At 58.4% G+C, this 56234-nt stretch carries 57 protein-coding genes and 9 tRNA genes (2 of these 66 only partly in view); 47 read left to right on the top strand and 19 right to left on the bottom strand.

The genetic code is table 11. The annotated features are described in order from the left end of the window. The 26 genes from H8K20_RS05345 to H8K20_RS05220 all read left to right on the top strand — a co-directional run. A protein-coding gene (locus H8K20_RS05345; protein WP_186487696.1) for an EAL domain-containing protein crosses the window boundary here: on the top strand, positions 1-1054 show its 3' portion. It extends 677 nt beyond the left edge of the window; the window shows 1054 of its 1731 coding nt (coding positions 678-1731); the start codon falls outside the window, past its left edge; it ends in the stop codon at positions 1052-1054. 277 nt (positions 1055-1331) lie between these two features. Then, positions 1332-3185, top strand: coding sequence for a TIGR03960 family B12-binding radical SAM protein (locus H8K20_RS05340; RefSeq protein WP_186487695.1), 1854 nt, complete (start codon positions 1332-1334; stop codon positions 3183-3185). Next, positions 3163-3834: a TIGR03936 family radical SAM-associated protein gene (locus H8K20_RS05335; protein WP_129589400.1), complete on the top strand. Its 672-nt coding sequence runs from the start codon at positions 3163-3165 to the stop codon at positions 3832-3834. Before H8K20_RS05340 ends, H8K20_RS05335 begins: the two co-directional genes overlap by 23 nt. 222 nt (positions 3835-4056) lie before the next feature. After that, positions 4057-4401 (top strand): 50S ribosomal protein L19, encoded by a 345-nt coding sequence (gene rplS / locus H8K20_RS05330; protein WP_105204422.1) that lies wholly within the window; start codon positions 4057-4059, stop codon positions 4399-4401. A gap of 268 nt (positions 4402-4669) precedes the next feature. Then, on the top strand, positions 4670-5239 hold the full coding sequence (gene lepB / locus H8K20_RS05325; RefSeq protein WP_105204122.1) for a signal peptidase I: 570 nt from the start codon (positions 4670-4672) through the stop codon (positions 5237-5239). A gap of 2 nt (positions 5240-5241) precedes the next feature. After that, on the top strand, positions 5242-6156 hold the full coding sequence (gene ylqF, locus H8K20_RS05320; RefSeq protein WP_186487694.1) for a ribosome biogenesis GTPase YlqF: 915 nt from the start codon (positions 5242-5244) through the stop codon (positions 6154-6156). Further along, positions 6153-6764 carry a ribonuclease HII gene (locus H8K20_RS05315; protein WP_186487693.1) on the top strand — a complete coding sequence of 204 codons (612 nt, stop codon included), beginning with the start codon at positions 6153-6155 and terminating at the stop codon, positions 6762-6764. Before ylqF ends, H8K20_RS05315 begins: the two co-directional genes overlap by 4 nt. A gap of 5 nt (positions 6765-6769) precedes the next feature. Then, complete coding sequence (locus H8K20_RS05310; protein WP_243206338.1) at positions 6770-7126, top strand: YraN family protein; 357 nt, start codon at positions 6770-6772, stop codon at positions 7124-7126. A gap of 40 nt (positions 7127-7166) precedes the next feature. After that, entirely contained in the window at positions 7167-8102 is a 936-nt protein-coding gene (locus tag H8K20_RS05305) for a dipeptidase (RefSeq protein WP_105204064.1), read from the top strand. Positions 8103-8229: 127 nt separating this feature from the next. Beyond that, positions 8230-9714 (top strand): threonine synthase, encoded by a 1485-nt coding sequence (gene thrC, locus H8K20_RS05300; RefSeq protein WP_186487691.1) that lies wholly within the window; start codon positions 8230-8232, stop codon positions 9712-9714. Between the two features lie 58 nt (positions 9715-9772). Then, the gene (locus H8K20_RS05295) at positions 9773-10459 is read left to right on the top strand and encodes a metallophosphoesterase (RefSeq protein WP_105204060.1); all 687 of its coding nucleotides are present in this window, start codon (positions 9773-9775) and stop codon (positions 10457-10459) included. Positions 10460-10604: 145 nt separating this feature from the next. Continuing rightward, a complete protein-coding gene (tig, locus tag H8K20_RS05290; protein ID WP_154865435.1) occupies positions 10605-11993 on the top strand; it encodes a trigger factor in 1389 nt (462 codons plus the stop codon). Between the two features lie 273 nt (positions 11994-12266). Beyond that, entirely contained in the window at positions 12267-12851 is a 585-nt protein-coding gene (gene clpP, locus H8K20_RS05285) for an ATP-dependent Clp endopeptidase proteolytic subunit ClpP (protein ID WP_105204056.1), read from the top strand. Positions 12852-12864: 13 nt separating this feature from the next. Beyond that, complete coding sequence (gene clpX / locus H8K20_RS05280) at positions 12865-14169, top strand: ATP-dependent Clp protease ATP-binding subunit ClpX (RefSeq protein WP_105204054.1); 1305 nt, start codon at positions 12865-12867, stop codon at positions 14167-14169. Between the two features lie 479 nt (positions 14170-14648). Then, complete coding sequence (lon, locus tag H8K20_RS05275) at positions 14649-17072, top strand: endopeptidase La (protein WP_207721461.1); 2424 nt, start codon at positions 14649-14651, stop codon at positions 17070-17072. A 94-nt stretch (positions 17073-17166) separates the two neighbouring features. Next, entirely contained in the window at positions 17167-17760 is a 594-nt protein-coding gene (gene yihA, locus H8K20_RS05270) for a ribosome biogenesis GTP-binding protein YihA/YsxC (RefSeq protein ID WP_105204052.1), read from the top strand. A gap of 57 nt (positions 17761-17817) precedes the next feature. Next, complete coding sequence (lysA, locus tag H8K20_RS05265; protein WP_105204050.1) at positions 17818-19119, top strand: diaminopimelate decarboxylase; 1302 nt, start codon at positions 17818-17820, stop codon at positions 19117-19119. A gap of 175 nt (positions 19120-19294) precedes the next feature. Further along, on the top strand, positions 19295-19594 hold the full coding sequence (locus H8K20_RS05260; RefSeq protein ID WP_105204048.1) for a YerC/YecD family TrpR-related protein: 300 nt from the start codon (positions 19295-19297) through the stop codon (positions 19592-19594). 10 nt (positions 19595-19604) lie between these two features. After that, a complete protein-coding gene (locus tag H8K20_RS05255; protein ID WP_186487690.1) occupies positions 19605-20351 on the top strand; it encodes a class I SAM-dependent methyltransferase in 747 nt (248 codons plus the stop codon). 2 nt (positions 20352-20353) lie between these two features. Beyond that, positions 20354-21229: an Hsp33 family molecular chaperone HslO gene (gene hslO / locus H8K20_RS05250; protein WP_186487689.1), complete on the top strand. Its 876-nt coding sequence runs from the start codon at positions 20354-20356 to the stop codon at positions 21227-21229. A 77-nt stretch (positions 21230-21306) separates the two neighbouring features. Continuing rightward, positions 21307-21383 (top strand) — tRNA-Asp (locus H8K20_RS05245). 5 nt (positions 21384-21388) lie between these two features. Beyond that, positions 21389-21464 (top strand) — tRNA-Phe (locus tag H8K20_RS05240). A 4-nt stretch (positions 21465-21468) separates the two neighbouring features. Next, positions 21469-21544, top strand: a tRNA-Gly gene (locus H8K20_RS05235). A 153-nt stretch (positions 21545-21697) separates the two neighbouring features. Next, the gene (locus H8K20_RS14190; protein WP_186487688.1) at positions 21698-22246 is read left to right on the top strand and encodes a methylated-DNA--[protein]-cysteine S-methyltransferase; all 549 of its coding nucleotides are present in this window, start codon (positions 21698-21700) and stop codon (positions 22244-22246) included. 196 nt (positions 22247-22442) lie between these two features. Then, positions 22443-22787, top strand: coding sequence for a VOC family protein (locus tag H8K20_RS05225; protein ID WP_186487687.1), 345 nt, complete (start codon positions 22443-22445; stop codon positions 22785-22787). A gap of 10 nt (positions 22788-22797) precedes the next feature. Continuing rightward, positions 22798-24804 (top strand): fructose-1,6-bisphosphatase, encoded by a 2007-nt coding sequence (locus tag H8K20_RS05220; protein ID WP_186487686.1) that lies wholly within the window; start codon positions 22798-22800, stop codon positions 24802-24804. A gap of 55 nt (positions 24805-24859) precedes the next feature. On the opposite strand, the gene H8K20_RS05215 is transcribed toward H8K20_RS05220, so the two are convergent. Beyond that, a complete protein-coding gene (locus tag H8K20_RS05215) occupies positions 24860-25330 on the bottom strand; it encodes a VanZ family protein (protein WP_186487685.1) in 471 nt (156 codons plus the stop codon). Between the two features lie 183 nt (positions 25331-25513). Here H8K20_RS05215 and H8K20_RS05210 point away from each other — a divergent pair, with 183 nt between their 5' ends. Then, the gene (locus tag H8K20_RS05210; RefSeq protein ID WP_105204034.1) at positions 25514-26065 is read left to right on the top strand and encodes a TIGR01440 family protein; all 552 of its coding nucleotides are present in this window, start codon (positions 25514-25516) and stop codon (positions 26063-26065) included. Between the two features lie 124 nt (positions 26066-26189). Here H8K20_RS05210 and H8K20_RS05205 read toward each other — a convergent pair whose 3' ends face one another. After that, positions 26190-26360: a hypothetical protein gene (locus H8K20_RS05205; RefSeq protein WP_164998134.1), complete on the bottom strand. Its 171-nt coding sequence runs from the start codon at positions 26358-26360 to the stop codon at positions 26190-26192. A gap of 166 nt (positions 26361-26526) precedes the next feature. On the opposite strand from H8K20_RS05205, the gene H8K20_RS05200 reads away from it, so the two are divergent. After that, positions 26527-28902 carry a helicase C-terminal domain-containing protein gene (locus H8K20_RS05200; protein WP_186487684.1) on the top strand — a complete coding sequence of 792 codons (2376 nt, stop codon included), beginning with the start codon at positions 26527-26529 and terminating at the stop codon, positions 28900-28902. Between the two features lie 75 nt (positions 28903-28977). Here the strand turns inward: H8K20_RS05200 and H8K20_RS05195 are convergent, their stop codons facing one another. Continuing rightward, positions 28978-29178 (bottom strand): hypothetical protein, encoded by a 201-nt coding sequence (locus H8K20_RS05195; protein WP_154865445.1) that lies wholly within the window; start codon positions 29176-29178, stop codon positions 28978-28980. Positions 29179-29464: 286 nt separating this feature from the next. On the opposite strand from H8K20_RS05195, the gene H8K20_RS05190 reads away from it, so the two are divergent. The 9 genes from H8K20_RS05190 (at position 29465) to H8K20_RS05150 (ending at position 32409) form a co-directional block, all read left to right on the top strand. After that, positions 29465-29540, top strand: a tRNA-Val gene (locus H8K20_RS05190). Positions 29541-29545: 5 nt separating this feature from the next. Then, positions 29546-29622: transfer RNA gene (locus tag H8K20_RS05185), tRNA-Asp, on the top strand. 5 nt (positions 29623-29627) lie between these two features. After that, positions 29628-29703 (top strand) — tRNA-Phe (locus H8K20_RS05180). 12 nt (positions 29704-29715) lie between these two features. Continuing rightward, a tRNA-Gly gene (locus H8K20_RS05175) sits at positions 29716-29791 on the top strand. A gap of 58 nt (positions 29792-29849) precedes the next feature. Beyond that, a tRNA-Cys gene (locus H8K20_RS05170) sits at positions 29850-29923 on the top strand. Positions 29924-29927: 4 nt separating this feature from the next. Further along, a tRNA-Gly gene (locus H8K20_RS05165) sits at positions 29928-30003 on the top strand. Between the two features lie 347 nt (positions 30004-30350). After that, on the top strand, positions 30351-30866 hold the full coding sequence (locus tag H8K20_RS05160; protein WP_105204031.1) for a CarD family transcriptional regulator: 516 nt from the start codon (positions 30351-30353) through the stop codon (positions 30864-30866). Beyond that, positions 30863-31330, top strand: coding sequence for a hypothetical protein (locus tag H8K20_RS05155; RefSeq protein WP_186487683.1), 468 nt, complete (start codon positions 30863-30865; stop codon positions 31328-31330). The genes H8K20_RS05160 and H8K20_RS05155 overlap by 4 nt, the downstream gene beginning before the upstream one ends. A gap of 230 nt (positions 31331-31560) precedes the next feature. Further along, positions 31561-32409, top strand: a complete 849-nt coding sequence (locus H8K20_RS05150; protein WP_186487682.1) for an AraC family transcriptional regulator — start codon at positions 31561-31563, stop codon at positions 32407-32409. A gap of 1097 nt (positions 32410-33506) precedes the next feature. Here the strand turns inward: H8K20_RS05150 and H8K20_RS05145 are convergent. Next, positions 33507-34586: a phage major tropism determinant gene (locus tag H8K20_RS05145; RefSeq protein ID WP_186487681.1), complete on the bottom strand. Its 1080-nt coding sequence runs from the start codon at positions 34584-34586 to the stop codon at positions 33507-33509. Then, positions 34583-34996: a hypothetical protein gene (locus H8K20_RS05140; RefSeq protein ID WP_154865450.1), complete on the bottom strand. Its 414-nt coding sequence runs from the start codon at positions 34994-34996 to the stop codon at positions 34583-34585. The genes H8K20_RS05145 and H8K20_RS05140 overlap by 4 nt, the downstream gene beginning before the upstream one ends. Before the next feature lie 246 nt (positions 34997-35242). Between H8K20_RS05140 and H8K20_RS05135 the strand changes: the two genes are divergently transcribed. Beyond that, positions 35243-35965, top strand: a complete 723-nt coding sequence (locus H8K20_RS05135) for an N-acetylmuramoyl-L-alanine amidase family protein (RefSeq protein ID WP_186487680.1) — start codon at positions 35243-35245, stop codon at positions 35963-35965. Positions 35966-35988: 23 nt separating this feature from the next. After that, positions 35989-37380 carry a DNA repair protein RadA gene (radA, locus tag H8K20_RS05130; RefSeq protein ID WP_105204017.1) on the top strand — a complete coding sequence of 464 codons (1392 nt, stop codon included), beginning with the start codon at positions 35989-35991 and terminating at the stop codon, positions 37378-37380. Here the strand turns inward: radA and H8K20_RS05125 are convergent. Then, positions 37377-37532: a hypothetical protein gene (locus tag H8K20_RS05125; protein ID WP_164998133.1), complete on the bottom strand. Its 156-nt coding sequence runs from the start codon at positions 37530-37532 to the stop codon at positions 37377-37379. The two genes, radA and H8K20_RS05125, sit on opposite strands and share 4 nt — an antisense overlap. Before the next feature lie 223 nt (positions 37533-37755). Here H8K20_RS05125 and H8K20_RS05120 point away from each other — a divergent pair, with 223 nt between their 5' ends. From H8K20_RS05120 to H8K20_RS05105, 4 genes are all read left to right on the top strand, one after another. Further along, positions 37756-38706, top strand: a complete 951-nt coding sequence (locus tag H8K20_RS05120; protein ID WP_186487679.1) for an efflux RND transporter periplasmic adaptor subunit — start codon at positions 37756-37758, stop codon at positions 38704-38706. Next, positions 38703-39887 carry an ABC transporter permease gene (locus H8K20_RS05115; protein ID WP_186487678.1) on the top strand — a complete coding sequence of 395 codons (1185 nt, stop codon included), beginning with the start codon at positions 38703-38705 and terminating at the stop codon, positions 39885-39887. The genes H8K20_RS05120 and H8K20_RS05115 overlap by 4 nt, the downstream gene beginning before the upstream one ends. A gap of 66 nt (positions 39888-39953) precedes the next feature. Then, the gene (locus tag H8K20_RS05110; protein ID WP_186487677.1) at positions 39954-40673 is read left to right on the top strand and encodes a DUF6873 family GME fold protein; all 720 of its coding nucleotides are present in this window, start codon (positions 39954-39956) and stop codon (positions 40671-40673) included. A 472-nt stretch (positions 40674-41145) separates the two neighbouring features. Then, positions 41146-42198 (top strand): tyrosine recombinase XerC, encoded by a 1053-nt coding sequence (locus tag H8K20_RS05105; protein ID WP_186487676.1) that lies wholly within the window; start codon positions 41146-41148, stop codon positions 42196-42198. A gap of 110 nt (positions 42199-42308) precedes the next feature. Here the strand turns inward: H8K20_RS05105 and H8K20_RS05100 are convergent, their stop codons facing one another. The 5 genes from H8K20_RS05100 to proC form a co-directional block, all read right to left on the bottom strand. Then, the gene (locus H8K20_RS05100; RefSeq protein WP_154865454.1) at positions 42309-42662 is read right to left on the bottom strand and encodes a DUF2200 domain-containing protein; all 354 of its coding nucleotides are present in this window, start codon (positions 42660-42662) and stop codon (positions 42309-42311) included. 373 nt (positions 42663-43035) lie between these two features. After that, positions 43036-43656 carry a flavodoxin family protein gene (locus tag H8K20_RS05095; RefSeq protein ID WP_186487675.1) on the bottom strand — a complete coding sequence of 207 codons (621 nt, stop codon included), beginning with the start codon at positions 43654-43656 and terminating at the stop codon, positions 43036-43038. Beyond that, the gene (locus tag H8K20_RS05090) at positions 43657-44580 is read right to left on the bottom strand and encodes a tyrosine-type recombinase/integrase (RefSeq protein ID WP_186487674.1); all 924 of its coding nucleotides are present in this window, start codon (positions 44578-44580) and stop codon (positions 43657-43659) included. It abuts the gene before it with no gap. Positions 44581-44599: 19 nt separating this feature from the next. Then, positions 44600-45229 (bottom strand): stage II sporulation protein M, encoded by a 630-nt coding sequence (locus tag H8K20_RS05085; RefSeq protein ID WP_105204002.1) that lies wholly within the window; start codon positions 45227-45229, stop codon positions 44600-44602. Between the two features lie 69 nt (positions 45230-45298). Beyond that, complete coding sequence (gene proC / locus H8K20_RS05080) at positions 45299-46114, bottom strand: pyrroline-5-carboxylate reductase (RefSeq protein WP_186487673.1); 816 nt, start codon at positions 46112-46114, stop codon at positions 45299-45301. Positions 46115-46446: 332 nt separating this feature from the next. Here proC and H8K20_RS05075 point away from each other — a divergent pair, with 332 nt between their 5' ends. Together H8K20_RS05075 and H8K20_RS13635 are read left to right on the top strand one after the other, a co-directional pair. Further along, the gene (locus tag H8K20_RS05075) at positions 46447-47313 is read left to right on the top strand and encodes an EamA family transporter (RefSeq protein WP_186487672.1); all 867 of its coding nucleotides are present in this window, start codon (positions 46447-46449) and stop codon (positions 47311-47313) included. Between the two features lie 89 nt (positions 47314-47402). Then, positions 47403-47612: a hypothetical protein gene (locus H8K20_RS13635; protein WP_207721460.1), complete on the top strand. Its 210-nt coding sequence runs from the start codon at positions 47403-47405 to the stop codon at positions 47610-47612. Positions 47613-47852: 240 nt separating this feature from the next. Here H8K20_RS13635 and H8K20_RS05070 read toward each other — a convergent pair whose 3' ends face one another. The 3 genes from H8K20_RS05070 to tgt all read right to left on the bottom strand — a co-directional run bounded on the left by H8K20_RS05070 (position 47853) and on the right by tgt (position 50026). Continuing rightward, entirely contained in the window at positions 47853-48266 is a 414-nt protein-coding gene (locus H8K20_RS05070) for a TIGR04086 family membrane protein (protein WP_154865460.1), read from the bottom strand. Positions 48267-48449: 183 nt separating this feature from the next. Beyond that, positions 48450-48773 carry a preprotein translocase subunit YajC gene (gene yajC / locus H8K20_RS05065; protein WP_105203992.1) on the bottom strand — a complete coding sequence of 108 codons (324 nt, stop codon included), beginning with the start codon at positions 48771-48773 and terminating at the stop codon, positions 48450-48452. Between the two features lie 122 nt (positions 48774-48895). Continuing rightward, the gene (gene tgt, locus H8K20_RS05060) at positions 48896-50026 is read right to left on the bottom strand and encodes a tRNA guanosine(34) transglycosylase Tgt (RefSeq protein WP_105203991.1); all 1131 of its coding nucleotides are present in this window, start codon (positions 50024-50026) and stop codon (positions 48896-48898) included. Positions 50027-50251: 225 nt separating this feature from the next. On the opposite strand from tgt, the gene H8K20_RS05055 reads away from it, so the two are divergent. Then, positions 50252-50626, top strand: coding sequence for a metal-dependent transcriptional regulator (locus H8K20_RS05055; protein ID WP_105203989.1), 375 nt, complete (start codon positions 50252-50254; stop codon positions 50624-50626). Between the two features lie 133 nt (positions 50627-50759). On the opposite strand, the gene gpmA is transcribed toward H8K20_RS05055, so the two are convergent. The 3 genes from gpmA to eno all read right to left on the bottom strand — a co-directional run bounded on the left by gpmA (position 50760) and on the right by eno (position 53769). Then, positions 50760-51512 carry a 2,3-diphosphoglycerate-dependent phosphoglycerate mutase gene (gene gpmA / locus H8K20_RS05050; protein WP_475600689.1) on the bottom strand — a complete coding sequence of 251 codons (753 nt, stop codon included), beginning with the start codon at positions 51510-51512 and terminating at the stop codon, positions 50760-50762. Positions 51513-51539: 27 nt separating this feature from the next. Further along, positions 51540-52331 carry a ZIP family metal transporter gene (locus H8K20_RS05045; RefSeq protein WP_186487670.1) on the bottom strand — a complete coding sequence of 264 codons (792 nt, stop codon included), beginning with the start codon at positions 52329-52331 and terminating at the stop codon, positions 51540-51542. A 145-nt stretch (positions 52332-52476) separates the two neighbouring features. Further along, a complete protein-coding gene (eno, locus tag H8K20_RS05040; RefSeq protein WP_186487669.1) occupies positions 52477-53769 on the bottom strand; it encodes a phosphopyruvate hydratase in 1293 nt (430 codons plus the stop codon). Between the two features lie 221 nt (positions 53770-53990). Here eno and H8K20_RS05035 point away from each other — a divergent pair, with 221 nt between their 5' ends. After that, positions 53991-54185 carry a hypothetical protein gene (locus tag H8K20_RS05035; protein ID WP_186487668.1) on the top strand — a complete coding sequence of 65 codons (195 nt, stop codon included), beginning with the start codon at positions 53991-53993 and terminating at the stop codon, positions 54183-54185. Between the two features lie 215 nt (positions 54186-54400). Here the strand turns inward: H8K20_RS05035 and H8K20_RS05030 are convergent, their stop codons facing one another. Both H8K20_RS05030 and H8K20_RS05025 read right to left on the bottom strand, forming a co-directional pair. Beyond that, a complete protein-coding gene (locus H8K20_RS05030; RefSeq protein WP_186487667.1) occupies positions 54401-56167 on the bottom strand; it encodes an ABC transporter ATP-binding protein in 1767 nt (588 codons plus the stop codon). Further along, on the bottom strand, positions 56164-56234 hold the end of the coding sequence (locus H8K20_RS05025) for an ABC transporter ATP-binding protein (RefSeq protein WP_341480816.1). It continues 1720 nt past the right edge of the window; 71 of the gene's 1791 nt are visible here — the last part of the coding sequence; its start codon lies beyond the right edge, outside the window; it ends in the stop codon at positions 56164-56166. Before H8K20_RS05025 ends, H8K20_RS05030 begins: the two co-directional genes overlap by 4 nt.

Here is a 56234-nt window from a genome sequence, read left to right as displayed (position 1 = left end):
TATCTTTGCCGCCATGCTCGTCTTTCGCGGCAAAGCCGATATGGCCCGCCGCATGGAGCAGATACGCGCCGCGCTCGTCGACGAGGAACTGCGCCGGCAGCTCAGTGTCGAGATCAACTTCACTGCCGGTCTCTATCTGCCGCCCGACTTGCAGGGCGAGGAGATCAAAGATATGCTCGACAAGGCCCTGGTCGCTCAGCAGTCGCTCGACAGCAGCCGCGCAGTGAGCGAATACGTGTACTATGCCCCCGAGATGTCGGCCCGCTGGTACGCCGACTCGCAGCTGATGGCCAAAGCGATGTCGGCGATCGAGAGCGGCGCTTTCAAACTGTACATACAGCCGCAGGTAGAGCTCGCTACCGGCTCGCCGGCTGCGGGGGAGGCGCTGGTGCGCTGGCAGCAGCCCGATGGCTCTCTCATCATGCCGGGGGCGTTCATCCCCCTGTTCGAGCACAGCGAGTTTATTTTGGAGTTCGATTTCTACATGTTAGATCTGCTCTGTCGGCATCTGCGCCGCTGGCTAAATGAGGGCCGGCCGGTGTTGCCGATATCCATCAACCAGTCGCGCCGGCACCTGGCCCACAGCCGCTACCTGGAGGACTTTTGCGCGGTGGTCGACAAGTACCGCATCCCCCACGAGCTGATCGTGTTCGAGCTGACCGAGAGCACCTTTGTCGAGTATAACGACGAGGTCTATGTCATGGCTCGGCGGCTGCACGAGATGGGCTTTTTGCTGGCCATCGACGATTTCGGCACCGGCTATGCCTCCCTCAACATGCTCAGTATGCTCTCGGCGGATATCTTAAAGATCGACCGCAGTCTGGCCATCGACTGCGAGAAGAACCGCCGCAGCGTCGTCATTTTGCAAAAGGTGGTGGAGATGGCCCACGAGACCAAAATGATCGCTGTGTGTGAGGGGATAGAGACTGCCGGTCAGCTCGACTGCGTGCGGCAGCTGGGGTGCGATGTGGTCCAGGGCTTTTACTACGCCCGGCCCATGCCGGCCGAAGACTTTGCCGGCCAGTATCTCGCCCCCTGCGCCGTCAGCCATTAGCGCGGTGCCCACCCGCGGCTGGCGTTCTCAATAAAAATGCCACACTTACATAAAATAGATCCAAGCGATTCCCCCTAAAAGAAAGCACCTCTCTAAGCGGGCCCGGACCAGATGTCGTCCGGGCCCGCTCTCTTGTTTTTTACGGGCTCCGCACCGGCATATACTGGCGATTGCAAACCGTGTCGAGATAGGCTATAATACCTTAGAATGGCTCGGGATCACGCATTTTCAGGCCGCGTAGAGGTCCGGTGCCCACAACCGTTTTTGGAGGAAGAGCATGCTGCGAGACGAGATAGAGCGCGTACTGCTGCGCGTACAAAAACCCGCCCAATACATCGGCGGCGAGATGGGGAGCATACAAAAAGACAAGAGTGAGATCGATCTGCGCTTTGCCTTCTGTTTTCCCGACACCTACGAGGTGGGCATGAGCCATCTGGGCATGAAGATCCTCTACGGGCTGCTCAACACCCGCGAAAATTTTTGGTGCGAGCGCTGCTTTGCCCCCTGGACCGACATGGAGGCCGAGATGCGGCAAAACCACATCCCCCTCTACGCGCTCGAGAGCCTCGATCCGCTCACCGATTTCGATATCCTCGGCTTTACCCTGCAGTACGAGCTGAGCTTTACCAACATTTTAAATATGCTCGACTTGGCGGGCATTCCGGTGCTGGCCAAAGACCGCCACGACCTCAAAAATCTGGTGGTGGCCGGCGGCCCCTGTGCCTGCAACCCCGAGCCGCTGGCCCCCTTTATCGACCTGTTCTTGCTGGGTGAAGGGGAGGAGCTCAACATGGAGGTATGCGACCTCTATCTGGCCTGCAAACAGGCCGGCGAGAGCAAGCAGCAGTTTTTGCAAAAGGCCTGCCGCATCCAGGGGGTCTACGTGCCCAGCTTCTACCAGGTACACTACCACCAAGACGGTACCGTCAAAGAGGTAGAGCCCTTAAACGGTGCTCCGGAAGTGGTCAGCAAGCGCATCGTAAAAGATCTCGACCGCGCCTATTTCCCCGATACTTTTGTCGTCCCCTTTACCGATATCGTGCACGACCGCGCCATGACCGAGGTGCTGCGGGGCTGTATCCGCGGCTGCCGCTTCTGTCAGGCGGGCTTTATTTATCGCCCATTTCGCGAGAAGTCGCCGGAGGTCATCGACCGGCAGGCAAAATGTCTGTGCGACAGCACCGGCTACGACGAGGTGTCGCTCACCTCGCTTTCCACCAGCGATCTCTCCACCATTGAGCCGCTGCTCGAAAAGCTGCTCTCCTGGTCCGAGCGCGACCACGTCAGCTTGTCGTTGCCCTCTTTGCGGGTGGATAATTTTTCAGAGGAACTGGTGGAGAAGATCAGCTCGGTGCGCAAGTCGAGCCTCACCTTTGCCCCCGAGGCCGGCACCCAGCGCCTGCGCGACGTCATCAACAAAAACGTCAGCCAACAGGAGATCGACCACACCTGCCGCGTGGCGTTCGAGGGCGGATACACCAACATCAAGCTCTATTTTATGATCGGCCTGCCCACCGAGACCGAAGAGGACGTCTGTGGCATCGTAGACACCGCGCAGGGGGTCGTGAATCTCTATTATCAAAATCCCGACCGCCCCAAGGGCAGGTCGGTGAGCGTCTCGGTGAGCGCGGCCTGCTTCGTGCCCAAGCCGTTTACTCCTTTCCAGTTCGAGCCGCAGGCCACCATGGATGAGCTGCGCGAAAAGCAGCAGCTCATGCGCCAGCATCTGCGCACCAAAAAAGTGCGCATCTCCTCTCACGACGCCAAGACCAGCTTTATCGAAGGGGTGTTTGCCCGCGGCGACCGCCGCCTGGGTCAGGCGCTCCTGCTGGCCTGGCAGCGCGGCTGTAAGATGGACGGCTGGAGCGAGTACTTCGATTTTGACAAGTGGGTGCAGGCCATCGCCGACTGCGGGCTCGACCCCGCCTTTTACGCCAACCGACGGCGTCCCTACGACGAGGTGCTCCCCTGGGATCACCTGTATTTCGGGGTAGACAAGGCGTTTTTGATCCGCGAAAACAAAAAGGCGCACGCCGATACCGCCACCCCCCACTGCCGGCTGCAGTGCAGTGGGTGCGGCGCCAATAAACTGTTAGGAGGGCCCTGTTTTGGAACCGCTGAAAACTGTTAGGCTGTGGTTTGAAAAGACCGGCCGCGCCAAATACATCTCCCACCTCGACCTGGTGCGCTGCGTGACCCGGGCACTCAAGCGCTCGGGCCTGCCGGTGTGGTACACCCAGGGCTTTAATCCCCACATCTATCTCACCTTTGCGCTGCCGCTGTCGCTGGGGCAGGAGAGCTGCTGCGAGATCATGCAGTTTCGCCTGGTAGAAGAGGTGGAGATGCAGGAGGTGGCCCGCCGTCTGGACGTGGCGCTGCCCGAGGAACTGCGGGTGCGCACTGCCTACGACGCCAGCGAGGGCCGCGATTTTACCAAAATAGCCGCCGCCCGCTACCAGCTGCGTCTGCAGGGCGATAAAAAGCCGCTGGCACTGGCCAGCGCTCTGCAAAAGTTTGTAGAGCAGTCGGCGATCATCACCTCCAAAAAAACCAAAAAAGGCATAAAAGAGGTAGATATCCGCCCCATGCTGCTCGACGCTGAGGTGCGCGCCGAAAAAGAGGCGTGCGCCGCCACACTGCGCTGTGCCGCCGGCACCCAGAAAAACCTCAACCCGGCGCTGCTGCTCGACGCCTTTTGCACCCAGACCGGCTGCCAGCTCTCGGTACAGCGCATCTTCCGCGATCAGCTGTACGATACCGAGGGAGCGCTCTTTCGCTAGGTCCCCAGCCGGACTGTCTGCCGGTATAAAAAGGCAAAAAAAGCTTGCACCAGTACAAAAAGTGTGCTATCATTCTAAAGAATGTTCCGTCAGTGGCCGCTGCTGCTGATGGGGTTAATGTTCAGGACCGACATTAAACCGGGCAGTCCTCTGTTCACGTGCGGTAACCCGCCCGTCCCAATATTTAAGAGACAAGAATGCCTGAAACCAAGGAGGATCATTATGGACGCTTTAAAACTCATGACCAGCTCGATGCTCAAGAGCGAGATGCCCGAGATCAACATCGGTGATACCGTACGGGTACACGTGAAGATCAAAGAGGGCCAGCGCGAGAGGATCCAGGTGTTTGAGGGCACTGTCATCGCCCGCAAACACGGTGGTATCGAGGAGACCTTTACCGTGCGCCGCGTGTCTTACGGCGTAGGCGTAGAGCGCGTGTTCCCGGTACACTCTCCCAAAGTCGAAAAGGTCGAGATCGTCAGAAGAGGCCGTGTTCGCAGGAGCAAGCTGTACTATCTGCGCGATCGCGTCGGCAAAGCTGCCAAAGTCAAAGAGCAGCTCAAGTAATTACTCCACGAAAAAAAGAGCGCGGGTCACCGCGCTCTTTTTTCATGCCGCCAACGGCGGGGCGGGCACCGCCGCCCCGCTCTCTGCCGGCCCGGCCCCGCGCGCCCGGCGGCGCCCGCATTTGCAAATGGGGGTTTATTTGCCGGGCCTGTCATGCTATAATATACTATACGACTGCTGTGGCCCAACGTGCCGGAGCAGCCCTGCCCGGCGGGCCGCAAGCGCCGCGCCCGGCAGGGGAGAGAGCCAAGAAAGTAGGTGCATGCGCATGCTGCCTGTTGAGGAAAAAGAGGGCCAAACGGCTGCCGGCGAGCCGGGTCGTGCTTACCGCGAGCTATTCAGCTGGGTCGAGACTATCGTGGTCTCGCTGGTGATCGTCAGTCTGCTCTTTACCTTTGTCATCCGCCCGGTCCGGGTGGAGGGAGACTCGATGAGAGAGACGCTGCACAACGGCGATATCCTCACCATCCTGCCCTTTTTCTACGAGGCCGAGCGGGGCGACATCGTGGTGCTCGACAGCCACGAGGACGATAAGCTCTACATCAAGCGCATCATCGCCACCGAGGGGCAAACGGTGGATATCGACTTTGTCACCGGCGCCGTCACCGTCGACGGCGAAACGCTCATCGAGCCCTATATCCGCGAGCGCACCAAGCTGGAGGGGGATGTGCAGTTTCCGCTGGTGGTCGAAAAGGGAAAGTATTTCGTGATGGGCGACAACCGCAACCACTCCGAGGACAGCCGCTTTTCCAGCCTGGGCCAGGTGTCCAAACAGGATATCATCGGCGAGGCCATCTTCCGGCTGTACCCGTTTAGTGCGATAGGAGGGATCTCGTAGCCATGCCAAACGACCTGCACACCATTCAGTGGTTCCCCGGCCACATGCAAAAGACCCGGCGCCTCATCAAAGAAAACCTGCGCAACGTCAACCTGGTGGCCGAGATCGTCGACGCCCGCATCCCCAGCGCCAGCCGCAACCCCGAGCTCGACGAGATGCTGGGCCAAAAGCCCAAGATGGTCCTGCTCAACAAGTGCGACCTGGCCGACGAGCGCGCCACCCGCCGGTGGATCGCCTATTACCGCGCTCACGGCGTGCCGGCCATCGCCATCGACGCCAAGAGCGGCAAAGGCCTTAGCCAGTTCGTCCCGGCGGTGCACCAGGCGCTGGCCGACTACATCCAGCGCCGCCAGAAAAAAGGAATGAGCGGCTACCAGATCCGAGTGATGGTGGTGGGGGTGCCCAATGTGGGCAAATCCTCCTTTATCAACCGCATCGCCGGCGGCAAGCGGGCCAAGGTGGAAGACCGCCCCGGCGTGACCCGCGGCAAGCAGTGGATCCGCATCAGCGAAGATCTGGAGCTGCTCGATATGCCCGGCATTTTGTGGCCCAAGTTCGAGGATCAGGCAGTGGGTGAAAAGCTGGCCTTTACCGGCGCCATCAAAGACGATATCATGGATCTGGAGTACATCGCCATGAAGCTGCTCGACGTGCTGTGTCAGCGCTACCCCGACAAGCTGTGCGAGCGCTATAAGCTCACCCGCCAGCAGCTGGACGGCTGTGACGGCGGCTGGGAGGTGCTGCAGCTCATCGGCAAAAAGCGCGGCATGCTCGTCGCCGGCGGCGAGGTCAATACCGAGCGGGCCGCCATCACCGTGATCGACGAGTACCGCGGCCAAAAGATCGGCCGCTTTACTTTAGAAATGCCCCCCGACGAGAGCGCTGCTCCCGCCCCAGAAGGGGAGGCAGAGCTGTGAGAGATATAGCCCCGCTGCTGGATTTCGACGACGCGTATCGGCAGAAGTTCGGCGTTCTCTGCGGCGTCGACGAGGCCGGCCGCGGCCCGCTGGCCGGCCCGGTCTGCGCGGCGGCGGTGATACTGCCGCCCGGCTATTGCCCGGCCGGGCTCGACGACTCCAAAAAACTCAGCGAAAAAAGGCGTGAGGCGCTGTACGGTGAGATCGTGCAAAATGCCTTGGCCTACCAGGTGGTGCTGGTGGGCCCCGAGGTCATCGACCGCGACAATATTCTAAACGCCACCATGCAGGCTATGTCGCAGGCGGTTGCCGGCCTTGACGCGGCGCCCGCGCTGGCGCTCATCGACGGCAACCGCTGCCCGCCGGCCCCAGTGCCCTGCCAGTGGGTCATCGGCGGCGACGGCAAGTCCGCCAGCATCGCCGCGGCCTCCATCCTGGCCAAAGTCACCAGAGACCGGCTGATGGTCAAGGCCGCCGCCACCTACCCCGGTTACGGGTTCGAGCGGCATAAGGGCTACGGCACCAAAGCCCACTATGCGGCTATTGCCCAGCTGGGGCTCACGCCGCTGCACCGCCGCAGCTTTTTAAAGAAAGTGCTTTCAAAGTGAAGCCCATGTCGGGCATTCTGGGCGAGGTGTACGCCGCCCGTTTTCTGCGCGACAGGGGTTACAGTCTGCGCGCGGCCAATTTCGGCTGCCGCTTCGGCGAGCTGGATATCGTCGCCTCGCCGTCGGAACAGGATGATTTGCTGGCGGTGGTGGAGGTCAAGGCGCGGCTGGAGGGCTCCATGCTGCGCCCCATCGAGGCGGTGACCGCCCAAAAGGTAGAGCGCATTAAGCTGGCCACCCGGGTGTATCTGCAGGCGGCAGGCCTAAAAGATGTACAGCTGCGCTTTGATGTGATCGAGGTCTGGCTCAACGAGCAGTTCGAGGTCACCCGGGTAGAGCATCTGCCCAATGCATATACATGACCGTGGGGCCGCTGTGCCCCAGAGAGGGGAGCGTGTATAGATGAAAGTGTTCGATCTGCACTGCGACACCGCCACCAAGTGCTACGACGAGCGGGCGCCGTTTGTGCAAAACGGGTTCGAGATATCGCTGGAACAGGCATCGCTTTTCGAGCAGTGGGTGCAGTGCTTTGCCATTTTTATCCCCGATGGGCTGCGGGGCGCCGCCGCCTACACCTATTATAAAAATGTGCTGGCCTACATAAAAGAGCAGTCGGGCCTGTCTTTTGCCCGCCGCCCGCAAGAGCTGCGCCAGCAGCTGCAGTCCGGCCAGGGCCCATCGGTGCTGCCCATCCTCACTGTCGAGGGCGGGGCCGTGCTGGCGGGCAACTTAAAAAATTGCGAGGCGCTGGCCCGTGATGGCGTGCGCATGCTCACGCTCACCTGGAACGGCGAGAACGAGCTGGGTTACGGCATCGAGGAGGATAAGGGCCTCAAGCCGCTGGGATTTGCGGCGGTGCGCGAGCTGGAGCGGCTGGGCATCGTCGTCGATGTCTCGCACCTGAGCGAGTCCGGCTTTTACGATGTGGCCAAAACTGCCACCCGCCCCTTTGTGGCCAGCCACTCCTGCGCCAAGGCGCTGTGCGGTCACCCCCGCAACCTGACCGACGACCAGTTCGGCGTCATACGCGACAGCCACGGTCTGGTGGGCATCAACTACAACCAGGCCTTTTTGCGCGACAGCGGCCCGGCTACCATCCAGGATATCCTCTGCCACATCGACCATTTTCTCCAGCTGGGGGGCGAGCATGTCATCGCTCTGGGGTCCGATTTCGACGGCGCCTACATGCCCGAGGATCTCAAAACAGCGGCGGCCCTGCCTCAGCTCTACGAAGCTATGCTGGCCCACGGTTACAAGCAGAGCCTGGTGTGGGACATCTTTTACAACAACGCCGTCCACTTTTTTGTGCGGCAGGCGCTGGCGCATAAGTCGGTATAAAAAGGCAGTGGGCCCGCTGGCGCCGATAGAAAAATATGTAAAAATGCGTTTTGGCAGAGCCCGAGATGGGCGCCCGGCCTGACGCGCACTTAAAAATGAATGATAAAAACAGGGAGCGTTTGAGAGTATGGAATATTGCAGCACAAGAGACCGCGCCTACCACAAGAGCGCGGCGGAAGTCATCTTGCAGGGCATATCCAGCGAGGGGGGCCTTTTCATCCCCCGGCAGATACCGGCGCTGGGCGATCTGCTGGAGCAGCTGCGCGGGGCCGACTACCGCACCGTGGCCCGGGCGGTGATGGGCCTGTACCTGACCGATTTTACCGCCGCTGAGGTGGCCGACTGTGTGGCCGCCGCCTACGACGATCTCTCGTTCCCCGAAGGGGCGGCCCCCATGTCTGCGCTGGGGGAGGAGATGTCGATGCTGGAGCTGTGGCACGGCCCCACCTGCGCCTTTAAAGATATGGCGCTGCAGATGCTGCCGGTGCTGATGAGCGCCTCCAACAAAAAAGTCGGCGACGGCAAAGAGATCGTCATTTTAGTGGCCACCTCCGGCGACACCGGCAAGGCGGCGCTGGAGGGCTTTAAAGATGTGCCCGGCACCCAGATCGCCGTGTTCTACCCCGAAGAAGGGGTCAGCCATATGCAAAAGCGGCAGATGATGACCCAGGAGGGTCAAAACGTCCAGGTGTTCGGGGTAAAAGGCAATTTCGACGACTGCCAGACCGGTGTAAAGGCCATCTTTACCGATCCCGCCGCCACCCAGGCCTTCCTCGATGCGGGCAAGCGCTTTTCCAGCGCCAACTCCATCAACTGGGGCCGCCTGCTGCCCCAGGTCGTGTACTACGTGTACGCCTACCTGCAGCAGGTCGAGCAGGGCCGGGTGCAGATGGGCCAGCCGGTCAACTTCGTGGTCCCCACCGGCAACTTCGGCAACATCCTGGCTGCCTATCTGGCGGGGGAGATGGGCCTGCCGGTGGGCAAGCTGATTTGCGCCTCCAACCAAAACTGCGTGCTCACCGAGTTCTTGCAGACCGGCCGGTACGACCGCAACCGCCCGTTTTACACCACCATCTCGCCGTCGATGGATATCCTCATCTCCTCCAATCTCGAGCGGCTCATCTACCTGCTGAGCGGCGGTGACGATGCACTGGTGCGCCGGCTCTACGGTCAGCTGGCCAAAGATGGCACCTTTACTGTAGACGGGGCGCTGCTCGAGCGCCTGCGCGCGCAGTTTGCCGCCGGCTGCGCCACCGACGACGAGACCGCCGATACCATCCGCGCGGTGTTCGAGCGCTACGGTTATCTGTGCGACACCCACACCGCCGTGGCGGTAAAGGTGTACCGCGACTACTGCCGCGACACCGGCGACACCACCCCTACGGTGGTGGTGTCCACCGCCAGCCCCTACAAGTTTGCCGGCAGCGTGCTGGCGGCGCTGGGCGAGCGCTGCCCCGATGACGATTTTGCCGTGCTCGACGCGCTGCAGGCGGTCTCCGGCGTGCCGGTGCCCGCCCCGCTGGCGGCGCTGCAGGGCAAAAAAGACCGCTTTACCACCGTCTGTGCCCCCGCTGATATGCTGGCGGCGGTGCGCGCGGCGCTGGGCGTGTGAGCGCCGGCGGCCAAACAGCCCAAAACTACCCGATACCAATGAGACAGGAGACACTTTTTTGAGTATCTACACGATAGGGGACCTACACCTCTCGCTGGGGACCGATAAGCCCATGGATATCTTTCCCGGCTGGGATGGGTACCTGCAAAAACTCGAAGACAACTGGCGCCGGCTGGTGAGAGACGGCGACACGGTGGTGGTGCCGGGCGATATTTCCTGGGCCATGGGCCTGCCCGCCTCGCTGGCCGACTTCACCTTCATCCACCAGCTGCCCGGCAAAAAAATACTGCTCAAGGGCAATCACGACTACTGGTGGACCACCAAAAACAAGATGGACAACTTTCTGGCCGAGCACGGCCTCGACAGCATCTCCATCCTCAGCAACAACAGCTTTTTGGTGGAGGGGGTCAACATCTGCGGCAGCCGCAGCTGGTTTTTCGAGGATCAGAGCGAAAACGACGCCAAGATCCGCAACCGCGAGATCGGCCGGCTGAACCTCTCGCTGCAGAGCGCCGTGCCCGGCCACGAGATCATCGCCTTTTTGCACTACCCGCCCCTGTACCGCGACTTTCTGTCGCAGGAGACGGTGGATCTGTTGCGGCAGTACGGCGTAAAGCGATGCTACTACGGGCACATCCACTCTAAGGGCATACAGTACGCCTTTAACGGGGTGTACGACGGCATTGATTTTCAGCTGGTCTCCTGCGACGGGGTCGGGTTTTGCCCGGTGCTGGTGCAGGAGTAGCTGTGCCTTTTTGTGACAAATTTCAAAAAATGCCCGCTTTTTGGGGCATTTGGTCTATAAAAGTGCGGCAATCAGTTGCAATTTGGAAAAACAACGTGATATAATCAGAAAGATCATTGTGTAATGTACAGGAGGAAGTAAAACTATGAGCCTTAACAGTTCTAACCAGGTCGAGACCAATAAATATGAGTTGGAGATCTCGGTAGCCGCCGACGTGTTCGGCGCCGCAGTAGACAAGGCCTACCGCAAAAACGCGAAAAAGATCAGCGTCCCCGGTTTCCGCAAAGGGAAAGCCCCCCGCTCCATCGTCGAGAAGATGTACGGCGAGGGCCTGTTCTTCGACGACGCCATCAACGACGTGATGCCCGAGGCCTATATGGAAGCTGTGAAGGAAGCCGACTTAGAGCCGGTCAGCGCCCCCGAGGTCGACGTGGTGTCGGCCAGCAAGCAAGATGGGCTCGTGTTCAAAGCCGTCCTGTTCGTAAAGCCCCAGGTCAACGTGACCGACTATAAAGGCATAAAAGCCACCAAGACCGTCAACACTGCTACTGCCGCCCAGGTCAAGTCCGAGCTGGAGCGCATGCAGGAGAGAAACGCCCGCATCATCACCGTCGACGACCGCGCCGCCGCCGACGGCGACACCGCCGTCATCGATTTCGAGGGCTTTGTCGACGGCACTGCTTTTGCCGGCGGCAAAGGCGAGGGCCACGAGCTGGTGCTGGGTTCGGGTCAGTTCATCCCCGGTTTTGAGGAGCAGGTCGTCGGCCACAACACCGGCGACGAGTTCGATGTGAACGTCACTTTCCCCGCCGAGTACCACGCCGAAGAGCTGGCTGGCAAAGAGGCCGTGTTCAAAGTCAAACTGCACGAGATCAAGGCCAAAGAGCTGCCGGAACTCGACGATGAGTTCGCCAAAGACGTCAGCGAGTTCGACACCCTCGACGAGCTGAAAAAAGACGTGAAGAAAAAACTGCAGGAGTCGCTTGACAAAGCCAGCGAGACCGAGGTAGAGAACGCGCTGGTCGAGGCCGTCATCGAGCATTTAGAGGGTGAGATCCCCGACTGCATGTTCGAAAACCGCATCGACGAGATGGTCCGCGACTTCGAGTATCGCCTGCAGGCTCAGGGCATGAACCTGGATATGTACCTCAAATACACCGGCATGGAGCTGGCCTCCTTCAGAAAGACCTTTAGAGAGCAGGCCCAGAAACAGGTGAAGATCCGTCTGGCCCTCGAGAAGATCGTCGAGCTCGAGAACATCCAGGTCGACGACGAGACCGTCGAGGCCGAGTACAAGAAGATGGCCGAGCAGTACGGCATGGAAGCCGACAAGGTCAAAGAGCTCATCTCCGCCGACAGCGTGAAAGAGGATCTGGCTGTAAATAAGGCCATTGATTTCATCCGCGAGAACGCCGAGATCGAGGAGAAGAAAGCTGCCGCCAAGAAAAAGGCGCCGGCCAAAAAACCGGCGGCAAAAAAGGCTGCCAAAAAAGACGAAGAGCCCAAAGCCGACGAGACCTCCGAGGAGGCCTAAGCCTGGCGCGGCCAACATATATCGTACATCGTATATAGTACAGCGGGCCAAACAAAGCGACAGTTGCGCTACCGGCGGTTCGCTATGGCGAGTTGCTCGTACATAGACTAAGCGGCAGCGCAGGGGTACCCCTGCCTGCCCTTTGTTTATCTGGGGGGACAAAGCCCGCATTTTTACGACAAAATAGGCGCCTGTCCTGTGGCAGGATATGGGGTGTGCAAAAAACAGTTTGCGGCACACGCCGCGAGATCACGGCAGAAATGGAGTGTTATCATGAGTTTAGTACCAATGGTAGTAGAACAGACCAGCAGGGGCGAGCGCTCCTACGACATTTTTTCCCGCCTCTTAAACGACCGCATCATCATGCTGTCCGACGAGGTCAACGACGCCACCGCCAGCCTGGTGGTCGCCCAGCTGCTGTACTTAGAGGGGCAGGACCCCGATAAGGATATCGCCTTTTACATCAACAGCCCCGGCGGTTCCATCACCGCCGGCATGGCCATCTACGACACCATGCAGTATGTCAAGTGCGACGTGTCCACCATCTGTGTGGGCATGGCCGCCTCTATGGGCGCGTTCCTGCTCTCCAGCGGCGCCAAGGGCAAGCGCTTTGCCCTGCCCAACGCCGAGATCATGATCCACCAGCCCTCGGGCGGCTCTCAGGGTCAGGCCACCGATATCCAGATCCAGGCCGAGCGCATCCTGCGCATGAAAAAACACTTAAACGAGATCCTGGCCGCCAACACCGGCAAAGACCTGGCCACCATCCAGGCCGATACCGAGCGCGACCACTTCCTGTCTGCCGAAGAGGCAGTGGCTTACGGCCTGGTAGACAAGGTTCTGACAAGGCAAAAATAAGGACAGGTGAACTATGCCAAATAACGACAATCCCAACACGCTGTACTGCTCGTTCTGCGGCAAATCCGCAAACGAGGTCAGCAAGCTCATCACCGGGCCGGGCGTGTATATCTGTGACGAATGTGTATCGCTCTGCCAGTCGTTTTTAGATGAGGAGGAGTATGCGCCCGCCAGCAGCACAGGCAGTCTGGAGGACATCAACATCCTCACCCCCAAACAGATCAAAGAGACGCTCGACGCCTATGTAGTGGGTCAGGACGACGCCAAAAAAACTCTCTCGGTGGCGGTGTATAACCACTACAAGCGCCTGCTCTCCCAGAGCGACGACAGCGATGTAGAGCTGCAAAAATCCAATATCCTGCTGCTGGGCCCCACCGGCGTGGGCAAAACGCTGCTGGCGCAAACGCTGGCCCGCATCCTCAATGTGCCGTTTGCCATCGCCGACGCTACCACCCTCACCGAGGCCGGCTATGTGGGCGAAGACGTAGAGAACATCCTGCTCAAGCTCATCCAGGCCGCCGACTTCGACGTGCACCGGGCCGAGCACGGCATCATCTACTTAGACGAGCTCGACAAGATCACCCGCAAGTCTGAAAACCCCTCCATCACCCGCGATGTCAGCGGTGAAGGGGTGCAGCAGGCGCTGCTCAAGATGGTCGAGGGAACGGTGGCCAACGTGCCGCCCCAGGGCGGCCGCAAGCATCCCCAGCAGGAGTTTATCCAGATCGACACCTCCAACATCCTCTTTATCTGCGGCGGCGCTTTCGAGGGCATCGACAAGATCATCGAGAAACGGGTGGCCTCTTCGGCCATCGGTTTCGGCGCCAACGTCATGAGCAAAAAAGAGCTGCGCGAGAAAAATCTGCTGGCCGAAGTGGTGCCGCACGACCTGGTCAAGTTCGGCATCATCCCCGAGCTGGTGGGCCGTCTGCCGGTCATCACCTCGCTGCAGGAGCTGGATGAGGACGCGCTTATCCGCATCCTCACCGAGCCCAAAAACTCCATCGTCAAACAGTATCAGCGGCTGCTCTATCTCGACGGGGTCGAGCTGCAGTTCACCGTTGGGGCGCTGCGGGCCATCGCCCAAAAGAGCATCGAGCGCAAGACCGGCGCCCGCGGCCTGCGCTCCATTATGGAGGACCTGCTCACCGATATCATGTTCGAGATCCCCTCCCAGGATACGGTGGTCAAAGTGCTGGTCAACAAAGACTGCGTGCTGGGTAAAGCTACCCCGGTACTGACGCTGGACGAGAAGAAAAAGCCGCCCCGCTTTGCCAGCACCGTGGGCACTTCAGCCATCAAGCCGGTCCGCAGCTGACCCGGCGCAAAGCCCGTCTCCCGCAGATTTCACATCGCCGCCCGCGCGCCCGAAAATAGTGCGGTCAGCGGTGTCACGGCGGTATCGCCGCCCCTGGGCAGGGCAGTGGCACACAGATAAACAGCTAAACAGCGCTCGGCATTTTGGCCCGGGCGCTCGGTATAAACAGCACCGAGGCGTGACAGTGTTTTCGCGCCCCGGTGCTGTTTTTATCTGTTGCCGGCAGTGACGGCGCAGCGGCGGCAGGAGAACATATTTTTGTGATAGCCTACTAAAATAGTCGGTTTTGCTTGAAAAAAGGGTCGGCTGCCGGTATAATGTTAACTTGAATAGGCATCTGCTGCCCTGAGCAGCTCCGCCGCCGCACCCGATTTATCGCCGTCTCGTTTGCAGCGGTTGCGGCGGTCGGGATACCTGACGCAGTGACGAGAGTTTTCCGTTTTTTTAGGATTAAAGATAGATTTACGAGAGGTGACATTTTGAGCGATTTTCATTTATTCGACGGGCAGGAGAGCATACCGGCGCTGGCTCTGCGTGGCCTGGTGCTGTTTCCCGGCGATGTGATGCACTTTGACGTGGGGCGCGAGATCTCGGTCCACGCCGTGGAGTACGCGCTGGAAAACGGCTGTAACCTGTATGTGGTGGCCCAAAAAGATATCCGGGTCGATGATCCGGTGGCCGACGATCTGTATGCTATCGGCACCGTGGCCAAGGTCAAGCAGATCTTAAAAATGCCTGGCGACGGCATCAAAGTGCTGGCCAAAGGTCTCTATCGGGCCAAAACGATCGAGATGCATACCGGCGGCGACATGCTCACCGCCGTCACCGAGCGCATCGATCTGCCGCTGCCCCGCCGCACCACCGACAGTCTGCTGGCCAAAATGCGCACAGTCAAGCAGCTGTTCGAGACCTATTCGCTCTCGGGCAACAAGCAGGCACCCAAAGATATCCTGCTGGGCGTGCTGGCCGAGCAGGAGCCGGCCCGGCTGGTGGAGTTCGTCTGCGCCAATACGGTGCTCCCCTACGAAGTCAAACAGGAGATATTGGAGCAGCCCACCGTCATCAAACAGCTCGACCGGCTGATGGTGGCGCTGGAGCGCGAGATCAACGTGCTGCAGATCGAGCGCGAGATCTACGACAAGGTGAAGGTGCAGCTCGAGCAGAACCAGCGCGACTTCGTGCTGCGCGAGCAGATGCGCATCATCCAGAGCGAGCTGGGGGAGGACGACGACACCGCCGACGAGCTCGACGAGATGGAGGCCAAGATCCTCTCGCTGCAGGTCCCGCAAGACACCACCGACCATTTGATGAAGAACCTGCACCGCCTCTCTAAAATGCCCCCCAGCTCGCAGGAGGCCAATTTGTTGCAGACCTATCTCGAGACTTGCCTCGAGCTTCCCTGGAACACCTACACCAAGCAAAACTACTCCATTTCCAGCGCCAAGCGCATTTTAGAGCGCGATCACTACGGACTGCAAAAGGTCAAAGAGCGCATCCTGGAGTTCATCGCCGTATCCAAAATAGCGCCCAGTTCCACCGGTCAGATCCTCTGCTTGGTAGGCCCTCCGGGCGTGGGCAAGACCTCCATCGCCAAAAGCGTGGCCGAGGCGATGGGTCGCAATTACGTGCGCATCTCGTTGGGCGGCGTAAAGGACGAGGCCGAGATCCGCGGCCACCGCAAGACCTATATCGGAGCCATGCCCGGCCGCATCATCCGCGCCATGGCCGATGCCGGCAGCCAAAACCCGCTCATCCTCCTCGACGAGGTAGATAAGCTGGGCGGCGACTACAAGGGAGATCCCTCCTCGGCGCTGCTGGAAGTGCTCGATAAGGCCCAGAACTCCACCTTCCGCGACCACTATATCGAGGTGGAGTACGACCTGTCCAACGTGCTGTTCATCACCTCCGCCAACGACGCCTCGCAGATACCCGGCCCGCTCTACGACCGCATGGAGATCATCGAGCTCGACGGCTATACCGATGTCGAGAAATTTAACATCGCCAAGCGCCACCTGGTGCCCAAACAGCTGGCCGCCCACGGGCTCACCGCCGCGCAGCTGCGCTTTTCCAAAGACGCCATCTTCGAGATGATCGACGGCTACACCCGCGAGGCCGGTGTGCGCAGCCTGGAGCGCCAGATCGCTTCCTGCTGCCGCAAAGCGGCCAAAGCCATCGTCTCGGGCGAGAGCGAAAAGATCTCGCTGACGGCCAAAAATCTGGCCCATACGCTGGGCCGCCGCAAATTCGAAAAAGACGACGACCGGCACGAGAACCGGGTGGGTCAGGTCACCGGTTTGGCCTGGACTTCGGTGGGCGGCGACACCCTGCCCATCGAGGTCATCGTGCTCGAGGGCAGCGGGAAAACACAGTTTACCGGCAAATTGGGCGAAGTGATGCAGGAGTCGGCCCAGCTGGCGGTGAGCTATGTGCGCTCCATCGCCGATATCTACGAGATACCCGGCAATTTCTACAAGACCAAAGACATCCACATCCACGCCCCCGAGGGCGCCGTGCCCAAAGACGGCCCCTCCGCCGGCGTCACCATGACTACCGCTCTGGTCTCGGCTCTGACCGAGCTGCCGGTGCGCGGCGACGTCGCCATGACCGGCGAGATCACCCTGCACGGCGACGTGCTGCCCATCGGCGGCCTCAAAGAAAAGAGTATGGCCGCCTACAAAAACGGCTATACCACGGTGCTCATCCCCCAAAAAAACCTGCCCGATCTAGAGGATGTAGACCAGGAGGTCAAAGACCATCTGCAATTCATCCCGGTACAAAAACTGTCCGAGGTGCTGCAGCTGGCGCTTGTGCGCCCCACAAAAAAAGAGGCCCGGCACCAGGATCTGCCGGCGGTGCCCCAACAGCAGCCGCCGCGCGAAAAAGGCCGTCGGGTGCGGGTGTGATCTATCGGGTCAAACGGCGCCAAACAAGGGCAAAACAGGCTGTTTTTACAGTTTGTTCACATTTATCTTGCCGGTGACCGGCAGGGGAGATATCATGAATTTTCAGCAGATCGAATTTTATACCTCTTTTGGCGTGTCCAGCCAGCTGCCCGGCGAGAGCACGCCCGAGATCGTGTTCTCCGGCCGCTCCAACGTGGGCAAATCCTCACTGCTCAACAAGATCGCGGGGCGCAAAAACCTGGCGAGGGTCTCGTCTATGCCGGGCAAAACAGCTACCATCAACTTCTATACCGCCGCCCCGGGCTACTTTGTAGACCTGCCGGGTTACGGCTACGCCAAGGTGGCCAAAACTGAAAAGCAGCGCTGGGCCCAGCTGATGGAGCACTATTTCCACTCCCAGCGCGACATCCGCCTGGTGATCCAGCTGGTGGATATGCGCCACCCCCCTTCGGCGGATGACCTGAATATGATCAATTTCCTCATCGACGGCGGCTACCCGTTCCTCATCGCCCTGACCAAGAGCGACAAGCTCACCAAAAACCAGCAGGCGAAGCGGTTGGAAGAACTGGCCGGCGAGATACCCTGCGGCGACCAGGTCACGCTGGTGCCGACCTCGGCCCAGACCGGTGTCGGCATCGAGACGCTGCGCGAGATCATCGAGGATGTGTTCATCGACGCTGAGGAATAGACTGCCGGCTGCTGCCGCATGTTCACTCACGACGCCCCAGAGGGAGGAATATACACCATGTACATAGCTAAAAATCTCAACACCAACGAACTGGGCCACCTGACCATCGGCGGCATCGACAGCCTACAGCTGGCCGAGCAGTACGGCACCCCCCTGTACGTGATGGACGAGGACCTGCTGCGCGAGAACTGCCGGGCCTTCAAGGGTTCTATCGACAAGTACTACGGCGGCCGGGGGCTGGTCACTTACGCCAGCAAGGCTTTCTGCTGCAAAGCGGTGTGTAAGATCGCCGCGCAGGAGGGGCTGGGGCTGGATGTGGTCTCGGCCGGCGAGTTGTACACGGCGCTGCAGGCCGGCTTTCCCATGCAGCGGGTGTTTTTCCACGGCAACAACAAGACCCCGGTAGAGCTGCGCCAGGCGCTGGAGAACGGCGTGGGCTACATCGTAGTCGACAATCTAGATGAGCTGCGGCTGCTGGGCACGATGGCCCAGGCAGCGGGCAAGGTACAGGATATCCTGTTTCGCATCAAGCCCGGCATCGACGCCCACACTCACGACTTCATCCGCACCGGCCAGATCGATTCCAAGTTTGGCCTGGCGCTGGAAAACGGTGAGGCCGAAGAGGCGGTGCGCGAGGCGCTGGCTATGCCCGGGGTACGGCTGGTGGGTCTGCACTGCCACATCGGCTCCCAGATCTTCGATATCGCCCCCTTCGAGCTGGCCGCCCAGGTAATGCTCGACTTCATTGCCAAGATCGGCAGCGAACTGGGCGCCGAGATCGAGATACTGGATCTCGGCGGCGGCTTTGGCATCCAGTACACCAGCGCCGACCACCCCTCCAGCTACGACGAGTACATGCGGCGGGTGTCGTCCGTCATCGCCGCGCGCTGTGCGCAGCTGGGGATCGATACGCCGTTCGTGGTCATCGAGCCCGGCCGCAGCATCGCCGGCCCGGCGGGCATCACGCTGTACACTGTGGGCTCGGTCAAGCACATCGAAGGGGTGCGTACCTATGTCTCGGTCGACGGCGGCATGACCGATAACCCCCGTTATGCCCTGTATCAGGCCAGCTACGATGTGCTGGCCGCAGGCAAAGCCGCCCAGCCCCGCACCGAGACGGTAACGGTGGCCGGCAAGTGCTGCGAGAGCGGAGACCTCATTCAGGAAAACACCCAGATACAGCCGGTCCAGCCCGGCGATGTCTTGGCGGTGCTGGCCACCGGCGCCTATAACTACTCTATGGCATCCAACTACAACCGCATCCCGCGCCCGGCGGTGGTGTTCGTAAAAGACGGCCAGAGCCGGGTGGCCGTGCGGCGCGAGTCGCTGGAGGACCTGCTGCAAAACGATCTGGACTGAGCGGCAGCGCCCCGACAAATTTTGTGAAAAGGCTTTACTTTCACGGTTTAAGGTGTTAAACTTTAAATATGTGAACTGCCTGTATGGCGGCAGGGGACTGCCGGGCATGGCCCGGCGGCCCCCTGTGTGCTGTACCGGCCTTTTCTAAAGAAGAAAATTGGGGAGGTAGCGGGTTTTGAACAGCAACTTATCCAGAGATACTTTCGAGGACCTGTTTACGGCCATCGTGTCCATCGACAACATCGACGACTGCTACGACTTTTTCGACGACCTGTGCACGATCCAGGAGCTCAAGGCCATCGCGCAGCGCTTTCACGTAGCCAGAATGCTGCGGGCCAAAAAGGTCTATTCCGAGATCGTCAAAGAGACAGGTGCCTCTACGGCCACCATCAGCCGGGTCAACCGCTCGCTGCTCTACGGCTGCGGCGGGTACGACAAACTGCTCGACCGCGAGCAGGAGAACGCACAGGATTAGGGCTTTTAAAATGAGTTATTACGGCAATTTTGCCGCCTTTTACGACGCCTTTACCGACGATGTCGACCGGGCGTCCATGGCGGCTTTCATCGCAGAAAAACTCAAACAAAACGGTATCTCAGGCGGGATACTGCTGGATGCAGGCTGCGGAACAGGCGGCCTGTCTGTTTTGTGCGCCCAAATGGGCTTCGATGTCATCGGCACCGATATCTCGCCCGAGATGCTGCAAAAGGCCCGTGAGCGCGCCCAGCAGGCCGGGGTGCAGCTGCTCCTTTTGAACCAGCCGCTGGAGGAGCTCGACCTCTACGGCACCGTGCGCGCCGCGATCTGCACCCTCGATACGGTCAATCACCTCACCGGCGAGCAGTCGCTGCGGCAGGCTTTTGCCCGTATCGGCCTGTTTTTAGAGCCCGGCGGCGTCTTTTTGTTCGACTGCAACACCTACTATAAGCACAGCCAGGTGCTGGGCGACAACGCCTATATCTACGATCTGGGCGACACCTACTGCGGCTGGCAGAACACCTTTTACCCCGAGGACAACACCACCGATGTAGACCTCACTTTTTTCGACCGCCAGGGCGGGTCGTTTGCCCGCTATGACGAGTCGTTCACCCAGTACTACTTCACCCCCCAGCAGCTCGAGAGCGCTCTGGCCGCCGCCGGTATGCGCGTCTTGCAGGTGTGTGGCGGGTACCGCGACCAGCCGCTGCAAAAAGACAGCCAGCGGGCCGTATATATTGCCAGTAAGGAGAGATGACGATGGGCAGGATCTTGCGTGCCATCAGCGAAAATGGGGGCGTGGTCATCACCGCCGCCGACACCACCGATATCGCCGCCAGGGCCGAGCAGATACATAAGACCTCGGCGGTAGTCACTGCGGCCTTGGGCCGCCTGCTCACCGCCGCCTCAATGATGGGCTGCTCTTTAAAGGGGGAGGAGTCCAGCCTCACGCTGCGCCTCAAAGGCGACGGCCCGGCTGGCTCGGTGATTGCCGTGTCCGACGACCGGGGCAGCGTGCGCGGCTATGTGCAAAACCCGGTGGTAGAGCTGCCGCTCAACCGCTACGGCAAGCTGGATGTAGGCGGTGCCGTGGGCCAAAACGGCCTGCTGCACGTCATCAAAGACGTGGGCATGAAAGACCCCTACGTGGGCAGTGTGCCGCTGGTGTCCGGCGAGGTGGCCGAGGATATCACCGCCTACTTTGCCGCCAGCGAGCAGATACCCACCGTCTGCGCGCTGGGGGTGCTGGTCAATCCCAATCTCACCGTCAAGGTAGCCGGCGGCTTTTTGGTACAGCTGTTGCCCGGCGCCACCGAGGACGAGATCTCCCGCCTGGAGGAGAATATCAAAGGCCTGCCCTCCATGACCAACATGTTAGACAGCGGCCTCGCGCTCGAACAGATCATCGACCGCGTGCTGGCTGGGTTTGCCCCCAATATCCTGGACGAGTTCCCAGTCGATTACCGCTGTAACTGCAGCCGCTCGCGGGTGGAGCAGATGCTCATCAGCCTGGGCCGCGACGAGCTGGCAGATATGGCCGCCAAAGGTGAAGATACCGAGGTGGCCTGTCACTTCTGCGACAAGAAATATCGATTTACCGCAAAAGAAATCGAAAAACTGCAAAAACAGTGTTGACAAGCAAAAACGAGTATTGTATAATAACATTCGTCGCTGGGAAGAACGCAGTCGCGGGGCGCCCAGGGCGAAGATGTGGCCCGATAGTTCAGTTGGTTAGAACGCTAGCCTGTCACGCTAGAGGTCGAGGGTTCGAGCCCCTTTCGGGTCGCCAATTACGCCTCTGTAGCTCAGTCGGTAGAGCAGAGGACTGAAAATCCTCGTGTCGATGGTTCGATTCCGTCCGGAGGCACCAGGATGCGGGTTTAGCTCATCTGGTAGAGCGCCACCTTGCCAAGGTGGAGGTAGCGAGTTCGAGCCTCGTAACCCGCTCCAGGTAAAAGCACGGTGCAGTTTTGCACCGTGCTTTTTTCATGTCAAAAGGCGGCCCGCCAAAGTCCGCTCAAATTCAGCTGATGCCACTGTCTGCGCCGTCCCAAGCGGCACGCGGTATTTTGCAGCGCTTTAAAGAGGGGAGAGAAAGTCATCGTGTACATCTATCGATACCGCAGCGTCGCCGGTCCGCTGTGGTTTTTAGAAAAAGACGGGGCCATCTGCGGGCTCTATCTGCGTCCCAATACCTGCTTTAACGGCGCTCAGCCGGCCTGTACGCCGCTGATACAGCAGGCGGTAGAGCAGGTGGCCGATTATCTGGCCGGCCGCCGTTACAACTTTTCGGTCCCCATCCTGTTAGAGGGCACCCACTTTCAAAAAAAGGTCTGGCAAACGGTGGCAGCCATCCCCTACGGCAGGCGGTATACCTATGCGCAGGTGGCCCAGATGATCGGCAGTAGGTCGCCCCGGGCGGTGGGCGCGGCCAACGGCCAAAATCCCGTCTCGCTCATCGTTCCCTGCCACCGGCTGGTGGGCACAGCCGGCGATCTGCGCGGCTACGCCGGTGGTTTACCCATGAAACAGGCTCTTTTGGATATGGAGCAGGCGGTACTGCACGGCGGCTCCTGGGGTGGATTTGATGCCGTCTGTCGCCAGCGCTGGGACCAGCTGACAGCAGTGGAGCAGGAGTGGTTGCAAAAGTGAAAACGCGGAATTTCGCACCGCTTGGACCCTGTATACAAGCTGAGTTTTATAATGGCAACGCCACGGTCGTCCACTGCTGCTAGCTGCTGCCAACTGCCGTTCATACTACCGGGCAATCTGTGGTATACTGGGTAAAGATGACTGCCCGGCCGCTGAAATACTCAGTCGCCGGTTTTACAAAGGGAGGCTATATACCGTGGAGTACCGAGTAGATCATATCGGGATCAACGCCGGCAGCAGCCAAAAGGCAGAGCAGATGGCCGGCGTGTTCAAGACTCTGTTTGGCTTTGCGCCGTGCCGGCTGCCCGTCTCGCATTTTGCCGGCGACCAGATCGAGATCATGCACCAAGACGGCCGCGGTCAAAACGGCCATATCGGCATCGCCGTGGCCGATATTTCGGCAGCCATGGCCGAGCTGACCGCCAAAGGGGTAACTTTTGACCTGTCTAACGCCCGCTACGGCGAGAGCGGACGGCTCTATCTGGTTTACACAGACCTGGATATCGGCGGTTTTGCCGTCCACCTGATCGAAAAGAAATAGGAGAGCACCCATGCCCAAAAAGCCCTATGTGTTCACATCCGCTCAGCTGCGATATTTAGAGCTGCTGGCGCGCAGTTATCCCACCATACAGTCGGTCTGCACCCAGATCATCGATCTGCAGGCGGTGCAGAACCTGCCAAAGGCGACCGAGCATTTTATGAGCGACCTGCACGGCGAGTACGAGGCCTTTTATCACATCCTCAACAACTGCTCCGGCGTGATCAGAGAAAAGGTGCAGCTGCTCTTTGGCGATACGCTCAGCAAAGAACAGTGCAGCGAGCTGTGCACGCTCATCTACTACCCCCGCGAAAAGCTCAAGCGGGTCAAGCGCGAGCAGCCGGATATGGATGACTGGTACCGCCAGACCTTCGCCCAGCTCATCGCGCTGTGCAAGCTGCTCTCCTCCAAATACACCCGGCAAAAGGTGCGGCAGGCCCTGCCGCCCGAGTACAGCTATATTATCGACGAGCTGCTGCACGCCCAGCCCGACGAGGACGACAACCAGCTGTACTACCATCAAAAGATCGTCGATACCATCATCAGCATCGACAACGCCGAGCCTTTCGTCTGCGCCATGGCTGCGCTCATCAAACAGCTGGCGGTCGACTGCCTGCACATCGTGGGCGACATCTACGATCGCGGTCCCCGCGCCGACAGCATCATGGACATGCTCATGGAGCACCACAACGTAGATATCGAGTGGGGCAATCACGATATCCTTTGGATGGGCGCCGCCTGTGGCAGCGAGGCCTGTATCGCCACCGCCGTGCGCAACAGCTTGGCCTACGGCAATCTCAGCACGCTGGAAAACGGTTACGGCATCAGTCTGCGCCCGCTCACCCTATTTGCCGCCCGCACCTATCAAAACGCGCCCAGCGCCGAAAGAGCCGCCCACCGGGCCATCACCGTCATGCTCTTAAAATTAGAGGGTCAGGTGATCCTGCGCAACCCCGACTTTGCCATGTCCGACCGGCTGCTGCTCGATAAAATAGATGCACAGCGGCAAACGGTAGCGCTCTCCGGTCGGCGCTACACACTCAAAGATCCCGATTTTCCCACTGTAGACCCGGCCGATCCCTATGCGCTGTCGCCCGAAGAGACTCAGGTGCTCGCCGAGCTGAAAGCCGCCTTTAAAGAGAGCCGCCAGCTGCACCGGCATGTGCAGTTTTTGTACGCCCGCGGGGCCATGTACCGCTGCTACAACCACAACCTGCTCTATCACGGCTGCGTGCTGCTCGATGAGGGCGGCCAGCTGCTCACCGTGCAGATGGGCGGCAGATCGCTGCGGGGCAAGGCGTATATGGACTATGCCGACAGCATGGCCAGAAAGGCCTATTTCGGCCACCTGCACGGCTCTAAAAAAGTCTTTGCCCGCGACTTTATGTGGTACCTGTGGTGCGGCCGGTACTCGCCGCTCTTCGGCCGCGAAAAGATGACCACCTTCGAGCGCATGTACATCGCCGACGAAAATACCTGGGAGGAGCGCAAAAACCCCTATTATACCTTCTACAACAGCGAAAAGACCTGCAAGATGATCCTGCAGGAGTTTGGTCTGCGCGGCAGCCACAGCCACATCATCAACGGCCATGTGCCGGTGCGGGCCCAAAGGGGAGAGAGCCCCATCAAGGGCGGCGGGCGGCTCATCGTCATCGACGGCGGCTTCTGCCGGGCCTATCAGCCCACCACCGGCATCGCCGGCTACACGCTCATCTATAACTCGCACGGCATGCGCATCATGTCCCATCAGCCTTTTGCCGACACCGAGCGCGCCATCGACGAGAACGAGGACATCCTCTCCCGCTCCCAGGTGTTCGAGACCGAGGTCGCCCGCCTCATGGTGCAGGACACCGATAAGGGCAGCCGGGTCAGCGATCAGCTGTACGATCTGTCACTGCTGCTCACCGCCTACCGGCAGGGGGATCTCATCCCCAAGCTGCCGGCCTCCCAGGCCGGCCGAATGCCCGGCGGTTACGAGGAAGATGAGCCGAATACGAGCGCACCGGGCCCCGTATCGTAAAAAAGAGCCGGACCGGGTGGCTTCCCGCCACCGCAGTCCGGCTCTTTATCATGTGTCATGTCCTGCTATTTGGCTTTTTGTCGCGGCGCCGGTACGCGGTGCGGCACAGCAAACACAGCAGAATACCGGCCAGCACGCCGGCAAAATCCAGCAGCACATCGCTCACCTGTCCGCTGCGCCCGGGCACAAAAAGCTGGATCGTCTCATCGCACAGCGCCCCGGCCAGCCCGCAAAAAAATATGGTGAACAGGTGGGGCCACAGGCGCCTGGTATACTGCCCCAGCGTCACCGTCAGCAGCAGCCCATACAGCGCATACTCGGCAAAATGGGCGCTCTTTCGCACCAGGTGGTCGGTCACCGCCAGCGGGATCGACCAGTTCTCCAGCAGCCGGTTGATATGGGCCACCACACCCAAACTGCGCTGTCCCGATACCTGCGCCGTCTGCAGCGAATTACAAAAGATAAACAGCAGATAACCGGCAGTCAGCACCGTCCAAAACAGCTGTCGCTTTCTCTGTGCGGTCACAGTACCACATCCCGTCTTACATAGTCTTTTGGCAGCCCTGCCGCCAACGCCTATCATACGCAAATACGGGCGGTTTTGCAACCGCTCGCCCCTTTCGCCACTCGGTCCAGCGTGGTATACTGTTAAAAAAGCCGGTTTCTTACCGGCGCTTACAGATGATCTTTATCCTACGAGGTGATCGGCATGTATCAAGAAATCACACAGCAGGCCCTGCACGCGGTCAGCCAGCTCTTACAGGTGGCTAAGCTGCAGCCCGGCCAAATACTGGTGGTGGGCTGTTCCTCCAGCGAGGTGGCGGGCCAGCAGATCGGCTCCCACTCCAGCACCGATATCGCCCAGGCCATTTTCAGCGGCCTCTACCCAACGCTAAAAGAAAACGGCATCTATCTGGCGGCCCAGTGCTGTGAGCATCTCAACCGCGCGCTCATCGTCGAGCGCGCCGCCGCCGAGGCTTATGGTCTGCCGCAGGTAAACGCCGTGCCCCAGCCCAAGGCCGGCGGCTCCTTTGCCACCGCCGCCTATAAAGCTTTTGCCGACCCGGTAGCCGTAGAGCGGATACAGGCCCACGCGGGCATAGATATCGGCGACACGCTTATCGGCATGCATCTGCGGCCGGTAGCTGTGCCGGTGCGGCTCTCTGTGCGGCAGATCGGCCGGGCCAATCTGGTCTGCGCCCGCACCCGGCTCAAGTTCGTAGGCGGCAGCCGCGCCCAGTACGACCCCGCGCTGCTCTAAACTGCCATTCCCAATAAAAACAAACAGGCGCCCCGCCCCAGGCTGTTCTAGCCGGGCCGTGGGCGCCTGTCGGCCAAGTCTCTGTGTGGCGGCCAAAAAGGGGAGAACAGAAAAAGAGCACGGTCTATGAGCCGCGCTGGTAGCTGCTGCAGCCGGCGGTGGGCCGCTGGTCGTCGGCGGGTATCTCTGCTGCCCGGGCGCCGGTCGGCGCCAGAGCAAAAGAGAGCCAGTACAGCATACCCAGCACCAGGATCGATAGAATAAACCAGGTCAGCATCCGCTTTTCCGCCCGCATCCGTACCGCACCTCCCGCCACCTGTGATGAGATCGAGTATAGTGGCCGATGCTGAACAGCGGGTGTCGAGTATTTGAGCGGCAGGTGAAAAGTCCGTTAAATTTTTGTGTCGCCCTATATGGGCGCACACAACACTACAGCACTACCGATAGAGGGGGGAACTGCCGTGCCAGCACTGCGCCAGATCAAATTGCCGGTCAAAAAGCTGGTGGCCATGACCGCGCAGTGCGGCAGTATCGACAGCCGCTATACCGGCCCCGACCGGGCGGCCGAGGGGTCGCGCATCCACCGCCGCTTACAGCGGCAAGCCGGCGATGACTATCAGGCCGAGGTGGCGCTGCGCATCGACGCCTCCCACGGCGGGTTTCTGTTCACCGTCGAGGGCCGTGCTGACGGTATATTCGAGCAAGACGGCCAGTTTACAGTGGACGAGATCAAGACCACCGCGGTCAGCTTTGAGCTGCTGCACGAGGATTTTGATCCCATGCACTGGGCGCAGGCCATGTGCTACGCCCATATCTACTGCCGGAAAAACGAGTTGCCGGGCATGGGGGTACAGCTCACCTACTACCAGATCGACACCCGGCAGGTCCGCCGCTTTCAGCGCACCTACACCGCCCTGCAGCTGGAGGAGTACTTTGTCGGCCTGCTCGAAAAATACCGGGTCTGGGCCCAATTTCAGCTCGACTGGTCGGCGCTGCGCGATCAATCTATCCGCGATCTGTCTTTTCCCTTTGCCAATTACCGGCCCGGGCAGCGGCAGCTGGCCGTGGCGGTGTACCGCACGGTACAGGCCGGCAGTCGCCTGTACTGCCAGGCCCCCACCGGCATCGGCAAAACGGCCTCCACGCTGTTTCCCGCCTTTAAGTCGCTGGGGGAGGGACTATGCGAGAAGATCTTTTATCTCACCGCCAAAAATACCACCGCCGGGGCCGCCTTACAAGCTGTTGAGCACATGGCCGCCGGCGGCCTGCGGGCCAAAACGGTGGCGCTCACCGCCAAAGACAAGATCTGCTTTTTAGAGGAGCGCCACTGCGACCCCGACCACTGCCCCTATGCCGACGGTCACTACGACCGCGCCGGCGACGCGCTGTACCAGCTGCTCCAGCAGCACGACCACATCACCCGCCAGGTGCTGGAAGATGCCGCCCGCCAAAACCGGGTGTGCCCCTTCGAGCTGGGGCTCGACTGCTCTCTCTGGTGCGACTGCATCATAGGCGACTACAACTACCTGTTCGATCCCACTGTAGCTCTCAAGCGCTTTTTTGCCGACGATGGCGGCCCCTATGTCTTTTTGATCGACGAGGCCCACAACCTGCCCGACCGCGCGCGGGAGATGTACTCCGCCCGCCTGCGCAAATCCGATCTGCTGCAGCTGCGCCGTCAGCTGGGCAAAGAGCAGCGGCAGCTGTTTCGCGCACTGGGTAAAGTCAATACAGCGCTGGTGGCACGGCGCAAGCAGTGCCAGGAGCAGGGGGGAGGTTACACCCAAAAAAGGCAGGATGAGGAGCTCATATCTCTTTTGCAGGGCTGCTCGGCGTCCTGTGCCCAGTGGCTCGAGGAGCACCGCGGCCACGCGCTCGAGCAGCCGGTACTCGAGCAGTACTTCGCCATCGAGGACTACCTGCGCACCGCCTCACTGTTCGACGAGCGCTACATCCTGCTGGTGCGCGCCTTCGGCAGTGAAGTGGTGGTACAGCAGCTGTGTCTCGATCCCGCCCACTTATTGCAGCAGGCCATGAAAAAGGGGCGGGCGGCGGTGCTCTTTTCGGCCACTTTCTCACCGCTCAGCTTTTACGCCCAGGTGCTGGGCGCCGATGAGCAATCCAAAAAATACCAGCTGCCATCGCCGTTTCCCCGCAAAAATCTGTGTCTGCTGGTAAACGGGGCCCTCAGTACCCGCTACCAGCATCGCCAACAGAGCGCCCCGGCCGTGGCCGACTGTATCGCCGCCGTGGCCGAGGGCCGGCCGGGGCATTATATGGCCTATTTCCCCTCCTACAGCTATCTGCAGCAGGTCAGCAACCTGTTTGGCGCCCAGTACCCCCATATCCCGCAGCTGTGCCAGCAGCCGGGCATGGATGAGGAGGCCCGAACAGCGTTCTTGCGGCGCTTCGACAGCGGCGGCGACACGCTGGTCGGTTTTTGTGTGCTGGGGGGCGTGTTCGGGGAGGGGATCGACCTGGTGGGCGATCGGCTCATCGGCACTGTGATCGTGGGGGTGGGCCTGCCCCAGCTGAGCACGGAGCTCGACGCCATGCGCGACTACTACGATCAAAAAAACCGTCAGGGCTTCGCTTTTGCCTATCAGTTTCCGGGCATGAACAAGGTGCTGCAAGCCGCCGGTCGGGTCATTCGCGACGAGCGCGACCGCGGAGTGGTGCTGCTCATCGACGACCGCTTTTTGTCGCCCCGTTACCAGATGCTCTTTCCGGCCCACTGGCAGGGTTTTGCCCGCACCGATTCAGTAGAGGCCATATCCGGCGCCGTACAGGCTTTTTGGCAGCAGCCGGCTGTCGGCGGCAACCAGAGCGGTGGGTGACGGCGGCAGATGTTATGTAAAAAGAGCGGCCCGCACCTATCTTTCCACTGCGCGAACGACCGCTCTTTTTTGCGCCTACCGGCCGGTCTCGCCGTCGGCCAGCTGCTGTACATAGCGTGCCATCTCTTTTTTCGAGGTCACCTGATGGGTGCCGTCGATGATCCGCTGTTGCGCTGCTGCCGGCAGGGCAGAAAAGTGCTCCATAGCGGGTACATTTTGTGCCAGAGCCATCCCAAATCCCATGGGCAGGTCCGAGAGGATATTTTTGTCTTGCATACGATCGCCGCCTTTCGGTAAAATAATATTGCCGCTTTAAAAAGGTGGCCGTTGCGCCCCACATATATAGTGTAGGCAAAAATCGGCCGGTCTTGCGCCTGGCGGCAGATTCGCCGCATATTTTTAATATCGGCCGGCCAGTGGTTTTTGGCTTCCTCGTGCGGTATCATCAAATAACAGGAAATAGCTGGTGGAATTACAGAAAGAAAATGTAAAAAAAGTGTTGACTTTCTACCACCGGTATAGTACAATAAATCTCGTCGCTGGGGAGACAAAGCGACACAACGGGAGCATAGCTCAGCTGGGAGAGCATCTGCCTTACAAGCAGGGGGTCACAGGTTCGAGCCCTGTTGTTCCCACCATTTGTGGCCCGATAGTTCAGTTGGTTAGAACGCTAGCCTGTCACGCTAGAGGTCGAGGGTTCGAGCCCCTTTCGGGTCGCCAATTATGCCTCTGTAGCTCAGTCGGTAGAGCAGAGGACTGAAAATCCTCGTGTCGATGGTTCGATTCCGTCCGGAGGCACCAGAGTTTTATTGTGCGGGTTTAGCTCATCTGGTAGAGCGCCACCTTGCCAAGGTGGAGGTAGCGAGTTCGAGCCTCGTAACCCGCTCCAGTAAAACGGGTGCAAAGCACTTGTCTCATTGTAAACCGGTCGTTCGATCGGTGTATAAGGCGCCATAGCCAAGCGGTAAGGCAGAGGTCTGCAAAACCTTTATCCCCAGTTCAATTCTGGGTGGCGCCTCCAATATGCGGGTTTAGCTCATCTGGTAGAGCGCCACCTTGCCAAGGTGGAGGTAGCGAGTTCGAGCCTCGTAACCCGCTCCAAAAAAAGCACTTGTCGGTTACGACAGGTGCTTTTTTATCTTTATATATTCCCTGTCTACCGTTTGCCTGCTCCCTCTAAAAAATAGCTTTTTTGGCCCCGGCGGCAAAAGTGTCCCCCAAAACCGGCCGGACAAGCGCTTTTAGGGCGGATAAACCTGCTTCATAGCTTATGTTTGGGGAAAATGCCTATGACAATTCCCGCGTCAAAATGTTATAATATAGCTACACACAATGTGCGGTTTGCTGATAAGACGGCGCGAGTGCCGGTCTTGCCAGTGGGCTGTGCGTTTTTTTGTAGCAGAACAGTGCTCTGTTCTGCCGGGCGTTCAGAGAGGACTGAGGGGTAAATGTTTCAGCAAAACGATACGGTGTTATATGGCGCCCAAGGCGTGTGCCGCATCGCCGAGATCAGCGTGATGGATCTGTGCGGCAACAAAGAGGAATACTATGTACTGCGGCCGGTCTACGACGAGAAATCTACGATCTTCGTGCCGGCGGCCAACCAAAAATTGTGCGATAAAATGCGGCGTATCCTCTCGGCAGAAGAGATCTACGCGCTCATACGCTCTATGCCCGACAAAGAGAATATCTGGATCGAGGACGAAAATCAGCGGCGCGAGGCCTACCGTACCATTCTGGCCGGCGGCGACCGGGTGCAGCTGGTACAGCTCATCAAAACGCTGTATACCCACCAGCAGCTGCAGCAGCAAAAGGGCCGCAAGCTGCACGCCTCCGACGAGCACTTCATGAAAGAGGCCGAGCGCATGCTGTACGAGGAGTTCGCCCACGTGCTCAAGATCAAACCCCAGCAGGTGCTGCCGCTCATCGTCGAGCAGATCGAGGTAGAGGACAAGATACAGTGAGCGAACATATCTTTGCCGACGGCAGTTATGTGCTGCTGCGGGATCGTGACGGCGTCTGGCAGGTCACTGGCCGCAGCGGGCAAAGATCAGAGCTCAAAGCCTGCCACAGCCAGCAGCGCGCGTCTGTGTCAAACAGCGAGATCGCCCGGGCGATGGCTCCTGATGCCGTACTGCAAGAGGCGGTGGAGCGCATCGGTTCAGTGCGCACGATACAGGCCCCCAGCAACAAGGTACGGCGCGAATTTTACCAGCAGGCCATGGATGCTTTCGATGAGCTGGAGTGGGTCCGGGTCATCAAGACCGCTTATCTGCGGGGCAAAGACCACTGTGCCCAGCCCTACGAAGAGGCTTACAGTCAGCGGGCCAAGAGCTATCTGCACGGCCAGCTGGCAATCGCACTGCATATACCGCTGGAGCAAGTCGAGCAGTACATCACCCAAAAAGTAGAGAGCGACGAGTGGTGAGGTACGGCGGTCTCCAAACGGGGAGCTGCCGCTGACCTGTACATGTGTACACCGTCAAAATAATAAGCAGCGCCGTTTTATGCTGCGGTAAGGGCCCAGCGGCTGACCGCCTGCTGGGCCCGATCTTTTGTACGGCAGTAAAGCGCAGTACTACCTCGCATATGCGGGCAGTAAAAGAGAGGACAGCCCAGCTGTCGCGGTCTATACTACTGTGTAAGGAGTTTGATGGTATGGAATGGATAGAGCGTCTCAACCGGGCTATGGTCTACATCGAAGAAAATCTCGACGGGGAGATAGACGTCGCGCAGCTGGGGCAGATCGCCTGTTGCTCGGCCTATCACTTTCAGCGCATGTTCGGCTATATGGCCGGGGTGCCGCTGGCCGAGTATATCCGCCGTCGGCGCATGACGCTGGCCGCAGCCGACCTGCAGGGCGGCCAGCAAAAGATCACCGATGTGGCACTCAAATACGGCTACGCGTCGCCCACCGCCTTTAACCGCGCCTTTCAAAGCGTGCATGGGGCAGCCCCGTCGCTGGTGCGTCAGGGCGGTGTACCGGTGCGCTCCTACCAGCCCATCAGCTTCAAGATCACTATTAAAGGAGCAGAGCAGATGGAATACAGGATCGAGAAAAAAGAGACCTTCGATATCGTCGGTGTCTCGGTGCCGCTGCACCGCGAGATCGAAAAAAACTTTCAGGAGATACCGGCGCTCTGGGGCCGCATCGCCGAAGACGGCACGCTGCCCCGGCTGATGGAGTTGATGGATATTCCGCCCATGGGCATGCTGGGCGTCAGCGCCTGCGGCGACAGCGAGCAGTGGCGCTACTACATCGCCGTAGCCACTACCGGCTCTACACCCGCAGGTATGGAGCGCTACACCGTCCCCGCCGCCACCTGGGCCGTATTCCCCGGCGAAGGCACTGGCCAGTCTATCCAAACGCTGGAGCAGCGCATCGTCACCGAATGGCTGCCCAGCTCTGGCTACGAGTACGCCAGCGGTCCCGATGTCGAGGTCTACCTCAACGCCGACCCGCAAAACGCCAAATACGAGGTATGGATCCCGGTCGTTAAAAAGTAATCATCCCTCCTCGCCACACAGGGCAGATGGCACTCCTCAACAGGGGCGGCAGGTACTTATCCAAGTACCTGCCGCCCCTGTTTCTCTCTGCTTTTATCGCTTTCTCTATGCCTTTTTGTAGCGGCCGCACGAAGTGGTGCAGCGCTAAGAACTCCACCGCCAGCCCCGCAAAAAGGCGGCCAAAGCCATCAAACGGAGCCACCTCAAAGCCGTCCCAAAGAGCTGAAGATCCAAAATATCGGGGAATACGGCCCAGCAACACCGCTGTAAGCTCCACAAAACATACCGCCCCGCTGCACAGGACATATATGGCCCCCAAAGCGACCGTGTACCGTGTACCGGGTACAGTGTACTGTGCCGCCGCCTGCCGGTCAGGCCGTGCAGTACAAACCTGCACACCAAGGTGCACGGCAGCACCGCGGTACCGGGGGCGATCTCGACACGAAACAGGTAGGTGCCGTATAGCCAGTCGACCGGTATGTCCGGTAAAAAGTTTGCCGCGCACAGGGGCACGACCGCTGTGCTCTCAATACCCAGCTTGTCATTCTAACGCTGTCACTTCCTGCCACATGGTCCAGTTTGGTATAGAGCACCCGCATCGATCGCCGTTTGCCGTATAAACTGCGCTCTCCCCACCGGGACACAAGACATCCGGCTCCTCTCCCGCTCTCCCAGCAAACGCAGCCGCCGTATCACCGGACCAGTAATCCGTCTGCATCGCTGTCACCCCGCTGGCTGTCTCCTGCCGGCGGCTGGGTGCCTATAGCGTGCAAAAAGCCACACTGCTGCACACCGGCATATATCGGCGCAGGTTCCCCAATATCGAGATATGGGTGACCGGGTTCCGGTGCAAAATTCAATGTTCTGGCTATCCCAGCGCGCCAACGGCTCTCACGGCCGCACACAGTCGGCGGGCAGGGGAGAGAAACGCTCCGCGCGGCATATCCGTTCCTGAAACTGCACCGTGCTCAAGTGTCAAAGAGCGGCCGATATATAAAATGGGCTCCCGCTCATAAAGAGGGGAGCCCAAAGATCTTTTATTACATCTCACATCGTACGCGGCGCTCAAACCGATATACTACTGATAAAGTAGCTGCTTACAGGCTGTCACAGGCACCGCGGGTGCCAAAACCAATACCTTTTTTCCAGGGGCTGCGGTAGATGTTGGCCGCCCGGGTGCCCGAGTGCTCGCCGTCCACCCAATCGCCGCCGGCCAGCATGGTAGCCAGCGTCGTATTGTAGTAGTGGAACAGGTTGCCGCCGTTTACTTCCATAGGGGTCTCGTCGTACCAGACCCACTGTTTTTCGCCGGGTGCCGGTGCAGGCACCTCCGGGTCGGGCTTTACCAGCACCTCGTCTACCCATTCCCACACGGTGCCGCAGCAATCGGCACAGCCCAGCGCCGACACTGCATTGGGCACAAAGCCGGTCATGTTGCGGGCAGTGTTAAAGGCGGCAGACCAGCAGTTTTCATTGGTCTCGTCCTCGCCTTCGGGGCTGCCGTAAGCGGCGCGGCAAAACTCACTGTAGCGCAGCATCCGCTTGCCGCTGCGCAGCAGCTTTTCCTGAAATATATACCAGTTGGCGCCTTCAGCTCCGGTCATGGGGGTGGCGTGCCAGGCAGAGCGCAAGCCGCCCTGCCCATCGTCAGAGGCGATGTAGATATCCACCCAGGTGCCGCTGCCCAGGTAGACCATTCCGCGGGGGTCGCAGCTGGGCCGGTGCTGCAGCGTCCAGACCGAGGCCGGCAAGATCCCCGGGGCCACATTGGCTTTCCAGCCCTCGCCAAAAGCCTTGCCATCGGTGCCTACCGGCTGTCCATCGGCAGCCAGCACCCGTACCATCCCGTAGTGGAAGCCACCGATCTGGCGGCAGTCGTCGTCGGCGAAACCGTCGGGGTAGGTGGCGTTGCGGCTAATGACCGGTCTTGCCGTATCGCCGTCCTTACAAAGGTAAATACCATAGTCGGCTCCCACGGTAAAGCTGCCGGTATCCAAGTCGCTCTCGGTCAGCGTACAGCTGGTGCTCTCGTACAGGTCGCCGCCCACTAAAAATGTGCAGCCTTCAAGTATCTGTACCGATCCCGTATCTTTTGCACGCAGATAATCTTTTTGCGGCGCGCGGCCATCCAGCGCCGCGGCAAAAGCGGCGGTCAGGGCCGTATCGATCTTTTTCATTTGGCGATCCCCCTCTCAGCAGCGCACAGGTCCTCTTCGGTGATACCGGTCACCTGCATATAGCTGGCCATGGCCGGCACCAGCAGGCAGCTGTCTGCTGCGGGCACGGGCCGCGACAGGGTCAGCCGCAGCGTCTCCTCCTGTCCGATCTCGTTTTTAATAGCCACTACATCTAAGATCTCGCCGCCGTTTTGCGTCTGTACGCCCGGGGCGATCTCGCCGCAAAACAGCACCTCTACCTGGGTGCGGTTCTGGTCGGCGGTATGGATGGGGCAGTGGACCCAGCTCAGGTAGCGGACCTGATCGATGGCCGCCTGCAGCACCTGTGGGCACAGTTTGCCGTCTTTTACCATCTGCAGTGCATGGCGCACGTCAGACGGGGTGTTGAGCGCGATAGATTTTGCTGACACTTGTAATGCCTCCTCTGTAAAACTGCGGTATCATTACCAGCACGATTATAGCACAAAAGCCTGTCCCCATACTAAAAAATCCATTTTGCAGTCACAAATACGTCAGGGGGTACAAAGTTTTGTCCCCCACTTTGGGAGTTATTGCAAAACAGTGGCGCGGCCGGCACGAAATTTGCTATACTAAGAGCATACCGGGCAAACATAACCACACACAGATCTTCATACCCATGGTAGAGAGGTGAGGATATGTTTTGCAGAGTAAAGAGCGTACGCCTGTGGCAGCTGATGCTGGGCCTTTCGGTGTGCGTGGCGGTAGGGGCCGCATTTTTTAATTTCCGCAGTTTTGCCAGCGAGCAGGACACAGCAGTCAAAAAACGGCCGGCCGTCATTATCGATGCCGGTCACGGCGGGTTCGATCCCGGGGCCTCCAGTCAGGGCATCGACGAGAAAAATATCAATCTCCAGATCGCTCTTACCCTGCGGGATGTGCTGACCTTCCAGGGGTACGATGTGTACATGACCCGCGAGACCGACATCTCTACCGATACCGAGGGGGACGGTGCCCCCAGCAAAAAGAAGTCAGATATGCACAATCGGCTCAAGCTCATCGAGAGCCATCCCGACGCCATCTTTCTCTCTATCCACCAAAACGCCTTTCAGAGCAGCAATAAGGGCTCACAGGTGTTCTACAACAAGAAAAACGCGGAGGGAGAGCTGCTGGCCGAGTGTATCCAAGAGACCATCAAGCAAAATCTGCAGACCGATAGCCACCGCATGCACAAGCCGTCGGGCAGCGAGTACTATCTGCTCAACCAGAGCAAAAACCCCGGTGTGCTCATCGAGTGCGGCTTTATCTCCAACGCCGAGGAGCGGCAAAAGCTGCAGGACCCCGAATACCAAAAGCAGCTGGCTTTTTGTATCTATCAGGGCATGTTACAATATGTAGAGAGGTCCGCCCTGCAAAAGTAAGACTGGCCTTTAGGAGGACGTATATGAGATCAGACCAAAAAGTGATGTTCGTCTGCGACGACTGCGGGGCCGAGTTTGCCCGCTGGAGCGGCCAGTGCCCCAACTGCGGCAGCTGGAACTCGCTGCAGGAGCGGGTGATGCTGGCGCGTGGCGGCGGCGCCAAAACAAAAGTAGCTGCCAAAAAAGCGGCTGGCGGCAGCGGGTACAGCGACCTGCAGCCGGTCACCTTAGATCAGGTCGAGCAGCACCGCGAAACGCGCTTTCTCACCGGTCTGGAAGAACTTGACCGGGTGCTGGGCGGCGGTATCGTGGCCGGGTCGCTGGTGCTATTGGGCGGCGAGCCCGGCGCCGGCAAATCCACACTGCTGCTGCAGATCTGCGAGTATCTGGCGCAAAAGCTGCAGATACTGTATGTATCGGGGGAGGAATCCACCCGCCAGATCAAGCTGCGCGCCGACCGGCTGGGGGTCAAAAACCCCAATTTAAAGGTGCTGGCCGAGACCGATATCGTCTCGATCTGCAACTTAGTCGCCGCCACCGCGCCCGACCTGGTCATCATCGACTCTATCCAGACCATGAATTTAGAGGAGCTGGCCTCCTCGCCGGGCAGCGTGGCCCAGGTGCGCGAATGCACGTCTCTGCTCATGAAAACAGCCAAGACCAAAGATATACCGGTACTCATCATCGGCCATGTCAACAAAGACGGGGCCATCGCCGGCCCCAAGGTACTAGAGCACATCGTGGACACGGTGCTCTATTTCGAAGGGGACAAGCACTTCACCCACCGCATTTTGCGGGCGGTCAAAAACCGCTACGGTTCCACCAACGAGATCGGCGTGTTCGACATGACCGGCCACGGCCTCAAAGAGGTCAAAAACCCCTCTATGATGCTGCTCACCGGTCGGCCGCTGGGCGCTTCGGGCACCTGCGTGGCCTGCAATATGGAGGGCAGCCGCCCGCTCTTGTCCGAGGTGCAGGCGCTGGTCACCAAATCCGGTTTTGCCGTGCCGCGGCGGGTCTCCACCGGCTTTGATTACAACCGCACCAATCTGCTCATCGCCGTGATGGAGAAAAAGGCAGGCTTTTTCTTCGGCAATCTCGACGTGTACATCAACGTGGTGGGCGGTATCAAGCTCGACGAGCCGGGTGCCGATCTGGCGGTGCTGCTGGCCATGTACTCCAGCTTAAAAGATCAGCCGGTAGCCGAAGAGGTGGTGGCCATCGGCGAGGTGGGCCTCACCGGCGAGGTGCGGGCGGTCGCCCAGCTGTCCCAGCGGGTGAGCGAGGCCAAGCGCCTGGGCTTTGGGCGCATCGTGGTGCCCCAGCAAAATCTAGACCACGAGCAGCTGTCGGTGCCCGGCATCCAGGTCATCGGCGCCAGAACGATAAAAGACGCCTTTAAGGCCGCTTTTTAAGCGTGAGGGCCGCTGTTTGGCGTCTTGGCGTCCAGCGGCATGTAGTGGGCACAATCTCCCTCCTCGGTGCGCTGGCCGGGTGCAGGTGACGGCAGCTCACAGTATCCGTCTCTCTGGTATTTGCAGTTTTTGCAGCAGATGACAAAATTCATCGCGATCTCCTCCAACGCTGGCGGCGCGGCTATTTCCAGGGAAAAGAAATCCCTGCGCGGCCATTTTCTGTTATTGTGACTGCTTTGCGGCGGTTTATTCCCTGTATTGGCTGGCTTTTACATCTATATCGCCAACCTTTTTTGCAAAACTAATCCAAGAACGCGGTGCGGGCTTTGAGCGGCGCAGTTTTCTCGGAATTTTGGCGAAAAGGGGTATGTGGATATGAAGAAAAAAGTGGCGGTCTTGGGGGCGGTACTTACGGTGGCGCTGCTGTCGGCGCCGGCAGTGCAGCTGCGGGGGGTGCAGCAGGCGTCGTTTACTTATCTGCGGCCGGTCACCTACACCCAACAGGTGGTCGTGGCCGGCGAAGTGGCGCAAAAAGAGGGGGAGTCCTACTCGCTCGACTACCCCGTGGTGGCCAAAGACGTGCTGGTAAAAGAGGGCCAATGGGTCGAGGCGGGGCAGACCATCGCCACCGTCGACGCCCAAAAAACGGCCAAGCTCATCCAGGAGACCTATTCCAGTCAGGCGCTGCAGGTGCTGGGCGGGCAGAGCAAGCTGGGTACCAGCGCGCTGCCCCAGACCATACAGGCACAAAAGAGCGGCTATATCGGTTCGGTCTCGATCAAAAAAAATCAGTCTACCGCCCCGCAGGACGAGCTCTACACACTCTCTGAGGGAGGGGCGCTGCTGGTAAAGGTCTCTATACCAGAAAGCGAGATCGAAAAAGTGGCTGTGGGCCAGCAGGCCCAGGTGACCTGCTCGGCCTTTTCCGACAAGAGCATGTCGGCAACCGTCACCGATGTGGCCAAATTTGCCAAAAAAGAGACCCGCGGCACCAGCCAGTCTACCGTGGTAGAGGCAGAGCTGGCCCTGGAGGGGGCCGGCAGTGAGATCATGCCCGGCCTCACCGCCTCCGTCTCTATCCAGTGCGATGACCCGCAGCAGATGTCGGCGCTGCCCCAGTCATTTATCGGTCAGGATGAGCGGGGCGAATTCCTGTACATTTTGCAGGATGCCTGTAAGGTCAAAAAGCACTACATCACCACCGGCCGCCAGACCGGTGAGTGGGTAGAGGTGCTCGACAGCACGCTGACGGGCCAGCCCATCCTCTCGCAGCAGCAGGTCAAAGAGGGGAGCACCTGTCTGCTCAGAGAAGGGGCTGTGCGATGATGAACAGCCTGCACACAGCGCTGCGCTCGGCGGCTAAAAACAAGTTTCGCACAACCATCACCGCACTCAGCGTGTTTATCGGCGTCCTGTCGGTGCTGCTCATCTCGGGTATCGTGCAGGCAGGCAAGACGGCTCTGGGCCAAGAGCTCAGCTCACTGGGGGCCGATGGGCTCACCTTAAAGTACAGCGAGGACAGCACGATCTACCAGCTCGATGAGTCGGCGCTGCAAAAGGTCGCACAGACAAAAGGCGTCAAAGGCGCCTCACCCATCGTAGTAGAGCCCGGTCAGCTCACCGGTCCATCCGGCAGTGTGCAAAAAGTGTACACCTGGGGCGTGGGCAACAACGCCGATAGCCTCATCTCACTCGACTTACTTTGGGGTCGCTCGATCTCCCGCGGCGATATTGCCAGCCGGGCAGCGGTCTGCCTGCTCGACAGCAAGACGGCACAGGAGATGTTTGGCCGCGAAAACGTGGTGGGCAAACGGGTACCGCTGAATATCGCCGGTTACCAGCAGGAGTTCGAGGTAGTGGGGGTCGTGTCCTCCTCCAGCAACATTCTAAAGAGCTTTGCCGGCGGGCTCATGCCCACCTTGGTCTACACCCCGTACACCGTTATCCCCATGGCCACCGGCGATTCAAGCTTTGACCAGATCGCCGTCAAGCTCGATCAGGGCGCCGACAGTCAGGTGGTGCGCACCCGCCTGCAAAAAGCGGTAGACCCCGATGGCCGCTGCGGGGTCGATATCCTCGACCTGGCCTCACAAAAAGACAGTCTCGACCGCATTTTAGACATCGTCACACTGGTGCTCAGCTGCGTGGCTGCCATATCGCTTTTGGTGGCCGGCATGTGCATCACCACCGTCATGATCTCCTCGGTGGCCGAGCGCACCCGTGAGATCGGTATCAAAAAGGCGATCGGGGCCACCTCCGGCAGCATTCTGCGCGAGTTTTTGGCTGAAGCCATGCTACTCTCGCTGGTGGGCAGCACGGCGGCGGCGCTGCTCTGCTTGCTCCTGCTAAAAGCAGCCGCCGCGCTCACCGGTATCGACATGGCGCTCAGCAGCACCGTGCTGTTTTTTAGTTTGGCCGGATCGGTGCTATTGGGGGGCGCTTTTGGCGCCTACCCGGCCTATAAGGCTGCCCGTATGCACCCGGTCGAGGCACTGCGGCGAGAGTAGGACCGCTGTGAGGTCTCGCAAATTTCGTCCGCCCAGACCCACCATACCCAAAAGAGGGGAGAGCCCATGCTCATCATCGGCAATATACCGCTCTGCTATCGGCAGTCGCTACAGGCACATCTGCCGGAGCAGGAAGAGATATTGTGTCTGCCCAACAGCAAAAAGCTTCCCGTACAGACTGCATATCACGCCGATATGCGGCTGTTACATATAGGCGACGGTCAGCTGGCCATCGACTGCGCTATCCCGCCTCAGCAGCGTGAAAAGTTGTGGCAGATAGGCTATGTAATAACGTTTTTACAAGAGTTGGGGGAGCGCTATCCACAAGATACAGCCCTCAATATTGCCCTGGTAGGCGAATATGCGCTGTTTAACCCGCAAACAGTTCCGCATCCGCTCCAACAGCTTCTGTGTCAAAAGTACCGGCCGGTACCAGTCCGGCAGGGGTATACGCATTGCAGTACCGCTATACTGGGTCCACAGGCGATCATCACCGCCGATACAGGTATTGCCGCCGCCGCGGCAAAGGTGGGGATATCGGTGCTGCATATACGTCCCGGCCATATTTTACTGCCGGGGTACGATTACGGCTTTATCGGCGGCTGTGTGGGCCGGGTAGGCGATACGCTCTACAGCACCGGCAGCCTGGACCGGCACCCAGACGGACAGGCGATGCGCGCGTTTATCAGAGCACAGCAACTTAAACTGGTACAGCTCACCGATGGGCCGTTACGCGATATCGGCGGTATGATCTGGCTGCCCAACAGAACGAACTATAAAAAGTGAAAAAAGCAGCTGCCCGTAAAATACCAAGATCTGTCCAGCAGTGAGTCCAGCAGTAAACCACAGTGCGCAGTTTGTAAAAAGACCGGTCGAGTGAAAATAAAAAAGGCGCCAGTACATTTTTAAAGCTCATCCCAAATCTGAGCTTGTACAAAGCGAAGAGAAGTGGTATTCTATTTATAGTAGTAATTGCACTAAATAAAAATTTAGCGCAATTTAGGGTATAGGAAATTGCTGTTTTCCCAACAAACCCACATTAGGCTCATACAAGCTCACACAATAATTTGAATTTGGCACCTGTTAGAATACAGCTCTGGTGTGTATTCCACTGACTACGATATTATATAATTATATATTGCGGCCACGCACATCACGCACGTAATGTAAGAATGTAAGAACGACTGGCCCGCCATTCCGGCCCCCATGTCTTACCGCGCCAAAACACTTTATTCACGTTTATTTTGGAGGTTTTCCCATGGCCACAGATTATGCCGTCAGCTGCCCGCCGGTCATCAAAGATTTTCTATTTTACATGCAGACCATCAAGGGCCGCTCGGTGCGCACCGTCGAGAGCTACTTTATCGATCTGCGCACCTTTTTTCGCTTTATCAAACAGTATAAAGGCCTGTGCAGCAAAGATCTGCAGTTCGAAGATATCGATATCCTCGATGTCGACCTCGACGTAATCTCATCGGTCACGCTGTCGGATGTGTACGAATACATGTATTTTATCACCCGTCAGCGCCAAAATAGCGCGGCCACGCGCGCCCGCAAGGTATCCTGTCTCAAGTCCTTTTATAAATATCTCACCGTCAACGCCAAACTGCTCGAGTCCAACCCGGTCAAAGACCTTGAGATCCCAGCTATCAAAAAGAGTATGCCCAAATACCTCACGCTGGAACAGAGTCTGGAACTGCTGGTCCATGTCCCCGAAGACAATCCGCACTACCAGCGCGATTTTTGTATCCTCACTCTGTTTTTGAACTGCGGTATGCGGCTGAGCGAACTGGTGGGTATCGATATGACCGATATCAGCGAAAATACCGCCCGTATCACCGGTAAAGGAAACAAGGAGCGCATCATCTACCTCAACGATGCCTGCCTGGCCGCCGTCGAGGCCTATCTGCCGGTACGCGCCAAAGGCCTGGCCAGCGTCAAAGATAAAAATGCGCTGTTTCTCTCCAGCCGCGGCACACGCATCAGTAAGCGCCGGGTGCAGCAGATCGTAGAGCACGCCCTGCAGGCAGCTGGGCTCTCTGGTCAGGGCCTCTCAACACATAAGCTGCGCCACACCGCCGCCACTTTGATGTACCAGCACGGCGGGGTCGATATCCGGGTACTCAGCGAGATACTGGGGCACGAACACGTCTCCACCACCGAGATCTATACCCATGTCTCCAATCGCCAAATGCAGGAGGCCTCAAAGCGCTCGCCGCTGGCCGGTGTCAAGGTCCCCAAAAAGAAACGCGTCCCCAACGCAACAGACGCGCCGACAGACGACGACCCGGGCGATCCGCCAAAAAGATGAGCACTGTACTTTACATATGGCATATAGAACCAATTACAACGCAAACAGAAGAGCAGACCGAGCGCGCACAAAACCGCTCGATCTGCTCTTTGCTCTGCCGTTTCAATACGCTACTCCGCCCGCAGTATCCGATCCAGCGCCTTACCTTTCGCCAATTCATCGATCAATTTGTCAAGATATCGGATCTCCTGCATCAGCGGCTGCTGTATCGCTTCCACCCGCACCCCGCATACTGTCCCCTTGATTAGCTTGCGGTGCGGGTTCATCGCCGGCGCACCCTCGAAAAAGGCGGCGTAGGTGCTCTCCCCTTCTGCCAGCTGGTCGAGCTCTGTCTGGCAATATCCTGTAAGCCAGCGGATGATCTCATCCACCTCATTTTTTGTCCGCCCCTTTCGGTTGGCCTTGTCAATGAGCAGCTGGTATATTTTCGAAAATCGCATTTGGTATATCCGTGTATCTTCCATAATGCACGTACGCCCCTTCTGCTGTATTTTGTCTCATCCAGTCTCGTCCGGCGGCGGCCAGTCACGAAAAAGTAGTACAGCCCGGCTTTTTCCTCGCCAGCAAGTGCCCAGATCGCCGCTATATAACATCTATATTGCCCCATATCTCAAAAAATAGTATGCGATCACTTCCCTGGCAGCACCCAAGCACCTACCGTCTTAGTCTTGGTCGCACAAGACCACTTTTCGGTGCCGATACACAGCCCCCAACAGCCGCTCCCCCACTCTTTCACCGTGTCAACTTTTGTCTCTCATACATAAGTCAAGAGCTCCCGCGCCGCACACAGAAAGCTTGTTACTGTGCACGAGAACAAGGAGCTCACGAAAAACACGATCAGCGAATAAAATTGGTGCGGGCGCGGTCCATCGCCGGCGGCGGGGGCAGCGTCTTTGCGGTCTGTTCTTTCATCTGCAGCAGCCAAGCCATGTTGGCCGCCAGCACGCGCAGGGTGTCTAGCCCCTCGGCGTCCTGGGCCGCCTCTCCCGGTTTGGCCCCGTGGATGATGTTCCAGTAGCTCGAGGGGGCCACCACCATCTCCGAGATAAGAAAATAGTGGTTGAGTTCATCAAAGGTGCTCATACCGCCGCTGCGCCGCAACACAGCTACCGCCGCACCGACTTTGTGCCGCATGCGGCCGGCACTGGCGTAAAACAGCTTGTCCAAAAATGCCTTCATGGTGCCGGCCACACCGGCATAGTATACCGGGCTGCCGATGATCAAGCCGTCTGCCGTATAGACCTTCTCGCACAGCGCGTGAAAGTCGTCTTTTTCAAAAGCACAGCGGCCGGTCTTGCTGCACGCCCCACAGGCCATACAGCCGCGGATCATCCTATTGCCCACCTGTATGGTCTCAGTCTCGATGCCCCGCTCCTGCAGTGCGTCAGCTACCGTCTGCAGCGCTAAAGCGGTGTTGCCGTTTTTGTGCGGGCTTCCATTTATCAATACTACACGCATCTAAACCTCTCCTTTTTTCAGTGGTCTCTTTTTAAATTTGGGATGGTGGATCTTGTACGAGGTCTTGGCCTCATTTTGCAGCACACGCTGGTAAAACTCGGTAGTCGAATGCGCCAGGTGCCCCGACAGCTCCTGCACGTGCTTGAGCGGGGCGCCGTCCTCCAGCAGATGTACCGTAAACGACTGCCGCAGGGTCTTGGGGGTGATGTACGGCCCCAACCCGGCCTTTTCTACATAGCCGTGAAACAGCTTACAAAAGCCCTGTCTGGATATGGGACCGCCTTTTAAGTTGGCAAACACCAGCTGGCTCTTTGGTGCTGTGCACATCAGTTGGGGCCGCACCTGCTGTAAATACTGCTCTAAAGTGGCCAAAAATCCCTTGTAGAGCGGTATCTGCCGCGGCCCCTGCGCCCCGTAGATGGTGATGAGCGCCCGCGGTATGTCGAGCTGGGTCAGCTGTAGCTGTAAAAGATCTTTTACCGGTATGCCACTGGCGTAGAGCAGCTCGATCATGGTGCGGTCCCGCAGCCCCTTGGCGGTCCCGGTATCGATCGCCGCAAACAGCGTGTCGATCTGTTGGGACGACAGGATCTCGGGGTATTTGCGGGGCTTTTTATTCTGCTGCAGAGGGATGGCCGACAGCTGATTATACGAAAACAAGTCGATCGCTTTCAGGTACTTTACCAGCGCATTTATCGAGGAGATCTTGCGGTTGATGGTCGATACCTTGTTGCCCTGCTCCTTTAAGTGCTGCAGGTAGCGCTCTACCGCCGGGTAGGTGATGCTGTCCACATCGCCCTCAAAGCGGCAGTACTCCAAAAATGCCTGCACGTCCAGGCAATAGGCGCGCCGAGTATTGGTGGCGACTTTGGCGGCAGCCAGGTGCTCGTCAAAACTGTCTATGATGGCATACACTGTCGTCACACCTCCCCTCTCGTGGTTCCTATACCTGTATGTGGGCCGAAAATATCAAAAAGCAGAGCACTTTGACGCCGGCGGCCAACAGGCACAGCCCGCCCGCCACCAGTACACTGCCGCGCAGCTTTTTAAAGCGGCCGGCCAGCTCCTGTTTTTCCCCTAAAAACAGGTCCTTGCACACCAGATATGCGCAAGAGGTGCACAGCCGGGCAAAGCAGATCATCGCCACCGCCGTGAGCACCGTCGCCGGCAGCAGCATCAGCAGGTTAAATAAGATACCGCTGCCGCTATAGGCGCTGTACAGGTACCCGCCTACTAAGCCGCTGCCAAAGCCGTAAACGGCCACGATCCCGTAGCAAAACGGGATGCCCACACCGCTAAAGGCGCTCAAAAGCAGGCACAGCAGCAAGAAAAGCGGCAGCAAAAAGGCACTTACCGCCATGTGCCACAGCTGGTTGGATACCGCCGTCTGCACCAGGCGCATACAGCTGCCAAAAAACAGATCGCCGCTGTGCTGGCGCATGGCCGGTACCGTCAGCGCCCCAGCCAGCAGCCCCAGAAAAAAAGCGACTGCCAAACTGGTGGTGAGCGGATCTAAAAAAGGTGCCGCCCCGCCGCGGTGTGGGCGGCCGGGCCGGCCTGAAGTTCGTCTCATACCAATACCTCCTGTCACAAGAGATATATATGAGACAAGCTACCCATCTAGTACAAGCTGCCGGCGGTTTTACTTTTTGCCAAGCTCATAGGCGCGGTCCACACAGGCCTTGATGCCGTGCTCCACCGCCTGGGGCATCCCCTTTTCTACAAAGCCGTCGATACCGGCAATAGTAGTGCCGCCCTTCGAGCACACCTTGGCGATCAGGTCATCGATATCCGCCCCGGGGGCCAGCATCATCTTGGCCGAGCCGATCAGTGTCTGGCAAAACATCTCTTTGGCCATCTCGCGGTCGATGCCGTACTGCTGGTGCAGGCAGTCGCAAAACAGCTTGGTGTAAAAGTAGATAAAGGCCGGCGAGCTGCCATTGGCGGGGATGATCTCATTGAGCTTATCCTCGTCGATGTACCACACCTTACCGCTGGCTGCAAAAATATCCCCAACAAACTGCAGTGCCTGGGGCGCGGTCTGCGGCCCACGGCCAACAGCGACCGCCCCTTCACCGATGAGCAGCGGGGTATTCGGCATCACCGGTACCACCTGCAGCTGTGGCCGCCCCAACCTCTGCCGAATATACGGGGCGGTAATGCCGGCGGCGATCGACACCACCACCATATCGTCGTGGATCTGAGAAGAGAGCGCATCCAGCACGTCGTCTATCTGCTGCGGCTTTACCGATAAAAATAGGTACTGGGCAAATTTCGCACAGTCCCCCGCGTCCGAAAAAGTCTGGTGGCCCAGCGCGGCAAAGTGCTCCAGGCGCTGGGAACTGATATCGCATACCCCAATATTGGCTGCCGGCACCAAGCCGCTGCCGTCTATGCCTTTAATAATGGCCTCTGCCATATTGCCAGCGCCAATAAAACCGATCGTCTCCGTATTCAAAGCAAACACTCCTTTTGGCAATCACCAGCTCGCGCCGCCCGTTCAGGGTCCCCTGTGGGCCGGCTAAAGCATCCTCCCCTATTATAGAAAAAAGCCTGTCAAAACACAAGCGCTGCCATGCGTACAAGAAACTTGTTAAGAGATGCAAACACGCATTGCCGTCCCGCTTTAGGGTAGGCCCAGCAAGTTTGCGCAGCTATTTTTGCCGATCTTTTTCACCGGCAGCTGTCACAGTGCTATATGCTATAATAAAGGGGAACATATACAGCTGTATGGCAAACACAGCGTACAGTACACAGCAACAGCACACATCATTTAGGGGGATAACCGATATGTGGGTCCTATTTGCCTGTGGCTCGGCTTTTTTTGCCGGCGTCACCTCTATCCTGGCCAAATGCGGTATTCGAAAAACAGATTCTACCACCGCGACCGCGATCCGCACCATCATCGTATGGGCCTTCTCCTGGCTCATGGTCTTTTTGGTCGGTTCACAGTCTCAATTTTCGCAGATCAGCGGCCGCACCTGGCTCTTTTTGGTGCTGTCAGGGCTGGCTACCGGCGCCTCGTGGCTGTGCTATTTTAGGGCGCTGCAGCTGGGCGATATCAATAAAGTCGTCCCCATCGACAAATCCAGCGTCATCCTCACCATCCTGTTGGCCTGCATCCTGCTGCGCGAACCGCTGCGGCTGTCCGGCGCTGTCGGCGTCGTTTCGATCGCCGCCGGTACCTACCTCATGATCGAGCGGCGGAGCCCGTCCGTCGGCCGCCCTCAAAAAGGCGAGCACTGGCTGCTCTGCGCTGTCGGCTCAGCTGTTTTTGCCAGTCTCACTTCCATTCTCGGCAAAGTCGGCATCTCCGGTATCGAATCCAATCTCGGCACTGCCATCCGCACCGGGGTGGTGCTCATCATGGCCTGGCTGATGGTACTGACCGAGGGTAAAACACACACGGTAAAAAAGATATCTCCCCAAGAGCTCGGTTTTATCTGTCTCTCTGGGGTCACCACCGGGGCCTCGTGGCTCTGCTACTACCGCGCACTGCAAAATGGGCCCGCCAGCATCGTCGTCCCCATCGATAAGCTCAGTATCCTGGTGACGGTGGCGTTCTCCTATTTTGTATTTCACGAAAAGCTATCTAAAAAAGCAGCTGTCGGGCTGGGCTTTATCGTCTCTGGCACGCTCATCATGCTCCTGCCGTGATTTCTATTACCAGTATTCCGGCTGTCTCAGCGAGTGATGGAGTCATGACTTTGATTTATCCGGTATTTTTCAGGGTGTCACGGTCGTAAATGGCAGCTGGTATTTTCGGTGCTGCCCACATAAAACTGCTGTTTGTTCCCGATGCGCTCACCTGCGCCCCTACACAGATCTCGGCGCTGCTTGCTCGCTACCAGTCTTCGCGGAGCTTGGCCGTAAGTGTGATCTTCTGGTACCGACACGGCAACATCATGGCCGCCGCGGTACTTATATGGGGCATCCACCCCCGCTGCGCACGGTAAATGGTCCGGCGCCTATTCTGTTTTCCCCATACCATCACTGTTGCCAATAACTCTTTTTATTCATGCGCCGCCGCTCTATGGCCGTCAATGCCATTCACGCGCAAAAAGGCAGCGGACCAAACCATCTTGGTCCGCCGCCTTTTCTGTTCTCTCTATATTGCTGCTGCGCCCCACCGGCGGGGCCGTATCGATCACGTACGGCAGTACTTTTAACTCCGCTACACCTTACTTTATAAAATGCTAGTGGTGTTTTTTGCGGTGATTTACGCCCAAAACGCCGCCCAGTGCACCGGTCAGCACCCCAATAGCCACTTTGGTGATGAGCTGACCGCCAAAGTGAAAGCCAAAAAAGATGAGCGAGAGCAGCACCAGGATCACCATCAGTGCGGCGCCCGATAGCGCCCCCATTAACATGCCGTTTTTGCGCCGCAGCTTGGCGGCTAAAAAGCCGCTGCCAAAACCGCCCAATCCCAGCGTGGCCAAAGCGATGATGCGCAGCACCGTCACGTTAAAGTCCTGTACCGTCATTACCGCCGCGCAGATGCACAGCAAGATCAGCATCAGCAGTGCTCCGCCTCCGGTCCCCCAGAGTAGCGTCTTTACCATCGTACCTGTCTCGCCGGTACCGCGTGCGGTCTGCTGTCTGCCCTTCATGCCCACTCACCCCATCAATCAAGTTTTATGGGATATGTATATGTGCGCATCGGCGCCGGTATGCCGGCCCCCGGCGGTGATACAGGTAAAAAAGTGGCGGGGCGATACCGCAGTCGCCCCGCCACTTATGTACAAACTTCACGAGCAATAAACGGTAGACCGGCACAGTGCGTAGGAGCACACTCAGTCGATCTCGATCTTCTCCACTTCCTGAACGGCAAATTTCTTGATGCGCACCTTGGTGCGGTCGCTGCCGCTCTCGATCAGGATGGTGTCGTCTTTGATCGATACGACCCGGCCCACGATACCGCCGATGGTGGTGATCTCGTCGCCGATGCTCAGCTCTTCACGCATTTTTTTCAGCGCTTTGTCCTTCTTGCTCTGGGGACGAATGAGCATAAAATAAAACACGACCAGGATGATGAGCATGGGCAAAAAGGATGTGAGCAAGCTCATGCCGCTGCTGGAACTGCTGCTGGCCGCGGCCAGTACGGTAAGATTAGACATTGATAGACCTCCAAAAAATTAACAGTACATATTTATTATACAAGCAGATACTGGGAAATACAATGTTTTTTTGGTATCCCCTGCAAAACTATCGCCGTATTCTGCCGCCTAAAAGCCGCCGATTATATGCGCGTGTCCAAAACATCCACGTACTGCGCTCTAAACTGCTCAAACGTATCATTTTCCAGCGCCTCGCGAATGCGCTCGAGCAGGCGGTTGTAAAAATACAGGTTGTGCATCACCGTCAGGCGCTGTCCCAGCGTCTCACCGGCGCGCAGAAGGTGACGGATATAGGCGCGGCTGTGGCGGCTGCATACCGGGCAGTCACACTGGGGGTCAATGGGCAGCAGATCTTTTTCGTATTTGGCGTTATTCAGGTTGCGAATACCCTCCCAGGTAAACAGGTGTCCGTGGCGCGCATTGCGGCTGGGCATCACGCAGTCAAACAGATCTATACCTCGGGCTACGCCCTCGATGATATTTCCCGGTGTGCCCACCCCCATCAGGTAGCGCGGCTTATCCCGGGGCAGGTATTCGTCCACCACCGAGATGATGTGGTACATCTCCTCTTTGGGCTCCCCTACCGCCAGCCCCCCTATCGCGTGGCCGTCCAGGTCGAGCTGGGCGTTGAGGCGGGCGTTTTCAATGCGGATATCCTCATAGGTCCCGCCCTGATTGATGCCAAAGAGCATCTGGTGGGGGTTATTGCGGTCGGGGAGCTGGTTCAGGCGGTCCATCTCGGCCTTACAGCGCACCAGCCAGCGGTAAGTGCGGTCGCACGACTGCTTTACATAGTCGTATTCGGCCGGCAGCTGGATGCACTCATCAAAAGCCATAGCAATGGTCGAAGCCAGGTTCGACTGGATCTGCATGCTCTCCTCGGGCCCCATGAAGATCTTGCGCCCGTCGATGTGAGAGGAAAAATGCACCCCTTCTTCCTTGATCTTGCGCAGCTTGGCCAGCGAGAACACCTGAAAGCCGCCGCTGTCGGTGAGGATGGGACGGTCCCAGCCCATAAACTTGTGCAGGCCGCCCAGCTCGTGGATGAGCTTGTCACCGGGTCGCAGGTGCAGATGATAGGTATTACACAGCTCCACCTGGGTGCGGATATCTTTCAGGTCGTACGAGGATAGCCCTCCTTTGATGGCCGCCACCGTACCTACATTCATAAATGCCGGGGTCTGTACGGTGCCGTGCACGGTCTTAAATTCGCCCCTGCGGGCATGTCCTACCTGTTTTTTTAAGGTGTACATAGGTCACTTCCTCAAATGGTTATGATCTTGGGCCCGCAGGCGCTGCCACCGCCGCATGCCAAGTATTGCGTATAAACAGCTATTTTATTATTATACACGTTTGCCCCCATGTATTTCAATGGGCAATTCCCTCCCCGAACTTGACGGGGCGCAGAAATTATGCTAACATATAGTTAGCTTATACTAACCGCATGCTGCCTATCCTATTTTTACGAGGTGAGATCCTTGCGTATCTACCAATCGGCTGAAGACTATCTCGAGACGATCCTGGTGCTGCAAAAGCGCCAGCCCCAGGTGCGCGCCATCGATATCGCCGCCGAGCTCTCCTACTCCAAGCCCAGTGTCAGTGTGGCTATGAAAAACCTGCGTACCGGCGGGTATGTGGCTGTCGACCAATACGGTCATATCACACTGCTCGACAAGGGGCGCGAGATCGCCGAGAAGATATACGAGCGCCACACGCTGCTCACCGACTGGCTCGCGGCGTTGGGCGTCGATCCCCAGGTAGCGGCAGAAGACGCCTGCCGCATAGAACACGTCATCAGTGACGAGACTTTTTCAGCTCTAAAAACACATGCCGGTCGCCGCGCAGATACCTGACCAGTCGCTCGTTATGGCAGCAGAGGCAAAAGAGGTGTTCAGTGAACCTGAACACCTCTTTTTTATAAGGAAAAAGCCTGTTTTTACAATTTGTTCACAATTTTCCCACCGCCTTTTGCCGCAGTTTCCCCTGCTATGCGCTCTGGGTGGCTCGGCCCTGGTCGGCCACGGCCTGCATTTTGGCCGCCACTTTTTTGCGGTCGCCCAAGTAGTACTTGTCACGGATTTTTAGCGTGTCGCTCAGTTCGTATACCAGCGGCACGCCGGTGGGCAGGTTGACTTTGGCGATGGCCTCTGGCGTCAATTTTTCCAAATACATCACCAGCGCCCGCAGCGAATTGCCGTGTGCGGCGATCAATACGCGCCGGCCCGCCCGTATGGCAGGCTCTATCTCCAGCTGAAAATAGGGGACTGCCCGCGCCACCGTGTCCTGCAGGCTCTCAGCCAGCGGCAGCAGGTCGGGGGCCACGTCCCGGTACGCGGCTAGTCGGGCCGGGTAGCGCGGGTCGTCAGGGGTCAGCAGCGGGGGCCTGGTCGTATAGGAGCGCTGCCATCTATGTACCTGCTCTTCGCCGTATTTGTCGGCAGTCTCCCCTTTGTCTAGGCCCTGCAGTGCACCGTAGTGCCGCTCGTTGAGCTGGTAACTTTTGATCACCGGCAGCCACTCCCGGTCCAGCTGTTCCAACACCAGATGCAGGGTATTGATCGCCCGTTTCAGGTAAGAGGTGTAGCAGAGGTCAAAATCAAATCCCGCCTGCTCGAGTGATCTCCCCGCCTCTTGTGCCTCGCTCCTGCCTTCGGGCGACAGGTCCACATCGGTCCAGCCGGTAAAGCGATTTTCGCGGTTCCAGGCACTCTCTCCATGCCGTAAAAGCACCAATTTCACAGTGATCCTCCCTCTCTGTATCTCCATTTATCCCAGTGCCACGTCCAGCACCATCATGATCAAAAATCCGGCCATAACACCCAGTGTACCACTGTTGGAGTGCTCGCCCAAATGCGCCTCCGGGATGAGCTCCTCCACTACTACATACATCATGGCACCGGCGGCAAACGACAGCAGCCACGGCATCAGCGGCTGTATGCTCCCAGCTACTAGCACCACTAAAATGCCAAAAACAGGCTCTACGATGCCCGACATACTGCCGTAAAAAAACGACTTAGTGACCGTCATCCCCTCCTGTCTCAGCGGCAGCGAGATCGCCGCCCCTTCAGGGAAATTCTGGATGCCGATGCCCAGCGCCAGCGCCACCGCCGCCGAGAGCGCCGCATGCTCTCCTTGGTGCTGTGCCGCCAGCGCAAACGACAGTCCAACGGCCATCCCCTCGGGGACATTATGTAGCGTCACTGCCAGCACCAGCAGCGTGGTGCGCTTCCAGGAGGAGCGCAGCCCCTCTGGTGCTTTGGCGTCCAGGTGCAGGTGCGGCAGTAGCACATCCAGCCCCAGCAAAAAGGCGACGCCCAGCAAAAAACCTCCTGCGGCCGGCACCCAGCCGATACCACCGGCAGCACTGGCCTCTTCAATGGCCGGTATCAAAAGGCTCCACACCGAAGCGGCGATCATAACGCCGGCGGCAAAGCCCAAAAAGATGCGCTGGATGCCAACGGCCAGCGCCTTTGAAAAAAAGAATACCATCGCTGCGCCCAAGGTGGTCATCATAAAGGTGAACCCTGTGCCGACCGCAGCCCAACAGATCGGTTGCATATATGCACCTCCCAACTTTAACTTGTGCCCTGTAGACGATCTCTGTCAAAAATAAAGGCGCGCCCCGCCCAGGGGCCAGATCCCTGTAGACGGGGCGCGCCTTGGCTACTGCCGTGCAGAGACCACTTGCTTTGCGCTTCTTATTTTACCGGGAGATATGAAAGGCACCAAATCCGGGGTACACGGCGCTCTCGCCCAGCTGTTCTTCTATGCGCAGCAGCTGGTTATACTTGGCTACGCGCTCACTTCTGCTGGGGGCCCCGGTCTTTATTTGGCCGGTGCCCAGCGCCACTGCCAGATCGGCGATGGTAGTGTCCTCGGTCTCGCCCGAGCGGTGAGAGGCAATAGCTGTGTAACCAGCCTCGTGCGCCATCTTAATGGCTTCCAGCGTCTCAGACACCGAGCCGACCTGGTTGAGCTTGATCAAGATCGAATTGCCGCAGCCCAGCTCGATACCCTTTTTCAGGCGCTGGGTATTGGTCACGAACAGGTCGTCGCCCACCAGCTGTACTCTGTCACCGAGCGCAGCAGTCATCATCTGCCAGCCTTCCCAGTCCTCCTCGTCCAGCCCATCTTCGATAGAGTAGATGGGATACTTTTCACACAGTGCCTGCCAGTGGGCCACCAGCTCGGCCGAGGTAAATCTCTGCTGGCTCTTGGGCAGTAGGTATTCCCCTTTGTCACCGCTCTTCCACTCGCTGGAGGCCGCATCCATGGCCAGTACAAAATCCACTCCGGGCTGGTACCCGGCTTTTTCGATAGCTTCTAAAATGCAGCGGATAGCATCCTCATCGCTGTCCAGGTCGGGGGCAAATCCCCCCTCATCGCCCACTGAGGTAGTCAGTCCGCGAGACCGGAGCAACCCTGCCAGCGCATGAAATACCTCGGTGCACCAGCGCAACCCCTCGGCAAAGTTGACGGCGCCCACCGGCATGATCATAAATTCCTGCACGTCTACCGTGTTGGCGGCATGTGCGCCGCCGTTTAAAATATTCATCATCGGTACCGGCAGCCGATTGCCGCTAATACCGCCCAGATAGCGGTACAAAGGCAGATGCAGGGCCTGTGCGGCTGCTCGTGCACAAGCGATCGATACCGCCAAGATCGCGTTGGCTCCCAGTTTTGATTTGTCTTTGGTGCCATCGGCTCTCATCATCGCCTGATCTACAGCGTAGATGTCGCTGGCATCCATGCCCCTCAGCGTCTGATCGATGACGGTATTTATGTTTTTAACTGCCTGACCCACACCTTTGCCGCCAAAGCGCCCCTCATCATTGTCGCGCAGCTCCAGCGCCTCAAATTCGCCGGTAGAGGCGCCGCTGGGGGCCGCCCCTCTGGCTACAGTCTTGTCAGCCAGGTGTACTTCTGCCTCTACGGTGGGGTTTCCCCGTGAGTCGATGATCTCGCGTCCAATGACCCGCTCGATAGTTAGATCCATAGTGGTCTCCGTCCTTTCTGTATCGCCTGCACCGCTGCCAGTATATGCCTGCAGTGCGGGTGGGGTGTTTTATATAAGCCTTGGTTAGCTATTGCTAACCAAGGTCACTATACCACTTATTGAGGTGAAATACAAGGGGTATATCGGCAATACCCATCTTGTCTTATCGGTGGATAATATGAATGAAAACGCAAAAAATAGCGGTAGGAGGAGCGTAGACCATGAGATATAGAGATCTACACGATCTGATCCAAAACAGCTATAGCAGCCGCACGTATTTTCTCTCGCTGCCTGTCCAGATGCAGTGTGCACTACACCAGCTGGGTGGCACTGTGCACTCAGCAGCCCAGCTGCACCGCCAAGTCTCTGCTATCCAGCAGACCGACCATCTGCTGCAGATCGGCCACTGGAAGTAAATATCTGGCCGGGTATGTGTGTGTACCCGCTATGCCGATAAAAGCTTATCTGAACGGTGTAAGAACTGGTAGAGTCTGCCCTGTAAGTATGCGCGGTTTTCACCTCTTTCAGTCAAAACAAAAAGCGCTGGACGCAGCTCTTGAAGGCTGTGCCCGGCGCTTTTACATGCGCAGTGTTATTCTCTGGTGCAAGCGGTAACTCGGCTGTGCGCCTTTTATGGCCGCTCTTTGGTACTGCCGGGCAGCGACCAGCTCTGGCTCTGGGTCTGCAGTGCCACCATATGTGCAAAAATACCGCCTTTTTTCACCAGATCTTCAGGGCAGCCCATCTCGGCTACCTTGCCACCTACAAGCACCACCACTTTGTCGGCTCCCATAACTGTGCGCATGCGGTGAGCGATGATGAGTACCGTCTTATCCTGTACCAGGCCCGAGAGCGCAGCTTGTACAGCGCTCTCATTTTCCACGTCCAAAGAGGCGGTGGCCTCATCCAGCAAGATCACAGGCGCATTTTTGAGTAGCGCGCGGGCGATAGAGATGCGCTGCCGTTCACCACCCGAGAGAGTTGCCCCATTTTCACCGATCATGGTCTGGTAGCCCTCGGGCATCTTCTGTACAAAGGTATCGCACTGAGCTGCTCTGGCAGCCGCCAATACCTCCTGGTCACTGGCATCTCTTCTCCCCAGGCGAATATTCTCCATCACTGTATCGCGAAACAACACTACATCCTGAAAGACGATAGCATAATTTTTAAGCAGTGCCTCCGGTTCAACAGTAGAGACGTCTACGCCACCCAGGGTTATGCGGCCGCCGTCGACATCCCAAAAGCGGGCTGCCAGCTTGGCAGCGGTGCTCTTGCCCCCGCCCGAGGGACCTACCAGCGCCGTTACTTCACCCTGTCTGGCAGTAAACGACACATCGGCGAGTACCCCTTCTCTCTGGTCGTAGGCAAATTTTACCCGGTCAAAAGCGATGTCGTAATTTTTGAGTGTATAGCTCTTAGCCCCAGTCTGTACCGGCTGTTGCTCGATCTCGCGCATGCGCTGGATCTTGATCTGAGAGCTGAATACCGCCGCCATATTGGCCAGCGTCGTACTGATGGGGTCGTAGAGCCGCGAGGCTGCAATGAGGTAGATCAGCAGCGTCGCCAGCTCCAAACTGCCGCCCACCAGCAGATTGACCCCCACTAAAACGGTGGTGGCCAGCCCCAATTTTAAGAAGGCCTGTGCCGAGGTGACACAGGTGCCGGTCACCAGTTCCGAACGCACTGTAGCCCGTTCGGCTTCGTCCATTTTCTCATCCAATCCGTGCAGATATTTTTCTTTCTGATTGCAGGCCTTTATGTCCTTTACCGTCTCCAGCAGTTCCTGCAGACTATCTGTGGCTGCCCGTTTAGCCAAAAAGTTGCGGGTGCCGAACCTGTCTTGCAGCCAGCGCGAGCCTGCAGTCAGCAAAAAAGCGACCGGCAGTACCCACAGTACGGCAAGACCCATGCGCCAGTCCATAGTCAGCATGCCAATGGCTATCAGTACAGTCGAAATGATCGTCCCCCAGAGCTGGGGCACAAAATGTGAGAATGCCTGTTCCAGAGCGCTGCAGTCAGACATCATAGTCGCAGTCAGGTCCGACAGATCGCGCTGACCAAAAAAGGAGAGCGGCAGCTGGCGCAGTTTTTCCCCCAGCCCAATACGGCGGTTGGCACTCTCGATATACGTGGCGATGTACAGCGCCTTATACTGAAACCAGTGCACGATGTAGATGAGCACCAGCAGGCCCGCTCCTAAAGCAGTAATACTCCAGATCTCAGCTGCCGGGTCTCCACCGCTCATCAGTGCGTCAATGATGTCCTGTAGCGCCATAATGAGCAGTCCTACCGGCAACATCAAGCTCAAATTGGCCGCCACGGTCCACAGTGTGGCTTTTACAAGGTCTTTCGCTCCCCGTTCGGTGAGCGCATAAATATGTTGGATTTTCCCGATCATACGGCTGACGCCTCCTTCCCCACTTTCCACCTGGCCGAAGTCTGGTAATCGCGCCACATAGCGGCGT

Origin of the sequence: Neobittarella massiliensis (ex Bilen et al. 2018) (genome assembly GCF_014269355.1) — a bacterium.
GTDB classification, from domain to species: domain Bacteria; phylum Bacillota; class Clostridia; order Oscillospirales; family Ruminococcaceae; genus Neobittarella; species Neobittarella massiliensis.
The sequence above is the reverse complement of the archived record's forward strand: the minus strand, read 5'-3'. Positions and strand labels throughout refer to the sequence as shown.

What these genes read in the sequence shown, in the direction of transcription:
- yajC (WP_105203992.1), bottom strand. Translation starts at nt 48,773, where the DNA reads ATGTCTAATCTTACCGTACTGGCCGCGGCCAGCAGCAGTTCCAGCAGC.
- H8K20_RS05125 (WP_164998133.1), bottom strand. Translation starts at nt 37,532, where the DNA reads ATGAATTTTGTCATCTGCTGCAAAAACTGCAAATACCAGAGAGACGGA.
- H8K20_RS05100 (WP_154865454.1), bottom strand. Translation starts at nt 42,662, where the DNA reads ATGGAAGATACACGGATATACCAAATGCGATTTTCGAAAATATACCAG.
- H8K20_RS05150 (WP_186487682.1), top strand. Translation starts at nt 31,561, where the DNA reads ATGGAATGGATAGAGCGTCTCAACCGGGCTATGGTCTACATCGAAGAA.
- H8K20_RS05095 (WP_186487675.1), bottom strand. Translation starts at nt 43,656, where the DNA reads ATGCGTGTAGTATTGATAAATGGAAGCCCGCACAAAAACGGCAACACC.
- rplS (WP_105204422.1), top strand. Translation starts at nt 4,057, where the DNA reads ATGGACGCTTTAAAACTCATGACCAGCTCGATGCTCAAGAGCGAGATG.
- H8K20_RS13635 (WP_207721460.1), top strand. Translation starts at nt 47,403, where the DNA reads ATGGCAGCTGGTATTTTCGGTGCTGCCCACATAAAACTGCTGTTTGTT.
- H8K20_RS05110 (WP_186487677.1), top strand. Translation starts at nt 39,954, where the DNA reads ATGCTCATCATCGGCAATATACCGCTCTGCTATCGGCAGTCGCTACAG.
- H8K20_RS05030 (WP_186487667.1), bottom strand. Translation starts at nt 56,167, where the DNA reads ATGATCGGGAAAATCCAACATATTTATGCGCTCACCGAACGGGGAGCG.
- H8K20_RS05135 (WP_186487680.1), top strand. Translation starts at nt 35,243, where the DNA reads ATGTTTTGCAGAGTAAAGAGCGTACGCCTGTGGCAGCTGATGCTGGGC.
- H8K20_RS05160 (WP_105204031.1), top strand. Translation starts at nt 30,351, where the DNA reads ATGTTTCAGCAAAACGATACGGTGTTATATGGCGCCCAAGGCGTGTGC.
- H8K20_RS05255 (WP_186487690.1), top strand. Translation starts at nt 19,605, where the DNA reads ATGAGTTATTACGGCAATTTTGCCGCCTTTTACGACGCCTTTACCGAC.
- H8K20_RS05085 (WP_105204002.1), bottom strand. Translation starts at nt 45,229, where the DNA reads ATGAGACGAACTTCAGGCCGGCCCGGCCGCCCACACCGCGGCGGGGCG.
- eno (WP_186487669.1), bottom strand. Translation starts at nt 53,769, where the DNA reads ATGGATCTAACTATCGAGCGGGTCATTGGACGCGAGATCATCGACTCA.
- H8K20_RS05075 (WP_186487672.1), top strand. Translation starts at nt 46,447, where the DNA reads ATGTGGGTCCTATTTGCCTGTGGCTCGGCTTTTTTTGCCGGCGTCACC.
- H8K20_RS05070 (WP_154865460.1), bottom strand. Translation starts at nt 48,266, where the DNA reads ATGAAGGGCAGACAGCAGACCGCACGCGGTACCGGCGAGACAGGTACG.
- ylqF (WP_186487694.1), top strand. Translation starts at nt 5,242, where the DNA reads ATGCCAAACGACCTGCACACCATTCAGTGGTTCCCCGGCCACATGCAA.
- yihA (WP_105204052.1), top strand. Translation starts at nt 17,167, where the DNA reads ATGAATTTTCAGCAGATCGAATTTTATACCTCTTTTGGCGTGTCCAGC.
- thrC (WP_186487691.1), top strand. Translation starts at nt 8,230, where the DNA reads ATGGAATATTGCAGCACAAGAGACCGCGCCTACCACAAGAGCGCGGCG.
- H8K20_RS05120 (WP_186487679.1), top strand. Translation starts at nt 37,756, where the DNA reads ATGAAGAAAAAAGTGGCGGTCTTGGGGGCGGTACTTACGGTGGCGCTG.
- H8K20_RS05305 (WP_105204064.1), top strand. Translation starts at nt 7,167, where the DNA reads ATGAAAGTGTTCGATCTGCACTGCGACACCGCCACCAAGTGCTACGAC.
- H8K20_RS05195 (WP_154865445.1), bottom strand. Translation starts at nt 29,178, where the DNA reads ATGCAAGACAAAAATATCCTCTCGGACCTGCCCATGGGATTTGGGATG.
- H8K20_RS05035 (WP_186487668.1), top strand. Translation starts at nt 53,991, where the DNA reads ATGAGATATAGAGATCTACACGATCTGATCCAAAACAGCTATAGCAGC.
- clpP (WP_105204056.1), top strand. Translation starts at nt 12,267, where the DNA reads ATGAGTTTAGTACCAATGGTAGTAGAACAGACCAGCAGGGGCGAGCGC.
- H8K20_RS05210 (WP_105204034.1), top strand. Translation starts at nt 25,514, where the DNA reads ATGTATCAAGAAATCACACAGCAGGCCCTGCACGCGGTCAGCCAGCTC.
- radA (WP_105204017.1), top strand. Translation starts at nt 35,989, where the DNA reads ATGAGATCAGACCAAAAAGTGATGTTCGTCTGCGACGACTGCGGGGCC.
- tig (WP_154865435.1), top strand. Translation starts at nt 10,605, where the DNA reads ATGAGCCTTAACAGTTCTAACCAGGTCGAGACCAATAAATATGAGTTG.
- H8K20_RS05310 (WP_243206338.1), top strand. Translation starts at nt 6,770, where the DNA reads ATGTCGGGCATTCTGGGCGAGGTGTACGCCGCCCGTTTTCTGCGCGAC.
- H8K20_RS05220 (WP_186487686.1), top strand. Translation starts at nt 22,798, where the DNA reads ATGCCCAAAAAGCCCTATGTGTTCACATCCGCTCAGCTGCGATATTTA.
- H8K20_RS05340 (WP_186487695.1), top strand. Translation starts at nt 1,332, where the DNA reads ATGCTGCGAGACGAGATAGAGCGCGTACTGCTGCGCGTACAAAAACCC.
- tgt (WP_105203991.1), bottom strand. Translation starts at nt 50,026, where the DNA reads ATGTACACCTTAAAAAAACAGGTAGGACATGCCCGCAGGGGCGAATTT.
- H8K20_RS05205 (WP_164998134.1), bottom strand. Translation starts at nt 26,360, where the DNA reads ATGCGGGCGGAAAAGCGGATGCTGACCTGGTTTATTCTATCGATCCTG.
- H8K20_RS05115 (WP_186487678.1), top strand. Translation starts at nt 38,703, where the DNA reads ATGATGAACAGCCTGCACACAGCGCTGCGCTCGGCGGCTAAAAACAAG.
- clpX (WP_105204054.1), top strand. Translation starts at nt 12,865, where the DNA reads ATGCCAAATAACGACAATCCCAACACGCTGTACTGCTCGTTCTGCGGC.
- H8K20_RS05145 (WP_186487681.1), bottom strand. Translation starts at nt 34,586, where the DNA reads ATGAAAAAGATCGATACGGCCCTGACCGCCGCTTTTGCCGCGGCGCTG.
- lysA (WP_105204050.1), top strand. Translation starts at nt 17,818, where the DNA reads ATGTACATAGCTAAAAATCTCAACACCAACGAACTGGGCCACCTGACC.
- H8K20_RS05045 (WP_186487670.1), bottom strand. Translation starts at nt 52,331, where the DNA reads ATGCAACCGATCTGTTGGGCTGCGGTCGGCACAGGGTTCACCTTTATG.
- H8K20_RS05105 (WP_186487676.1), top strand. Translation starts at nt 41,146, where the DNA reads ATGGCCACAGATTATGCCGTCAGCTGCCCGCCGGTCATCAAAGATTTT.
- hslO (WP_186487689.1), top strand. Translation starts at nt 20,354, where the DNA reads ATGGGCAGGATCTTGCGTGCCATCAGCGAAAATGGGGGCGTGGTCATC.
- lepB (WP_105204122.1), top strand. Translation starts at nt 4,670, where the DNA reads ATGCTGCCTGTTGAGGAAAAAGAGGGCCAAACGGCTGCCGGCGAGCCG.